At 42.6% G+C, this 57,671-nt stretch carries 47 protein-coding genes, 1 tRNA gene and 1 pseudogene; 26 read left to right on the top strand and 23 right to left on the bottom strand.

Annotated elements, in window-relative coordinates; genetic code table 11:
- Nucleotides 1-171: 171 nt before the first annotated feature.
- From CDG77_RS07305 to topA (CDG77_RS07290), 5 genes are all read right to left on the bottom strand, one after another.
- Nucleotides 172-2,892 carry an HD family phosphohydrolase gene (locus CDG77_RS07305; RefSeq protein WP_190233921.1) on the bottom strand — a complete coding sequence of 907 codons (2,721 nt, stop codon included), beginning with the start codon at nt 2,890-2,892 and terminating at the stop codon, nt 172-174.
- Nucleotides 2,893-3,329: 437 nt separating this feature from the next.
- Nucleotides 3,330-4,271, bottom strand: a complete 942-nt coding sequence (locus CDG77_RS07300) for an ADP-ribosylglycohydrolase family protein (RefSeq protein ID WP_094328731.1) — start codon at nt 4,269-4,271, stop codon at nt 3,330-3,332.
- A 99-nt stretch (nt 4,272-4,370) separates the two neighbouring features.
- Complete coding sequence (gene aroQ / locus CDG77_RS07295) at nt 4,371-4,814, bottom strand: type II 3-dehydroquinate dehydratase (protein WP_094328730.1); 444 nt, start codon at nt 4,812-4,814, stop codon at nt 4,371-4,373.
- 22 nt (nt 4,815-4,836) lie between these two features.
- Nucleotides 4,837-4,977, bottom strand: a complete 141-nt coding sequence (locus CDG77_RS36275) for a hypothetical protein (RefSeq protein WP_181154094.1) — start codon at nt 4,975-4,977, stop codon at nt 4,837-4,839.
- 258 nt (nt 4,978-5,235) lie between these two features.
- Nucleotides 5,236-7,884: a type I DNA topoisomerase gene (gene topA, locus CDG77_RS07290; protein ID WP_094328729.1), complete on the bottom strand. Its 2,649-nt coding sequence runs from the start codon at nt 7,882-7,884 to the stop codon at nt 5,236-5,238.
- A gap of 435 nt (nt 7,885-8,319) precedes the next feature.
- Here topA (CDG77_RS07290) and CDG77_RS07280 point away from each other — a divergent pair, with 435 nt between their 5' ends.
- The 3 genes from CDG77_RS07280 to CDG77_RS07270 all read left to right on the top strand — a co-directional run bounded on the left by CDG77_RS07280 (nt 8,320) and on the right by CDG77_RS07270 (nt 10,975).
- Entirely contained in the window at nt 8,320-8,613 is a 294-nt protein-coding gene (locus CDG77_RS07280; RefSeq protein WP_094328727.1) for a hypothetical protein, read from the top strand.
- A complete protein-coding gene (locus CDG77_RS07275) occupies nt 8,606-9,820 on the top strand; it encodes a DUF6745 domain-containing protein (protein WP_442946413.1) in 1,215 nt (404 codons plus the stop codon). The genes CDG77_RS07280 and CDG77_RS07275 overlap by 8 nt, the downstream gene beginning before the upstream one ends.
- Nucleotides 9,821-9,883: 63 nt before the next feature.
- On the top strand, nt 9,884-10,975 hold the full coding sequence (locus CDG77_RS07270; protein ID WP_094328725.1) for a DUF6745 domain-containing protein: 1,092 nt from the start codon (nt 9,884-9,886) through the stop codon (nt 10,973-10,975).
- 351 nt (nt 10,976-11,326) lie between these two features.
- Here the strand turns inward: CDG77_RS07270 and CDG77_RS07265 are convergent, their stop codons facing one another.
- The gene (locus CDG77_RS07265) at nt 11,327-12,949 is read right to left on the bottom strand and encodes an iron uptake porin (protein ID WP_094328724.1); all 1,623 of its coding nucleotides are present in this window, start codon (nt 12,947-12,949) and stop codon (nt 11,327-11,329) included.
- 334 nt (nt 12,950-13,283) lie between these two features.
- Between CDG77_RS07265 and CDG77_RS07260 the strand changes: the two genes are divergently transcribed.
- The 5 genes and pseudogenes from CDG77_RS07260 to CDG77_RS07240 form a co-directional block, all read left to right on the top strand.
- Complete coding sequence (locus CDG77_RS07260; RefSeq protein WP_143855580.1) at nt 13,284-14,294, top strand: metal ABC transporter substrate-binding protein; 1,011 nt, start codon at nt 13,284-13,286, stop codon at nt 14,292-14,294.
- Nucleotides 14,295-14,357: 63 nt separating this feature from the next.
- Nucleotides 14,358-15,134, top strand: a complete 777-nt coding sequence (locus tag CDG77_RS07255) for a metal ABC transporter ATP-binding protein (RefSeq protein WP_094328722.1) — start codon at nt 14,358-14,360, stop codon at nt 15,132-15,134.
- A 12-nt stretch (nt 15,135-15,146) separates the two neighbouring features.
- Nucleotides 15,147-16,016 carry a metal ABC transporter permease gene (locus CDG77_RS07250; RefSeq protein WP_094328753.1) on the top strand — a complete coding sequence of 290 codons (870 nt, stop codon included), beginning with the start codon at nt 15,147-15,149 and terminating at the stop codon, nt 16,014-16,016.
- Between the two features lie 75 nt (nt 16,017-16,091).
- Nucleotides 16,092-16,164: transfer RNA gene (locus CDG77_RS07245), tRNA-Phe, on the top strand.
- 129 nt (nt 16,165-16,293) lie between these two features.
- Nucleotides 16,294-16,602, top strand: a pseudogene (locus tag CDG77_RS07240) (DUF3891 family protein); the annotation flags it as partial.
- A 385-nt stretch (nt 16,603-16,987) separates the two neighbouring features.
- Here the strand turns inward: CDG77_RS07240 and CDG77_RS07235 are convergent.
- Nucleotides 16,988-18,715 (bottom strand): Rqc2 family fibronectin-binding protein, encoded by a 1,728-nt coding sequence (locus CDG77_RS07235; protein WP_094328721.1) that lies wholly within the window; start codon nt 18,713-18,715, stop codon nt 16,988-16,990.
- 176 nt (nt 18,716-18,891) lie between these two features.
- Nucleotides 18,892-20,157, bottom strand: a complete 1,266-nt coding sequence (locus CDG77_RS07230; protein ID WP_094328720.1) for a glycosyltransferase family 4 protein — start codon at nt 20,155-20,157, stop codon at nt 18,892-18,894.
- Between the two features lie 353 nt (nt 20,158-20,510).
- Between CDG77_RS07230 and CDG77_RS07225 the strand changes: the two genes are divergently transcribed.
- Nucleotides 20,511-21,794 carry an RNA-guided endonuclease InsQ/TnpB family protein gene (locus CDG77_RS07225; protein ID WP_094328719.1) on the top strand — a complete coding sequence of 428 codons (1,284 nt, stop codon included), beginning with the start codon at nt 20,511-20,513 and terminating at the stop codon, nt 21,792-21,794.
- A gap of 613 nt (nt 21,795-22,407) precedes the next feature.
- Nucleotides 22,408-22,668 (top strand): photosystem I reaction center subunit PsaK, encoded by a 261-nt coding sequence (gene psaK, locus CDG77_RS07220; protein ID WP_094328718.1) that lies wholly within the window; start codon nt 22,408-22,410, stop codon nt 22,666-22,668.
- Nucleotides 22,669-22,800: 132 nt separating this feature from the next.
- On the opposite strand, the gene CDG77_RS07215 is transcribed toward psaK, so the two are convergent.
- Nucleotides 22,801-23,412 (bottom strand): glutathione S-transferase family protein, encoded by a 612-nt coding sequence (locus CDG77_RS07215; RefSeq protein ID WP_094328717.1) that lies wholly within the window; start codon nt 23,410-23,412, stop codon nt 22,801-22,803.
- Between the two features lie 200 nt (nt 23,413-23,612).
- Here CDG77_RS07215 and CDG77_RS07210 point away from each other — a divergent pair, with 200 nt between their 5' ends.
- The 4 genes from CDG77_RS07210 to CDG77_RS07195 all read left to right on the top strand — a co-directional run bounded on the left by CDG77_RS07210 (nt 23,613) and on the right by CDG77_RS07195 (nt 26,644).
- Nucleotides 23,613-24,338, top strand: a complete 726-nt coding sequence (locus CDG77_RS07210) for an SOS response-associated peptidase (RefSeq protein WP_094328716.1) — start codon at nt 23,613-23,615, stop codon at nt 24,336-24,338.
- Between the two features lie 97 nt (nt 24,339-24,435).
- On the top strand, nt 24,436-24,957 hold the full coding sequence (locus tag CDG77_RS07205) for a photosystem I assembly protein Ycf3 (RefSeq protein ID WP_094328752.1): 522 nt from the start codon (nt 24,436-24,438) through the stop codon (nt 24,955-24,957).
- 62 nt (nt 24,958-25,019) lie between these two features.
- Nucleotides 25,020-25,313 carry an Asp-tRNA(Asn)/Glu-tRNA(Gln) amidotransferase subunit GatC gene (gene gatC / locus CDG77_RS07200; protein WP_094328715.1) on the top strand — a complete coding sequence of 98 codons (294 nt, stop codon included), beginning with the start codon at nt 25,020-25,022 and terminating at the stop codon, nt 25,311-25,313.
- An 818-nt stretch (nt 25,314-26,131) separates the two neighbouring features.
- Complete coding sequence (locus CDG77_RS07195) at nt 26,132-26,644, top strand: hypothetical protein (RefSeq protein ID WP_012409900.1); 513 nt, start codon at nt 26,132-26,134, stop codon at nt 26,642-26,644.
- A 50-nt stretch (nt 26,645-26,694) separates the two neighbouring features.
- Here the strand turns inward: CDG77_RS07195 and CDG77_RS07190 are convergent, their stop codons facing one another.
- Both CDG77_RS07190 and CDG77_RS07185 read right to left on the bottom strand, forming a co-directional pair.
- Nucleotides 26,695-27,276, bottom strand: coding sequence for a thioredoxin family protein (locus CDG77_RS07190; RefSeq protein WP_094328714.1), 582 nt, complete (start codon nt 27,274-27,276; stop codon nt 26,695-26,697).
- Nucleotides 27,277-27,419: 143 nt separating this feature from the next.
- A complete protein-coding gene (locus CDG77_RS07185; protein WP_094328713.1) occupies nt 27,420-27,635 on the bottom strand; it encodes a chlorophyll a/b-binding protein in 216 nt (71 codons plus the stop codon).
- Nucleotides 27,636-27,830: 195 nt separating this feature from the next.
- On the opposite strand from CDG77_RS07185, the gene thyX reads away from it, so the two are divergent.
- The 3 genes from thyX (at nt 27,831) to CDG77_RS07170 (ending at nt 32,476) form a co-directional block, all read left to right on the top strand.
- Complete coding sequence (thyX, locus tag CDG77_RS07180; RefSeq protein WP_094328712.1) at nt 27,831-28,553, top strand: FAD-dependent thymidylate synthase; 723 nt, start codon at nt 27,831-27,833, stop codon at nt 28,551-28,553.
- A 212-nt stretch (nt 28,554-28,765) separates the two neighbouring features.
- Nucleotides 28,766-29,812 (top strand): RNA 3'-terminal phosphate cyclase, encoded by a 1,047-nt coding sequence (rtcA, locus tag CDG77_RS07175; protein WP_094328711.1) that lies wholly within the window; start codon nt 28,766-28,768, stop codon nt 29,810-29,812.
- A 312-nt stretch (nt 29,813-30,124) separates the two neighbouring features.
- The gene (locus CDG77_RS07170; RefSeq protein WP_094328710.1) at nt 30,125-32,476 is read left to right on the top strand and encodes an EF-hand domain-containing protein; all 2,352 of its coding nucleotides are present in this window, start codon (nt 30,125-30,127) and stop codon (nt 32,474-32,476) included.
- Between the two features lie 26 nt (nt 32,477-32,502).
- Here CDG77_RS07170 and CDG77_RS07165 read toward each other — a convergent pair whose 3' ends face one another.
- A complete protein-coding gene (locus CDG77_RS07165) occupies nt 32,503-33,960 on the bottom strand; it encodes an MFS transporter (protein ID WP_094328709.1) in 1,458 nt (485 codons plus the stop codon).
- A 75-nt stretch (nt 33,961-34,035) separates the two neighbouring features.
- Here CDG77_RS07165 and CDG77_RS07160 point away from each other — a divergent pair, with 75 nt between their 5' ends.
- The 3 genes from CDG77_RS07160 (at nt 34,036) to CDG77_RS07150 (ending at nt 35,519) form a co-directional block, all read left to right on the top strand.
- On the top strand, nt 34,036-34,551 hold the full coding sequence (locus CDG77_RS07160) for a phosphoribosyltransferase (protein ID WP_094328708.1): 516 nt from the start codon (nt 34,036-34,038) through the stop codon (nt 34,549-34,551).
- 379 nt (nt 34,552-34,930) lie between these two features.
- Entirely contained in the window at nt 34,931-35,209 is a 279-nt protein-coding gene (locus CDG77_RS07155) for a type II toxin-antitoxin system RelE/ParE family toxin (protein WP_094328751.1), read from the top strand.
- Nucleotides 35,210-35,219: 10 nt separating this feature from the next.
- Nucleotides 35,220-35,519, top strand: coding sequence for a HigA family addiction module antitoxin (locus CDG77_RS07150; protein WP_094328707.1), 300 nt, complete (start codon nt 35,220-35,222; stop codon nt 35,517-35,519).
- Nucleotides 35,520-35,538: 19 nt separating this feature from the next.
- Here CDG77_RS07150 and topA (CDG77_RS07145) read toward each other — a convergent pair whose 3' ends face one another.
- Entirely contained in the window at nt 35,539-37,707 is a 2,169-nt protein-coding gene (topA, locus tag CDG77_RS07145) for a type I DNA topoisomerase (protein ID WP_094328706.1), read from the bottom strand.
- A 359-nt stretch (nt 37,708-38,066) separates the two neighbouring features.
- Here topA (CDG77_RS07145) and CDG77_RS07140 point away from each other — a divergent pair, with 359 nt between their 5' ends.
- Nucleotides 38,067-39,353 carry an AAA family ATPase gene (locus CDG77_RS07140; protein WP_181154096.1) on the top strand — a complete coding sequence of 429 codons (1,287 nt, stop codon included), beginning with the start codon at nt 38,067-38,069 and terminating at the stop codon, nt 39,351-39,353.
- Nucleotides 39,346-39,951, top strand: a complete 606-nt coding sequence (locus CDG77_RS07135; protein WP_094328705.1) for an RloB family protein — start codon at nt 39,346-39,348, stop codon at nt 39,949-39,951. Before CDG77_RS07140 ends, CDG77_RS07135 begins: the two co-directional genes overlap by 8 nt.
- 216 nt (nt 39,952-40,167) lie before the next feature.
- On the opposite strand, the gene CDG77_RS07130 is transcribed toward CDG77_RS07135, so the two are convergent.
- From CDG77_RS07130 to CDG77_RS07100, 8 genes are all read right to left on the bottom strand, one after another.
- On the bottom strand, nt 40,168-40,638 hold the full coding sequence (locus CDG77_RS07130) for a GAF domain-containing protein (RefSeq protein WP_094328704.1): 471 nt from the start codon (nt 40,636-40,638) through the stop codon (nt 40,168-40,170).
- Between the two features lie 185 nt (nt 40,639-40,823).
- Nucleotides 40,824-42,704 carry an ABC transporter ATP-binding protein gene (locus CDG77_RS07125; protein WP_094328703.1) on the bottom strand — a complete coding sequence of 627 codons (1,881 nt, stop codon included), beginning with the start codon at nt 42,702-42,704 and terminating at the stop codon, nt 40,824-40,826.
- Between the two features lie 280 nt (nt 42,705-42,984).
- Entirely contained in the window at nt 42,985-43,983 is a 999-nt protein-coding gene (locus CDG77_RS07120; protein WP_094328702.1) for an aldo/keto reductase, read from the bottom strand.
- Between the two features lie 121 nt (nt 43,984-44,104).
- The gene (locus CDG77_RS38445) at nt 44,105-44,230 is read right to left on the bottom strand and encodes a hypothetical protein (RefSeq protein WP_262985137.1); all 126 of its coding nucleotides are present in this window, start codon (nt 44,228-44,230) and stop codon (nt 44,105-44,107) included.
- 93 nt (nt 44,231-44,323) lie between these two features.
- Nucleotides 44,324-45,862 carry an amidohydrolase family protein gene (locus CDG77_RS07115; protein WP_094328701.1) on the bottom strand — a complete coding sequence of 513 codons (1,539 nt, stop codon included), beginning with the start codon at nt 45,860-45,862 and terminating at the stop codon, nt 44,324-44,326.
- Between the two features lie 179 nt (nt 45,863-46,041).
- Nucleotides 46,042-47,406: an LLM class flavin-dependent oxidoreductase gene (locus tag CDG77_RS07110; protein WP_094328700.1), complete on the bottom strand. Its 1,365-nt coding sequence runs from the start codon at nt 47,404-47,406 to the stop codon at nt 46,042-46,044.
- A 562-nt stretch (nt 47,407-47,968) separates the two neighbouring features.
- Nucleotides 47,969-48,112, bottom strand: a complete 144-nt coding sequence (locus tag CDG77_RS36270) for a hypothetical protein (RefSeq protein WP_181154098.1) — start codon at nt 48,110-48,112, stop codon at nt 47,969-47,971.
- 99 nt (nt 48,113-48,211) lie between these two features.
- Nucleotides 48,212-48,625 carry a hypothetical protein gene (locus CDG77_RS07100; protein ID WP_181154100.1) on the bottom strand — a complete coding sequence of 138 codons (414 nt, stop codon included), beginning with the start codon at nt 48,623-48,625 and terminating at the stop codon, nt 48,212-48,214.
- A 585-nt stretch (nt 48,626-49,210) separates the two neighbouring features.
- Here CDG77_RS07100 and CDG77_RS07095 point away from each other — a divergent pair.
- Nucleotides 49,211-49,777: a PadR family transcriptional regulator gene (locus CDG77_RS07095; RefSeq protein ID WP_094328697.1), complete on the top strand. Its 567-nt coding sequence runs from the start codon at nt 49,211-49,213 to the stop codon at nt 49,775-49,777.
- Nucleotides 49,778-51,160 (top strand): carotenoid oxygenase family protein, encoded by a 1,383-nt coding sequence (locus tag CDG77_RS07090; RefSeq protein WP_094328696.1) that lies wholly within the window; start codon nt 49,778-49,780, stop codon nt 51,158-51,160.
- A gap of 78 nt (nt 51,161-51,238) precedes the next feature.
- On the opposite strand, the gene ntrB is transcribed toward CDG77_RS07090, so the two are convergent.
- Together ntrB and CDG77_RS07080 are read right to left on the bottom strand one after the other, a co-directional pair.
- Nucleotides 51,239-52,078: a nitrate ABC transporter permease gene (gene ntrB / locus CDG77_RS07085; protein WP_094328695.1), complete on the bottom strand. Its 840-nt coding sequence runs from the start codon at nt 52,076-52,078 to the stop codon at nt 51,239-51,241.
- Nucleotides 52,079-52,160: 82 nt separating this feature from the next.
- Entirely contained in the window at nt 52,161-53,543 is a 1,383-nt protein-coding gene (locus CDG77_RS07080; protein WP_094328694.1) for a CmpA/NrtA family ABC transporter substrate-binding protein, read from the bottom strand.
- Between the two features lie 560 nt (nt 53,544-54,103).
- Between CDG77_RS07080 and CDG77_RS07075 the strand changes: the two genes are divergently transcribed.
- Together CDG77_RS07075 and CDG77_RS07070 are read left to right on the top strand one after the other, a co-directional pair.
- Nucleotides 54,104-54,505: a hypothetical protein gene (locus CDG77_RS07075; RefSeq protein WP_094328693.1), complete on the top strand. Its 402-nt coding sequence runs from the start codon at nt 54,104-54,106 to the stop codon at nt 54,503-54,505.
- Nucleotides 54,506-55,307: 802 nt separating this feature from the next.
- The coding region (locus CDG77_RS07070; RefSeq protein ID WP_223269728.1) for a PAS domain S-box protein at nt 55,308-57,671 on the top strand (2,364 nt) is incomplete at its 3' end.

Below are 57,671 nucleotides of genomic sequence, written 5' to 3'. Positions count from 1 at the left end.
TATTAGCGTCTCGTAGAGAGCATCATTACGAATTATTTTAATGGTATGTCCGTTGTAGATATAGCGTTTCCTAATCACATGAGGTACATCATAGTCCCCTCATCGCTTGCGGGGAGGGGGTTGGGGGTGGGGTTCTTATACCTCACAAGGGCTGAGAACCGCTATATCAGATTACGAATTCCGCGCAGTACCACTAGCCTTCAACTTCGGATAAGCAATCCGTTTGTGGTGAAATTGCTGCCAAACATCCACAAATATCTGGGCAATTTGTGACATCTCTTCCCGTTTTAGTCCTGAATCGACGAGTTGATTGTCTTGCCATTTGGCACGCAAAATATTGTTCAGCATTGCTAAAGCTTGTTCGGGCGAGACATCTTTGAGCGATCGCTTATCTCCCTGATGCTTTGCTGAAGTCGATGCTTGCAGCGATCGCAGCGCTGCTTCACAAGAATCTGCTAACATGACAATTCCGGTTTCCCGTGATTGGGGAATTGGGCCATCGTAGCGAAAATCTGCGTCGTCCACTGTTAAACTTGGATCTTCCTGAGCCATTTGCTGGGCTTGGTGATGGAAATAGGCAATCAGCATCGTTCCCTGATGCTCTGGAATAAAAGCTTGAATCGCTGTCGGTAAAAGGTGTTTACGCGACATCACTACCCCTTCAGTTACATGCTTTTTGATAATCTCTGCACTCTTCCAAGGGTCTTTAATTTCTGTATCATGTTTATTCGGCCCCCCCATTTGATTTTCAATAAAACCAAGAGGGTCGTGCATTTTGCCAATATCGTGGTATAATGTTCCAGCCCTGACTAGTTCAACATTGCATCCTAGTTTTTTGGCAGCAGCTTCGGCAAGGGTAGCGACAAATAGCGTGTGTTGGAAAGTTCCAGGAGTCTCTGTAGCTAGTCGTTTTAATAAAGGGCGGTTAGGGTTCGCCAGTTCTGCCAGGCGGATGGGAGTGACTAAATCGAAAACTTTTTCGAGATAAGGACTCAACCCTAAAGCGACAACACTCCAGCCTAAACCGGATAAAGCAAAAAATCCGGCTTCTCGGAGAACGATATACCAGGTTGAAGCAAATGCTTGACCAATTAAGATTTTAACAACCAGATAAATGCTGCCTTGAGTTAAGGCGATCGCAACCCCTAATAATGCCAATTCTTCACGCGAACGCAATCGTTGGGCGACGTAACTACCTAATATTGCCCCACCTGCGCCAGCTAAAAGTGCAGCCTTGCTCATATCCAAGCTAATACCTAATATCGGCAACAGCAGTAATATCGGCAAGAGCAGTCCGACAACTGTCAACCCTAAAGTGGGGCCATAGAAGCTTCCCAACAATAAGCCAAGGGCACTCCAGGTAGTATAAGGCAATCCCATCGGCACCAATCCTGGCACACTCAGAGTTAGCAATAATACCAATAAGCGATCGCGTTGTCGCAATTCGTAATCAATATGTCGTTCTACCCAGACAAAAATACTAATGGCGATCGCAATCACGCCTCCTAACTTCACCAACTCCTGCCATTTCACCTCGCGGTGAACTAGATGATAATGCTCTAGCACATCAAAGTCCCATGCAGTAATCTGCACTCCTTTTTTAACAATTACCTCACCATCCCGGAACTTCACCATCACAGGTGACACTCCAGCAGCAGCCTTTTTAGCGTTTTCTCTGGTTTGTTCTTCATCTTCTTGCAGATTCGGCTTGAGTACAGCTACCAACAGGTTCTTTGCTAAAGGTTCGGCAGATTCTGGTACAAAGGACTGCAATTGTAAACTCACCGCATCCTGCAAAATATTTTTTGGCAGTCCCTGTGGGATGCCTTGAGTGAGAATCCGCTCTGCACTCTGATGGATTCCCCTTTGTGTTTTTTCCCACTCGACATCTGACAAATCCAAAAGTAAGGATTCCTCGTATACTGCTTCTGGCGTAACAGTCTCTAACTGTAAAAGTTTGGCAGTCGCTTGGGTGTATCTTTTGCGTGTTCGGGAAATTTGGGCAATCAGTAAAGACAAGTTTTTCTCAGAAGTTGTGAGGCGGTAAGATTCTAGTTCTGCTACTGCTTGAGTAAAATCAGTGTTTTGAGAAAAATCAACTCGTGTCTTCTCTGGCGTTGGTGTTGTGTGCGGTTGGCGTTCCTGATTGGGTGCTATAGATGATGGACGGGATGAGATGGCGGTTCGTCCTGTTCCTTTCTTCTGCTGATTTTTGCTATTTTCTACAGCCAATAACAGTGCTTGCCATTCTGAATCAGGGCAAGAGCGGAGGTAACGCTGGGTAGAGATAGACAAAACCACAGGATCAAAAAAAGGAAAAGCTCCAGCAACGACGCGAATTTCGTTACTATCATCCAGAAATTTTTGCAAATTTTCGTTGATTTGTTCGTTCATTCGCGAATCGAGCATCAACACTTGCAAAGAACTTTTACTGACTGCTTTGCGCTCGGCTTCTGTTTCTTTGCGATCTTCGATGCTAGTTGTGTAAGGCGCTATAATCGTTTGGGGCGCGGGATGTCCTACTTTGAGTTGAGTTTGGTTATATAATTTTTGCCCAAGAATACCTGTGAGGGATAGTATAGCGATCGCTAAAATTACCAAGGAACGCTGTTCGTGTACCCAATCTAAACAAACTTTATAAATACTCCTCTTAGTTTTTACCAATTTTGCCTTTAACTTGAGCGCCGTTTCTTGTTTTCGACGACAGCTTTTGTCATTGGTTTTTGAGAAAAATAAGATTATATTCTTCACAATAGTCCTTAGAAGTTCCCTTCTATGGCTTTTGCTTTTGGGATTTCTCATTAACTTTCCTTTACGGCGTAGTCCTTTGTACTGTCGCCGCCAGTGAGTCAATTGCTGGGTTAAGAACTGCAAAAATTGCTGCATTTTTATTATCTCTGCCTGCAATTGCCTACTTTGATAGCTCAAAAAAAGACAATCATCAGGGAAGTTTGATCTGCTACTATTGCAACTACGGTGACGGAGGCTAATTGAAGCTGATTTGCCACAATAATTACCTACAGAATCTGTCCGAGGGTTTGCTGAGAAATTCTAGTATATATGTAAGACTAGTACACTATAACAAGGAGCAAAAGCCCCAAGTCTTATTAATTGAGATAGTAAGTGTATTTGAGCCAAGATGTGCTAATACTTTGTCAAGCTAGTTTTGAGGGTTTTTAGTCAGCACTTTAATGCTTAGAAAAGAAGGACTCAAGTTCTTACTACGAAATTGTTTAGCCATCGAATTTCAACTAGACAGACTACTAAGTTTTTTAGTTTCTGGCTACATTGGTAGTCTTCAGAATTTAACATTGTTCGGTGAAAAAGGATTAACGCGACCGAATTACACGAGGAGCTGCGTAAACCGAAAGCAAAGCCACCTCACATTCCTCCTCTGTTAACTCCCTTGGATTTAAGGCAATATCATACACTCCTGACCACACCGCCACAAATGTATCGATTAATTGTAACATTTGGGAAAAACTAGTTAGTCCCCAGACTGGAGAATTCCTTTGCAAGAGCGAAACTTGCCAATTTACGGGAATTCCACCTATACCATTATATGCTCCTGATAAAGCACCAGTAATTGCACTTGTAGCCTGTGAGCTTAGAGACGTAACTTCTTTTACTTTAGGATTGCTATTGCGATTAGCCTGCAAAACTGCAAGGCGAAAGTCTTCTAAGGTACTTAAAAAGCAGTAAAATGCCATAGCAACAATGTTACTGAGTTTTTCTTCTTTAGCAAACTCAGCTTGGGCCCTTGAGAATCCCGCCCCTTGCTCTAATAAATTCTGGACTGCTAATAATTTTTTTGGTATTGATGTGGGTGTTTCACCGAGAAAGGAAATTGTTTGGGGGATTAAGGTTAGAGGGTTGAGTTTTTCAGTTAGGGCAAGAGATATTGCATAAGCTATTGCTAGTGTTCCATCCCTTACTACTGGGTCATCCTCCCAGATTTTGAGTACAAGCAGCAAGTTTTGCCGGAGCTTAATCGGATTTTCGTGAAAAAAAAGTGCTATTGGTAGTGTGGCAATAATTATTTTTATTGATATATCATCAGTGGCTATTAAATGAAGAGATTCTTGTTGCTGACGCGCTATCCAATCATCTAAATCTAATTTACCCAACGCAATCAAACTCTCAGTTCCTAGAATTGCCATTCTGCCCAAATCTAGGTAACTCTGAGACTGCATACCACCAGATGCTAAACTTACCCCCAGAAATGCTCCAAGGAAAGTACCTCTAAACCGACTCATAGGAGAGTAAAGCATAAATTATGTTGTTAAAAGTGAGGAGTGAGGGGTTAATGAAAGATTGCTAATTCTTAACTTTACTACAGGCGCGATTCATCGCGTCTCTCCTCCTAACTCTTAAACTCTCAAATAACTCACTAATGCTTGTAAGCCCAACAAGTAACTTTGAACGCCAAAACCACTTATTTGCCCGATCGCAACTGCGGCGATGTATGAATGATGGCGAAAATCTTCCCGCCGATATATATTACTCAGATGGACTTCAACAGTGGGCAAGTTAACAGCCGCGATCGCATCTCGCAATGCCACACTGGTGTGAGTATACGCCCCTGCGTTAATCAAAATTCCCTGATGTAGTCCTAATGCGCCATGAATGCTATCTACCAAAATTCCTTCATGATTTGACTGCAAAGGAAAAACTTTCGCCTGTAACTTGAATGCTTCTTCGTCTAACAGGCGGTTAATTTCGGCTAGTGTCAACGAACCATAAATTCCTGGTTCTCGCTGTCCTAGCAAATTTAAGTTTGGCCCATGCAGTGCCAGAATGCTTAAGGGTTGCAACGTCGAGTTCAGCACTTTGGGTCTAGTGACGACGACGCGTGCGATCGTTCACAGGAATCGGAATCAGTTCCGGTTCCGGTTCAGCCTCCGGCCCTAACAGACTTTCAATTAGCCTGCGAGCTAATTCCTTAAGCTTTTCCAGCACCTTTTCTATATAGTCCATGAACTGAACGCTCCTGAGATACTACCTCAATTTTTGATTAACAGGTACGCAGAAAATGGCATATTGTCGCACTTCTGGCTTCCAATCGGGCTGAAACACAATCCCGTATTTGGGACATAAGCCACTTCTAAAATTTGGCGTTGTGTTTTCCCTTACTTTTTAGAGTATCACACTTGCAACCTACCGAACTGCATCCTATCAAGGATGGATATCAAGGGTCAAGAGTTAAAGATTAGACTTTGGACTCTTGACTTGCAATTAACCTTCTGCTGCCTTTTTTTTAGTAGCCGTCGTTGACTTAGCAGTTGACTTAGATTTGGAACTCGTTGATTTAGTCGTTTTCCGAGTCGATTTCGCTGTCGATGTCTTAGCTGCCAACAAGTTCAGCGCCTCACTCAGGGTTATATCTTCTACCGTTTGACCTTCTGGGATACTCACATTAGTTTTGCCATGCTTGATGTAAGGGCCATAAGGGCCATCGTAGATGTTAATTGTTTCTCCGTCCTCTGGATGTGTACCCAATTCACGCAAGGCTGCCTTGGACTTGCTGTTGGTGGAACTGCGTCCCTTTTTTGGTTCGGACAATAGTTCTAATGCACGCTCTAGGCTAATTGTCAATACATTGTCAGCAGCTTTCAGGGAGCGGTAGTCTTTCCCCTCCTTACCCTGGTCATGAACGACATAAGGGCCAAAGCGTCCCAAACTTGCTTGGACTTTGCTACCAGTGACTGGATGAACTCCCAATGTCCGGGGTAGTGCCAATAGACCAACAGCCATTTCCAAGGTAACGGTTTCTGGGGTAACACCTTTGAGTAGTGAGGCTTGTTTCGGTTTGGGGTTTTCGTCGGTTTTGTCGCCCAATTGGACATAAGGCCCGTAAGCGCCAATTTTCACATAAATCGGTTCGCCAGTTTCGGGATGCCGTCCTACCTGATCGGGGCCTGTGATTTTTTGTCGCAGCAACACTTCTACCTGTTTGGGGTCGAGGTCGGCTGGTGTCAGGTCTTTGGGAATTGAAGCGGTGATTACCCCCTCACCATTTTCGACTTCAATGTAGGGGCCATATTTACCAATGCGGACTTTGGCATCTAGATTTTCGAGTTCTACAGTTCTAGCTTTGGTGGCATCAATTTGGCTTTCTCTTTCTTTTACGAGGGTTTCCAGCCCTTTTTCTCCGAGATAAAAATTCTTCAAGTAGGGCAACCATTTCACTTCACCTGTAGAAATGTCATCAAGGGTTTGCTCCATTTTCGAGGTGAAACTAGGATCAACAATGTCTGGGAAATGTTTTTCCAGTAAGTCGGTGACGGCAAAAGCGGTGAAGGTGGGAATAAGAGCGTTACTCACCAAATGGGCATAACCTTTGTCGATGATTGTGCCAATGATGCTGGCGTAGGTACTGGGACGACCAATACCTTCGCTTTCTAAGGTTTTCACCAAAGAAGCTTCGGTGTATCTAGCTGGAGGTTGGGTTTCATGTCCAACTGCTTCCAGTTCTGTACAATTGGGGCGATCGCCTACTTTCAGATTCGGCAAAATTACTTCCTGGTCTTCCAGTGCTGCTTCTGGGTCATCTGAGCCTTCGACATAGGCGCGTAAGTATCCAGGAAATTCAATCCGTTTGCCAGAAGAACGGAATCCCGCATCCTCGACTTGCAATTGCACGGTAATTTGAGTTTGGCGGGAATCAGCCATTTGACAGGCGACAGTCCGCTTCCAAATCAAATCGTAGATAGCAAGTTCTCGACCGCCCAAAGCGGTTTCTTGGGGCGTGCGAAAGGTGCTACCTGCTGGACGAATTGCTTCGTGTGCCTCTTGTGCGCCTTTGGATTTAGTGGTGTATTGCCGGGGTTGGGGACTGAGATATTGTTGACCGTAAAGCTTTTCTACAGAACTCCGAGCAGCTGCGATCGCTTGATCTGACAAATGCACTGAATCTGTCCGCATATAGGTAATATACCCTTGTTCGTACAAATTCTGGGCAACGCGCATCGTGTCGCGGGCTGACAGGCGCAGTTTCCGGTTAGATTCTTGTTGCAACGTCGAGGTGGTAAACGGTGGCGACGGCTTGCGCGTCACTGGGCGTTCTTCCATCTCGGTAACACTCCAGGTTTTCCCAGTTAGGCGTTCCTTGAGAGCGATCGCTTGATCTTCATTGAGCAACAAGACATTCCGACCTGCGGTAATTTGTCCAGTCGTTGCGTCAAAATCGCTACCGTTAGCAATTTTGGTTCCTGCCAATGTTACCAACTGAGCAGCAAAGGGGGTTTTTTCCTTTGACAAACTGGCTTTCAAATCCCAGTATGTACCTTCATGGAAAGCGCGGCGTTGGCGTTCTCTAGTGACTAAAAGCCGCACAGCTACAGATTGCACCCGCCCAGCCGATAATCCCCAGGCGATTTTTTTCCATAGCAGGGGAGAGAGAGTATAACCCACAAGTCGATCTAAAATCCGCCGCGTTTCTTGGGCGCGAACCAACTGCTCATCGATTTGGCGGCAGTTTTTCAGAGCTTTTTTGATCGCCTCTTGGGTAATTTCGTGAAACACCATCCGCTTAGTCGGAACCTTCGGCTTCAGCAATTGGTATAAATGCCAACTAATGCTTTCGCCTTCCCGGTCTTCGTCCGTTGCCAGAATCAGTTCATCTACATCTTTAAGGGCTTCTTTAAGCTGGGTGACAATTTTCTTTTTGTCTTTCGGGACAACATATACCGGTTCAAAGTCGGCGTCCACATTTACCCCTAGCTGCGCCCATGATTCCCCTTTTACGGCAGCAGGAATTTCACTAGCCGACTGGGGTAAGTCACGCACATGACCCATAGACGCTTCCACCCGATAGCCTGCTGGCAAGTAGTTGCGAATGGTACGAGCTTTGGTTGGAGATTCGACGATGACGAGAGTTGACATGGAAATTTTAATAAAAAGAATAGCTACTAAGCTAAACAGTCAAATTGAGGTAATTTTTGCAAATTGTCAAGATAAGTCGCGCTTAGGGCGGTGATTTAATCCTCACATAAACTGTCTGCTTAGGAGAAAACCCTGTGAACTTATGCCCCAGTCTGTCCCAAGGGATAGATGAGGCTACGCTGGGTGTGAATTTCCAGCTATTTCAATCTTTAACTTATCTAACGCATAATTGGCGACTACAGTTTTTAAAATATCTTGAGGAATGGGGAGTAGGGGAGTAGGGGAAGCAGGGGAAGCAGGGGAAGCAGGGGAAGAAGAACTATTGATTATTACCCAATTTCCAATTCCCACTTTCATATAGCTTGTGCCAAAATTAAACCAAACTTGAGAGCAAAAGCGAAGTGGGGTTTGTACCCATGCCAGGAAAGCAAAACCATGAAACCGATTCGCCAAGGTGATGTAATCTTACTGCCTGTGCAGCAAATTGAAGGACAAAAAATACCTCACTTAACTTTGGCAGAAGGCGAAGTTACGGGGCATAAGCATCGCATTACTGAGGGAAAGGCAGAATTATACGAGAAAGATAGCACATTTTATTTGCGTGTGTTTTCAGAGACGGCATTACTAGCTCATGAGGAGCATAAAGCTATTTCTATTCCCCAAGGTGACTGGATGGTGAAAATTCAGAGGGAATACGAGCCGGAAGGGTGGCGTTATGTCGCTGATTGAAAAGTTAACGCCTGAGCAAGAGGCTTTGATTCCAGTTTATCGGGAAAAGTGGAGAGCGATCGCGCTTTCAACTGAGCGGATTGATCGTGAAAAAGCCTCTGAAGCCTTAAAAGTTGCTTATGCTGCCTTTGGCTTTGAAGTACCTGAGATTATCTTTTGTGATAGTCCGTATGCTGCTTTCAGTGAGATGTTTCTAAATAAATTTGACCAATTAATACAAAAATTGGAATTTCCTATTATTAGCAGATTAAATAAATCATCTGTAAGCCGAATAAAAAAGCAAGAAAAAGTTTTTCAGCCTCTACCAGAACTCCTCGGTAAGCAAATAGACTTTTTTCATGAAGTAATGAATTTACCAATATTTCAGACAATAGATACCAAAATATTATATAATTGTCTTTATTTGGAATTGGATAGTAATGGTTGGGATTACGGGCATGGACTATTATATACACATCTCCAACCTGAACTCATTACCAAAATATATGAAAAGTTACATCAACCTGGGACAAAACTACATAACCGGATTGGAAAGCGATTGTGGTTTTTTCTAAGAAAAAGTTTAGGTTCTCATATAGGGAACGTTTATTGGAAATCCTGGCAACCAGATAAAAATGCTACAGTAGCTAGTGTATATGATTTTTATTTTAAGGTTTTAAATTTTGATTATGATGTGAAAAAATTCCAGCACTATCAATCATTGATTATAGAATGTGGCTGGATTTTTGCTTTTGAAAAAGTAGCAATTATCTGCGATCGCCCCCTTCACCTACGCTTCGACAATCAAAATCGCCTCCACGCTGAAGGCGAACCCGCTATTGAATTTATTGATGGATATAGCCTTTACTCCTACCACGGCGTAACCTTGCCTGAAAAATACGGTAAAATCCACCAGCAGCAATGGCAATCTCAATGGCTTTTAACAGAAGAAAATGCCGAACTACGGCGAGTGTTAATTCAGGGTATTGGTTACGCCAGAATTTGCGAAGAATTGCAAGCTATTGAATTAGATACTTGGGCTGAATACACACTATTAAAAATTGATGCTGATGTTGATGAAGAAGCTATTCATTTACTAAAAATGACTTGTCCTAGCACAAACTTTATTCATGCCTTACGAGTTCCACCGAATATGAACTCAGCACTTGAAGCAATTAGCTGGGTAAATTGGGGTGTAGATCCAGAAGAATTTGGTGTGCAAACATAATTGCTTAAAGGATTTCCCCATTTAGAAATTGTTCAAATAGGTAAAAATTCTTGATTAGTAAAAATGATTTACATGCTAACACCTGAGCAAGAGGCTTTGATTCCAGTTTATCGGGAAAAGTGGCGAGCGATCGCGCTTTCAACTGAGCGAATTGATCGCGAAAAAGCGGCAGAAGCGGTCAAAGCTACTTATGTTTTGATTGGTATGGAAGAACCTGAGATAGTTTTTTATGATAGCCCGAATGCTGCTTTGATAACTACTTTAAGCAAATTATCACAAGAACTTGGTAGCGATTGGGATGGTTTGGATCTGTGGGGGAAATTATGTATTTATGAACTACCGCCTGCAAACGTATGTAACGACCTAGAGGATGAATTATATAAACAAATTGATGGCGAACTTCATTCTCTACTGAGGTTTGAATTAAAAACAAAACTAGAGATTAGTATAAATAATTGTAACCATTGCTGGGAATTGTGGAGCGAATTAGACAGACAATTGGAAAGTCAACTACAACTTGAAGTGGAAAATGCCAAGGATGACTGCATTCACTATGAAATATTAGCTTGCGGTGCAAGTTTAGATGATTTTTGTATTTCGGTTTTGGATTGTGTATACGATCCAGTGAAATGGAATTCCTTTGAGTCAGTAGTCAAAGAGTGCGGCTGGATTTTCGCAGGTAAAAATATTTGTATTGTCTGCGATCGCCCCCTTCACCTGCGCTTCGACAATGAAAACCGCCTCCACGCTGAGGGTGAACCCGCGATTGAATTTACCGATGGATATAGTTTGTACTCATACCACGGCGTAACCTTGCCGGAAAAATACGGTAAAATCCACCCGCAGCAATGGCAAGCTAATTGGCTTTTATCAGAGGAAAACGCCGAACTACGGCGAGTATTAATTGAGGGTATCGGTTACGCCAGAATTTGCCAAGAATTACAAGCAATTGAATTAGATACTTGGCAAGAATACACGCTATTAAAAATAGATAATGATGTTGATGAAGAATCAATTTATTTATTAAAAATGACTTGTCCTAGCACAAGCTTTATTCACGCTTTGCGAGTTCCACCGACAATTAAATCAGCGCGTGAGGCAATTTGCTGGGTAAATTGGGGAGTAGATCCAGAGGCATTTGGTGTGCAAACATAATTGCTTCAGTGAATTTCCCTATTTAGAGGATGTTTGAAAAGTATTTAGCTGTGATTTTAGGTACTTGTTGATCCCCCCTAACCCCCCTTAAAAAGGGGGGAACTGGAATCAAAGTCCCCCTTTTTAAGGGGGATTTAGGGGGATCTTCAACGATTTTGGGTTTCGTACAGAGATGTGTGTACACCGTAGCCGCCTGCGGGGCGGGGTGGGGTTCTTCGAGTTTAATAAGTAATCAAGCGAACATGATATAAATCATCACAAAGGCACCATAAATCGCCGTCTCTACGAAAGACTGATTATTGTAGAGACGGCGATTCATCGCGTCTCTTGCCTTAACCGAACAGTATTGAATTAGAAAGTGAATGTGGTTCTCACTGTACCAATGACGATATCATCGTTTTGATTGTTATGATCTGGCGCTGTTAGCCAGATAACTCCTGGGGTGATGCTGATATTGTCACTCAACTTATATTGATAGAAACCTTCAATGTGATATGAAGTGTCTGGATCTTTATTAATACCTGCATTGCTGAGAGAACTGCTCACGCTGGTAACTTTAGGTTCCATACCCACAATGATGCCTGCAATGTTACCTGTTTTCCCAAGATCGGGGAAAGCCAGTGTGACGGCATAGTTCCAGATTTCAGCATCCCCAGGAGTAACCGAAAGGACGCGAGCTTTGGTCAAGCCAGCCCAACCGCCAATCACGAATTTTGAGCTAGGTTGAAAGGATGCTTCTATACCGTAGGAGTTACTAGAAGCATTCTCCAATATGTCATTAGCGTTATTGCTACCACCACTACCATTGGCAAAAAAAGTATTTTTGTAGGCGTTAAGGTAGGTCAAACCAAGGGTAATTTGGTTGCTAGGCTTAACAGTTAACTGTGCCATAGCACCATAAGCACCATTGAATAGTCCAGAGCCTAGTTGAGGGTTAGCAGCATCATTTGCTAAATACCCCAAGCTTAGTTCGAGCTTATCACTGAACTCGTGTTTGATTCCGATACCAGCACCATTGGCTAGATAATAAATTGGGTTGCGAGTTCCAAAATGGGAAAGGGCACCGCTACCACCGTCCCCATCTAGGTATGGGTTGACGGTGTTAGTGAAATCATCAATTGCACCTGCGTTTGCTTCCAGGGTGATACCTGTTTTACTACCGAGAGGGAACTGATACAATAATGCATCTATCACAACTCCATTACTGTTGTTACCACCAGCAAATCGGAAGTCACCTTCTGGTGTAAAGGTAGCAGTCTGAGAGAAGGGGTCTAGATTTGTTGCCTGAAGTCGTGTTCTGAGTAAATCTTTACCCGTGAAACTGGTGTCGAGGTTCAGACGTACCCGGTCTGCGAGGACAGCATTTTGGTTGACTTCTTGACCATTAACTGTATTACCACTTACAACACTTGCGATCGCAATTACGACTTCACCATTCAGCTTGGTTGTGGTTGAGAATTGATGCGTCTCCAATTCAGCACTTTTAGCTTCTACTGCATCTACACGACCTCGGAGTGTCGTCAGTTCTGCTGAAAAGTCTGCTTGCAGTTTTTGTAATGTGGCTAAATCTTCTTTCTTAACTAAATCGCCTGTGGCTGTAGCAATCAGTTCGTTAACGCGATCGAGACAAGCATTCAAACCAGCAGCAAACTCATATCGCGTCAATGCCCGATTACCGCGATAAGTGCTATTTGGGTATCCGGCAATACAGCCATAACGCTCAACTAAAGACTGTAATGCTTGGAATGCCCAGTCGGTGGGTTGTACATCAGAAAATTGAGACACAGAAGTAACTTGTGCCATTGCCCGATCTGGCGCTATGTTCTCAGCTTTGATGTCTGGATTAGCTAAAACTTGCGGTTGATTGATTTCAGACGTACTAGATGTTTCACCTGCAAATGCAGCAGTATTCACAAATAGCAATGCACAGCAAACTGCTGGACTAACTAGCAGATATTTACAGAATTTTTGCATTTTTCTCCTCACACTGATCTCCAATTCACACCCAGAACACGTTTTTTTGAACGTGTTTTTCATAAGAATATTTGTCAGTAATCTTATCAGAAGTAAGCAAACTTTTTAACAAAAAAAGTCAAGAATTCCTAATTATTCAGAGAAAACTAAATTACTGAGGGCTGTACCATCTGAAAAATTTTGTTGTTACTTATTACACAGAAAACTCAGAATAATATTATGTGTCTTGAATGAGAATGAGAATTATTATAGTATAAATTTAGAATAAGTCTCATTGTCAAAATTCCTTTTGACAGAGGCAGGCGTTGCAGCCATTTTGAGGAGAAAACACTGTATGGGGAATTGCAGAGGACTGAAAATAGGCAGACAAAGAAGGGGCATATTGTCCATAATTGCTCTGTTAATGTTGTCAATGACTGGTGGCTGTAGCCAATCGAATCCGAATCAGGGATCAACTTCTCAACAGTCGCCGCCAGCACAGGCGACTACATCCACGCCAGTAGCGCAGTTAGGGAAAACTAAAGTAGTGACGACATTTTTGCCGATATATTTGTTTACTAAGGCAGTTGTTGGGAATGTGGCAGATGTCGAAATTCTAGTGCCGCCGGGTACGGAGGTACATGAATACCAAGCGACACCTGAAAATGTTAAAGCGATCGCAACTGCGAATGTGTTAGTAAAAAATGGTTTAGGTTTGGAGGGATTTCTGGAAAATACTGTCAAAAATGCCCAAAACGCCAAATTAGTTGAAATTGATGCCAGTAATGGTATTAAACCCTTAAATGAAATTTCACCTGTTGTGAAAACAGGGAAAGATGAACAAGATCGCGAACACCCCCAAGGTAATCCTCATGTTTGGTTAGATCCAGTTTTGGCAAAACAAGAGGTAACTAATATTCGGGATGGATTAATCGCTGCTGACCCGGCAAATAAAGCTACTTACGAGGCTAATGCTGCGGCTTATATTAAAGAATTAGAAAGTTTAAACGGTGAATTTCAGCAGACTTTACAGAAAACTCCTAGTTGTACCTTTATTACCTTTCATGATGCGTTTCCATATTTAGCTAAACGCTATAACCTCAAACAAGTTGCTGTGGTGCAAATTCCCGAAGATCAACTTTCACCAACTGATGTACAAAATGCGGTCAATGCTGTAAAAAAGTACAAAGTTAAAGCTTTATTTAGCGAACCAGGAGTAGATAACAAACTCCTAAGTAGCCTCTCAAAAGACTTGAAGTTAACTTTGCGTCCTCTGGATTCCCTAGAAACTGGCGAAACAGATCCACAACATTACTTTAAGGCGATGAAAGCTAACTTGCAAATTCTAGAAACTTCATGTAGATAAGTTAGTCATTTGTCCTTTGTGAAAATCAATGACCAATGACCAATAACCAATGACCAATAACCAATGACTAATGACATTGCTATTTTTAAAGTAGAAGGATTAACTGTCTATCAAGGTAGTTATCTCGCTGTTCGAGATGTTTCATTTGAATTATTGCCGGGAACAGATACAGCCATAGTTGGCCCCAATGGTGCTGGTAAAAGTACTCTGGTAAAAGCGGTTTTAGATTTGATCCCTCGAAGTGCTGGTACGATTGAAATATTCGGTCGCCCAATTGCAAGGCTGGGGCGTTTGCGTCATTTGTTGGGCTACATGCCGCAAAATTTCATCTTTGACCGCAGTTTTCCTATTTCTGTTAGCGAATTGGTGGGACTGGGATGGGCTAAGGAATGGAAAAGGGGAGATTTATTTTTCTCCAAGCTGTGGAGACAAGATAAAGAAAAATCGGCAGCAGTAGTAGAAGCTTTACGGCGAACCGATGCTTATCATTTACAGCATCAAGCTATTGGTACTCTTAGCGGCGGTCAACTCAAGCGGGTGTTGTTGGCTTATTGTTTGGTAATGCCTCGGAAACTGTTGGTATTGGATGAAGCCTTTGCTGGTGTTGATGTGCAAGGTTCAGCAGATTTTTACGCTTTGCTAAATGAATTAAAGCGGGAGGAGGGTTGGACGGTATTACAAGTTTCTCATGATATTGATATGGTAAATCGCCATTGCGATCGCGTGCTTTGCCTGAACCAAAGCATTGTTTGTACTGGTAAGCCAGAAATTGCCCTCTCACCGCAAAACCTGTTAGCAACCTACGGCCCAGGTTTCAGTCGCTACCAGCACCAACATTAAATGCCCATAAGTATGAATTTCTTCAATGATTGTCAGATAGCAAGGCTAGCGATCGCTAGTAGTAATGACTTGCTAGAGTTGTTAGTACTTCCCTCTATACAGCGTGCGATCGTTGGTGCTGTGTTAATGGGAATACTTGGTGGGATGTTGGGTAGTTTTGTCACCTTGCGCCAGTTATCCTTTTTCAGCCACGCGGTTGGTCATGCAGCATTAGTAGGTGTGGCCTTAGGCGTGCTGCTACAAATAAATCCTACTTGGATGCTGTTACCTTTTACCTTGGTTTTCGGGGTGATTGTCCTCTACTTCATCGACAAAACCGATTTAGGCAGCGATAGCGTCCTTAGCATAGTGCTATCTGGGGCATTAGCGATCGGTTTAATTCTCACGAGCCTAATTAAAGGATATCGTGGCAACTTGATGGCTGTGCTGTTCGGCGATATTCTAGCGATCGACACCACAGATTTGATTTTGACGTTGCTGGTACTTATGGGAGGTAGCATATTTTTACTCTCAACCATGCGACAGCAAATATTATTGACCCTTAACCCCGATGTAGCACAAGTTCAAGGTATTCCCGTCCAGTTGTACCGCTACATCTTTGTAGTCTTGCTTTCACTTGCCGTTGCCGTAGCGATTAAAGCTGTCGGCGTTTTACTGGTGAACGCTTTTTTGGTTATTCCTGCCTCTACCGCCAAATTGATGAGTCACCACTTTAGCCGCTTTCTAGTCATATCAGTGATAGTTGGTTCCATTAGCAGCATTGCTGGCATCATTGTCTCAGGCGTTTTCAACTTTGCTTCTGGCCCAAGTATTGTTCTTGTCCAATTTCTGCTATTTGTAGCGGTTTTCATCTGGTTTAAGTTGAATTTGAAAGCTGCCTAAATCTTTTTTCTCCAAGGGCTTGCTATATTCTTGAATGTTTGCTACATTTATTAATCGTGGCTCACAAAAGCCCCAGCCGGGATAGCTCAGTTGGTAGAGCAGAGGACTGAAAATCCTCGTGTCACCGGTTCAAGTCCGGTTCCTGGCATTGAATGCACTGTCTAAAGCAAAAGGCCAATGAGCTTTTTGCTTTGGCAACGTTAAATCAAAACAGCCTTTCTGCGATATATTGTGATGTTAGCCAGATGATGGGCCAAAAGCGCAAAAGTCTGTATGGGTTGATGCAGCCTATGCATTTATGCAATGGTGCGATCGCCTTTCTCTCATCCTCTGTCAGCAGAAAATACCTGACGATGAGCGGTTTTTAGAAATTAGCAAAGGCCCCGACGAGCAGCGCTACGACATCATGCAGCGTCTTGATGGCTTAGTTACTGTCAAACCTTGGCCGGATCGCGAAAAACAATTTGCGGTCAACGTCGAAGCCTGTGACTTGTTTCAAGTAAAATTTGAAAGCAGCGCGGAACTGAGTCAAGCATTTCAGTCAGCCCCCATCAAGGTTTTAGAGTGGACATTTGTTAAGAGCTAGATGCACCTAAGTGTAAAATCTATCTCAGGCGATCGCTTCAATTAAGCCCAATATCCTATCAATCACAATATATGGTTAGTGGTTAAAGACAAAAAGACCAGCCTCCCACAGCTGGTCTAGAAAATGTTTTTTGCGTTGTCTTCTCAAGAGAGTTAAAACCCAATTGCGCGTTCCCAAAATGCAACGGGCAACTTTTCTTAACAATATTGTAACAGTCAACACAGTTTTTTCCTGAATATTCATCAAAAAAAGATATGAGCAAAACTTAAAAGCCTCTATCTATTAGAGTAATTCAGCAAATCGCAGGGCATAGATGGCAGGGGAAGCAGGGGAAGCAGGGGAAAAGATGTAATTTTTCATTCTGCCAATGACCAATGACCAATGACTAATGACCAATGACTATTTGTGGTTTTCCCCAGATAATGCTCTCCTGCTTGTAAATGGCAATTCCCGGTTTTGCTCCTTTGGGTTTGTAGACATGTTTTGGCTGGGTATAAACTACTGGCACTTGGTCGCTTTGACGGGCACGACTGTAGTAAGCTGCAAGATTAGCTACAAATTGCAAATCAGCTTCTTCTGCCACAGCACCGGGTTCTAGCCGTAGTAGTAAATGGCTCCCTGGAATTTCTTGAGCGTGGAACCAGATGTCATAATCCCCAGCTACACGAAAGGTTAATTGGTCATTTTGGCGATTGTTGCGGCCAATTAGTACTTCAAAACCACTGGGGGTAAGGTAACGATGAAAGTTGGTGCTGGGAGGTTCGTTTGCGCTACGGCTGCGGTATTCTGGATCTTCTAAATACTTTTGCCCAATCAACTCTTCGCGAATTTCTTCTAAAGCTCGTAAATCTTCAGATGTTTGGTAGGTATCTATCTGAGCGATCGCAGCTTCTACTTGTTCTAAATACTCAATTTCTGTCTGTACTTCTAACAGTAGCGGTTCAACAGCAGAACGAGCGCGTTTAAGCTTTTGGTGCTGTTTGTAAAGACTTTGGGCATTTTGGACGGCATTTTTCTCTGGCAACAGAGCGATCGCTACTGGCAAATTTGTCTCAAAATCAGCAAGGATAATTTCTTTCATCCCCGGTTGCCAGTTTTGCAGGTGAGCCATTAATAAATCAGCTTTTTGTCGATATTCGTCGGCTCGATCTGATTGCTGCAAGCGCGTTGTAAAGGTTTGAGCTTTATTCCGTAATTTTGTCAGAATATTATTCAATTTCTGACTTAACTGATGGCGCAATTGGGAAAATAGCTGTTGGTCAATTTGTTTACTGTAGTAACGGTTGAGCAACTCCTGGATATCTTTAACTTTTTCAACTACACCCCAACCCATGACGGTATAGCCATCTTTTGTCCAAGCGGGTTGAAATTTCTTGGAATCTAAAGCTTGCAGCCATTCTTGCCAACGCTCAAATAGCCGTCGCCAATCGTCGGGGTTGAGAGTATCGGTGGATGTTTCTGGTGCGATATTTGCTTCTAGCAGCATTAACTCTAGTAACGCTGCACTCAAACCACTATAACTTTTCAGCAATTGCCGCTTGATTGCTCCTGGCACTAAACTTACCCGTTCTTGCCAACGTTCTTGGGATTCGCTCAAACTGGGGACAGTTCCAGTCAGTTTGGGTGGTGTTTCATAAGGTTGTCCGGTTTGGATGGGACGGACACTTGATTGCTGCTGACTAACTTGATGGGCTGCGGTGATAATTATATTGCTGGCATCGGTAAGAATAACGTTGCTATATTTGCCCATGATTTCTGCATAGACATGATATAAGGCGCTTTCTCCCGGACGACGGGCAAATTGTAAATCGATAACACGCTCCCAAGGGGCGATCGCTTCAATACCTACCAGCGCCAAACCACCCAATTGGTGTATTAATTGTTGGCTAAAAGTAAAAGTATCTGGCGATCGCGGTGGCGGATCGCCGATGCAAATATGTGCAGCTTGGGGATGCCAAGAAATCTGTAGCCAATCACGCTGTTTCAGGGTGCGTAATGCTATAGCAATAGTGTAGCGATCGCGCTGATAAACCTGTTCTGTGCGCGAGGGCAGCCAGTTAGCGCGTATTTCGCTACAAGTAGCTGTAAGGGTGGTGAAGTCAACTGGTTGCATAGCCGTTCGCGTTCAAAGGTCGATGCTCAGTATACTTCTATCATCTCTAATAATGTAGGCATCCCCCAATTGATCCCATAAAAAATCTAGAGACGCAAAATCTTGCGTCTCTCTCCAAAAGAATTTATCGGTATGTAAGATGATTTTATTTGAAGTATATTAGGTTGCTTGAAACACTATTTAACAAGCAATGCAGGTTCTTTTGCTGATGGCTCTAACAATTGGGTGTAAAGTTCACTCAACTGAGTTGCGACACCATGCCAACTAAATTTGCTTTCGACACGCTTTCTGCCAGCTTTACCCAATTCATCTCGCCACTCTGGATCTAAGAGAATTCGGTCAATGGCAGACGCAAAAGCACCTACATCTTGTGGTGGCGCTAATAAACCAGTTTCTTCGTTCACTACAGTAAACTGAAGTCCGCCGACATCACTAGCCACAACTGGTGTACCGCTTGCCATTGCTTCGATGGCGACCAGTCCAAAGGGTTCGTAATGACTAGGAACAACGCAGACATCGGCAGCTGCGTAGTAAGTTGGTAAAATATCTTGACCGAGACGGCCAGGAAAGATGGTTAAGTCAGTGATTCCTAAGTCTTGAACGATTTGCTCAATGCGATCGCGCTCAATGCCGTCGCTGTTACCTGGAGTACTACCACCACCAATAATTAGCTGGAGATTCTTAGAGTCACGCAGCCCAGACTCGTTTACTGCACGCACTAGGGTTTCTATACCTTTGCGTTGGTCAAAACGTCCTACATATAATACAACTTTGGCATCTTTGGCGATTTCCATTTCAGCCCTGGCTGCTTCTCGCCCAATGGAACCAAACCGTTGAATATCTGTGCCGCAGGGAATGATATCGATGTTACCTTCAGTGGAAACTAGCGATCGCATGTGTTGCTGTTCTTGCGGACTTGTCGCCACAATTCGCTCTGCTGTTTCTAACACCTGTTTTTCCACAGCTAATCGCTGACTAGCAATTAGAGGAATATCTTCTATAGTATTGTACTTGACTGCTCCTAGTGAGTGGTAAGTATGAACCTGCTTACTCTCTTGGATTTTCTTTAACTCCATTCCCACCCAACTAGAGAGCCAATAGTTAGTGTGAACTAACTGGTATGTAATCTCATTTTTTACTTGAAATTTGAGGAAATTATCCACAAATTCTGGCAGATATTCAAAAATTTCATCTCGTGGCACAAACTCAAGAGGCCCAGCTTTTAAACGAATAGTTCGACAATTGTCGCTATGCTTAACAATTGAGCCTTGCTCCAGACTCGCCTTGCGGGTAAACATATCAACTTGCCATCCCAGCTGCGCTAGTGCTTCACCCACTTGGCGCACATAAACATTTTGTCCCCCAGCTTCTTCTTTCCCTATTTCAATCGCCGGATCTCCGTGGACGGAAATTAAGGCGATACGTTTTTCGGTAGAGTTCATAGTTTGTGTGTTGCTGATTTTAACAAAGCTTTAGACTGTTCCAAGTTCGTGTATAGCACACTTACCTGAATTGTTTAGTAACCCTGATGAATATTTGTTTCAATTCAATTTAATATATATAATATATAATATTTTTTTTTACATCTTCTGCCAGAAGTATAATTTTCGGTTAATTATTTATATTTAATTTCTTTAGATAGAGGAAAATATTTACAAATTAGCCGGTAAGCGTAAAGCTCAGTGGCTTCAGCCCTGAGATATAAGCGACTCGTGCGGTTTCAACCGCATTCAATCTTTCCTAACCGCTAACTTTTTATACCAACTATGGTAGTATAAGACAGGAGGTAAGAAGGATGCTTGTTTTTGAGTTTAAAGCTTATGGGAAGTCAACCCAATTTACAGCAGTAGATGAGGCAATTCGGACTGCAAAGTTCATTCGTAATAGCTGTATTCGGCTATGGATGGATGTTAAAGATACAGGTAAAAACGATTTGCAGAAATATTGTGCTGTGCTTGCGGCTAACTTTCCCTTTGCGAATGAACTCAATTCAATGGCTCGTCAAGCTTCTGCTGAGAGAGCATGGTCTTCTATCTCTCGGTTTTATGACAACTGCAAGAAAGGTATTCCAGGTTTAAAAGCGGAAAACGCGGTCTTGGGGTCTCCCCAAGTAGAGCGATTTTCCCAGACAGGGTATCCTCAATTCCAGAAAGATTGTCGCTCAGTTGAGTATAAAACATCAGGGTGGAAGCTCGCCGACGATCGTAAATCTATAACATTCACTGACAAAAAAGGTATTGGTCGTTTAAAACTCAAAGGGACTCGTGATTTGCACTTCTACCAAATTAACCAGATTAAACGGGTGAGACTGGTAAAACGTGCGGATGGTGTGTATGTTCAGTTTTGCATTGATATAGACCGTTTTGAAAACATAGAACCAACTGGCAATACAGTAGGGTTAGATGTGGGATTGAAAGAATACTACACCGACTCCGATGGTGTAATGTTTGAGAACCCAAAGTTTTTGCGTACAGGTGAAAGGGTTCTTAAGCGTTCTCAACGTCGTGTTTCCAGAAAGGTGAAAGGTTCAAAGAATAGGGGCAAAGCTAGACAGATTTTAGGTAAACGCCACCTCAAAATAAGTAGGCAACGTAAAGACCATGCTGTGAAATTAGCACGGTGCGTAGTTCAGTCTAACGACTTGATTGCATACGAAGATTTGAGGATTAAAAATATGGTGAAAAATCATTGTTTAGCTAAGTCTATCAATGACGCATCTTGGTATCAGTTCCGTGTCTGGGTTGAGTACTTAGCGAAAGTATTTAAACGTGTCACGGTTGCGGTTAATCCGCAATACACGAGTCAAGAATGCTCTAGCTGTGGTGAAATTGTCAAAAGTGGTGAAATTGTCAAAAAAACACTATCCACTAGAACGCACGTATGTTCATGCGGATGTGTGATGGACAGGGATGAGAACGCAGCTAGAATTATACTTAGTCGAGGATTGGGTACGGTAGGGCATACCGGAACCTTTGCGCTAGACGCAAGCAACGCTTTAGGAGATGCGACCACTACTCATGCTGGAGTAATCCTGGATGAGCAAGTCATGTCTTTGATTAAAGAATCTCAGTGTCTTTAGACCTGAGAGTGTCAATTGTATCTCATACTTTTGATAGATAAAAATTATATTTTTATTTATGCAGATATAATTCCCTTGATAGACGCATTAACGTTAGTTGCACAAAGTGATAGTAAGAGTTAGGGGTTAGGAATTATATTCACTACGCCCAACAAATCTAACTACAGGAGGATGAAATTTTTGATTTCTCTAGTGGGTGTAGAGCAACCAGGAAAATAAAAAATTAACTATAAAGATAAAGTCAAGTATAAGCTTAAATTATAAGTTTTAAAGTTTACAATAAATCTCGAATGTAGCTAAGTAGCTCACTGTCAAAACTATATGTTATTTTTGCAACCCGAAGACTGTGACTAAAATTTGCTTTGTATAAACCTCTATATAATTCTCCTGGCTATTTGAAAAGTAGGTATAATTTTAAACAAATTAACTGCTGACTTCTGAAGTTGAAATTCAAACCAGCTAGCACAGTTAACTCACCACATTGAGAGCGAGTTGTATTAAGTAGTGAGAATAACTGTTAAATATTGATGCAAAATTGGGTATTTTGTTGAATTTGCGTCGGAAAGTTTCAGATTATATTTTCAATCATTAATAAATCTCAGGAGCAAATCAGGTGTTTACTTCAACCTTACTCGCTGCTGCAACCACACCCCTGCAATGGAGTCCGACAGTTGGACTGATTATCATTATTGCTAATATCATTGCCATTGCCTTTGCTAAATCTACCATCAAATATCCCAATGCAGAACCAGGACTACCCTCAGCTAATCTCTTTGGTGGTTTTGGTTTACCAGCCCTTTTAGCAAGCACCGCCTTTGGTCATATCTTAGGAGTAGGCGCTGTTTTAGGGCTACATAACCTGGGAAGAATTTAGGTTCTTACCCAAGTTAGCCTTTATTTGATGATTTTTTTGTCTCCAACCTTGAGCCAGAGAGTTAGTTCTCTGGCTCTTTACTTATTGTTACGTGGATATAAATAGCTGTTCGCTTTAATTTAATTGCTCAAGTTATGCTTGTGTAATACTAATGTATCTTGGTTGAGCTTTGACTCTTTCTATCCAAGTTTGAATAGCAGGAAATTGTGTTAAATCGAACCCACCTTCGTCCGCTACATGAGTGTAAGCAAATAAGGAAATATCAGCAATCGTGTAACGCTCTCCCACAAAAAAAATGTGAGAGGTTAAGTGTTTTTCCATCAAGTTAAGTGCTGCATAACCTGGTTCGCGTTTTTGCTTAATAACTTCACTATATTCTTCAGTTTTACCTAAAATAGAAATCCAAAATCTTAATGTAGCAATAAATGGTTCGTGGCTATACTGTTCAAAACACAACCATTGCAGCACTTGCGCTCGTAAAAAGCGGTCATAAGGTAAAAATTCTGTACCTTCACTTAGATATACCAATATAGCATTTGATTCTGCCAAGTATTTCCCTGGCTCAATTTCTAGAATAGGTATCTTCCCGTTAGGATTTTTACTTAAAAATTCTGGTGTTCGAGTCTCGCCTTTTAAAATGTTAAGCTCTACTCTCTCAAAAGGCATACCTAGTTGTGTGAATAAAAGACGTATCTTATAACTATTACCGGAAGGTAAAAAATCGTACAAACGCAGTAGTTCCATGCTAAAATACAGTTAACAATATGTTGATAAGTGAAGCTTTAAAATACAATATCTTACCAAAAAAAATTCCCAAAACCGGATAATTTATTTTAAAACTTAGCTTTTGAGTACTAGAGAAAATTATCTGAGAAAATAAAAATAATATTTGATTGAGTTCTAGATTGAGATGTTTCGTTGAGTCAGCGGTCGAGAATAAAAGTATGTGTGGAAGATTTACTCTAAACCAGTCAGCAGAAGCTTTAGCTCAAGTTTTTCATGTTGAGCCAGTTCTGAATTTAGCTGCCGATTTTAACATTGCACCGACGCGAATGGTGGCAACAGTGTTACGAAACCCTGAAAGCGAAAAGCGTGAATTTAAACAGTTGTATTGGGGATTAATTCCCTCATGGGCGAAAGATGCAGGAATCGGGGCAAAGCTGATTAACGCTAGGGCAGAAACTGTTGCCGAAAAACCAGCTTTTCGCTCGGCTTTTAAGCATCGACGCTGTTTAGTACTAGCTGATGGCTTTTATGAGTGGCAGCGCCAACAAGGTAAAAAGCAGCCATTTTATTTTCGCCTTCAAGATGGGCAACCCTTCGCTTTTGCCGGTTTGTGGGAGAGATGGCGATGCCTACGGCAACCCGAAGCGGGAACGCCTGCTAACGAGGAAGTAATTTCTTGTACAATTTTGACAACGGCAGCTAACGAATTACTCCAACCTATCCACGAGCGAATGCCAGTAATTCTAGAGCCACAAGATTACGATTTATGGCTAGATTCTCAAGTGCAAACGCCTCAAACCCTACAGGAGCTATTGCGTCCCTATCCAGCGCCAGCAATGACTGCCTATCCAGTTAGCACCCTGGTAAACAACTCTCGGCATCATAGTCCAGAGTGCATCATGCCATTAAGTGAAAAGAATGTCCCCACAAATCAGTTAAATTAACTATTGAGCCTGCTAGAGGATTGGGGAGATGAGGGAACAATGCCCAATGCCCCATGCCCAATGCCCAATGCCCCATGCCCCATACCCAGAGAAAAATATGCCTAGAACGCAAAAAAATGATAATTTTGTTGACAAATCCTTTACAGTGATGGCGGATATCATTCTGAAGATCCTGCCAACTAACAAAAAAGCAAAAGAAGCGTTTGTTTATTATCGAGATGGCATGTCGGCCCAAGCAGAAGGGGAATACGCTGAAGCATTGGAATACTATGAAGAAGCTCTAACATTAGAGGAAGATACCAACGATCGCGGCTATATTCTCTACAATATGGGGCTAATCTATGCCAGTAATGGCGACCACAATAAAGCTTTAGAACTGTATCACCAGGCAATTGAGTTAAACCCACGGATGCCCCAAGCCTTAAATAACATCGCCGTAATTTACCACTACCAAGGCGAAAAGGAAAAAGAAAGTGGAGATAACGAGGCTGGCGAAGCACTCTTTGACCAAGCCGCAGACTATTGGATTCGAGCTATTCGCATGGCTCCCAATAACTACATCGAAGCCCAAAACTGGCTAAAAACCACCGGGCGATCGCAAATTGACGTATTCTTCTAAAAATGATGAGTTGGGAATTATGAATCATTCACTCCTAACTCCTCACTCCTAACTAAAAAAATATGATTGACCAAGAACAAGTCCATAAAGTAGCTAATCTTGCTCGTTTAGAATTGACTCCAGAAGAAGAGGAACAATTCACTACCCAGTTAGGAAGTATTCTGGATTATATTCAACAGTTGGATGAACTTGATGTCAGTAATGTGCCCCCAACAACACGGGCAATTGATGTCAGTAATATTACACGAGAGGATCGATTGCAACCCTATCCTGACCGGGAAAGCATTCTTAACAGTGCGCCTGAACAGGAAGGCGAATTTTTCAAAGTTCCCAAAATCCTTAACAGCAATGATTAAGTAACAAGATTGGAGAGCCAAGAAAATCATTGTAAGCTGTAGGGGAGACAGGATAAGCTAAAGCATCCTTCGCCCCTACCTCAGCGCCCATTCCAAAATAAGTAGATATAAATTCTAGTTTACTTCGCTTGAGATTGCGATCGTTGCGTAGACGCGTAGCAGTTAACTAGAGCGCCCAACATTAGAGTATGGTTATACCGATTAATAGTGAGGTTGCATAGAACAAAGGGATTTTGCTCCAAGTCTTGCCAAACCTGACTTTGTAAAGCCTCCTAGAGAATTGGTATTAGTATCCATGTCATCCAAATGCGATCGTGTAAAGATAGCCTAAAAGAAGGCTACAGAATAATTAACTTGCGATGAAAAGTCTTCGTGAGTTTCTACGGTTATAACAGAAGCCGACATTAGGATAAACTGGCTTTTGAATACACCGGAAGTTCATCAGCGACTTAATTTGTCGCTGATGGTGACTTCCTATCTGGTATACTATCGCTTTTTGCTGTATGAAACTTACTCCAATTTATGGTAAGTCTCCCTCAAGAAGATTTTTGAGCATCGAAAATGACTTCCACTGTTTTGAGGCTATAGCCTTAGAATATTTACAAGCTTTACTTACGAATTAGCTTTCTAGAAAAAGTACCCTTTTTGCTGTCTAAGCTGACATTCTACCTATTTCTATAAGGATTTGTGTAGCTTAACAAATCAGCAGATTCATTAATATTAAGCCTGTTTTACTATTTAGTTTCTTACCCTGACCTATTAGACAGCTAGAGTATTCATTTCACTTTGTTCAATAGCTTTTAGCCCTTATCGCTCCCATGCTGACCCATCACCGCAAACCCGTGTGCTTATCACTTATTTCCACTGACCTACCAATCTGGTCTGTTGTCGAAACTGCCGCGACATTGTATCAAAAAGATACTGATAGATTCCATTTGCTGCTGACTGCACCACCCTTAATTAGCTGCGAAGTAGAGAGTGTAGTAAGTCCAGAGGATACACTTCCTCAAAGTAAAAGCAAAGCTTACGCCCCTAACAGTCCCAGAATTTTGTGGCTGGAGATTTCTCCTTACCGGGTCATTATGACTATGCAAGGTAACGCTCAAGTGAGTTACCGTCACTTTTGGGAACAGGGGGTTTATGGTATTAGTCGCTATTGGTTGCCAACTGAGTCATTACAACCTAACGATCCGATTCGTTTGCGAAATTTTACTAGTAGCCTAACTCTCAACGGACATCCCTTGCCAGAACATTTGCGTCTGGAATATGAATTGTGGGCAGAAAAAGTCCAACTGGGATGCTACATACTTAATTTGGAAATTAAACACTGATAGTCATGGGGAACAGGGAGAAATACCCAATGCCCCATGCCCAATCGCTTTTAACCAAAATAACTGGGTTGGTTTCCAGATTTCCATTTTATATTGCAACCAACACTCGGCTTTTGCTCGCTTGTAACAGGTTGACCTGCCAGCACTGCTTCAATGGCTGCCCGTAAATCTGCGCCCGTTACAGGCTTACCATTACTGGGGCGGCTATCATCTAATTGTCCCCGGTAAACAAGTTGGCGCTGCTCGTCAAACACAAAAAAATCTGGTGTGCAGGCTGCTGTATAAGCCTTTGCCGTTTCCTGGCTCTCGTCATAGCATAAGGTAAAATTAAACCCTTGTTCTGTGGCAAATGCTTGTAATGACTCTGGCGCATCATCTGGGTAATTTTTTGCATCGTTAGCACTGATGGCAACGATCGCTAAATCACTTGTAAAATAATCTTTTCCTAACTGCACTAATTCTTGTTGAATGTGCTTTACAAATGGGCAATGCCGACAAATAAACATTACTACCAGCGCTTTTTTTTCTGCAAAGGTAGAAAGTGAAGTTGCTTTTCCAGAGACTACTTCCGGTAGATGAAAATCTGGTGCTTTTGTGCCTAACGGCAACATAGTTGAAGCAGTTAAAGCCATAATTTACCTGATAACTTTACGTTGATAACTAAGAGCTTTTGCTATCAGTATATTCACTCTAGCACTAAGTTTTCCATAAAAATAAGAGACGGTTTATTAACCGTCTCTTATTTTTATGAGAATTACATTATAAAAATTAGTTCTTACAGATTTGCCAGAACACCAACAATACCATGTCCTGTGAATACTTCTAATGCTATCAGAGAGATAAAACCAATCATTGCTAAACGACCGTTGAGCAGTTCTGCGTAGGGAGTGAAGCCAGTGCGATCGCCTTGCTCATCTATATAAATCTTTGGCTCGATCGCAAAGTTATTCAGTTTGCCTTGGTCGTCAATTATAGCAGTGTTTGTACGCATGGATTTTTCCCTGTCTTCTCTTTATGTAAACAACTGTAACAAAGTCATTAACATTTGTAAAGTATCTTAATCTGCTCAAGTAGAAGCCCAAGGCAGAGATATGATAATGGATCGAGTTTAAAGCTATGTCTAACAAACAGGCCCTGCTCCTTGTGTGTAAGCACTTTCAGTAACAAATCCGTTCCCCATAAGCTAATGCATCGATTTCGAGTAGAGGTTATTGCCAAAACACTAAACCCGCAGCAGGTGATTTACGCCGCGATGCACCAGGATTATACCGATGGGTTCGTTTTCGATCAGCGTGACTCCTGGCCCTCTGAGTCACAAAGCGGCGAAGTTATTGTTAAGCGACTTTTAGTAGGTGAAAGAGGACACTATGGACCTTTAGAGCATCCCCAGATTGTTTTTAACTGTGGCTACTTTCCCCACAATGTCATGCAGCAAGCCCGGACTCATCGTGTAGGGGTATCATTTGATGTCCAATCTTTTAGATACACAGGCAACCAATTTATCGATGTAGTAGAAGGTAAGAAAGACATAGAAGATGTTTTTTACTTACGTCCTGTTGGTTATTACACTGATAGACAAGGCAAAAAGTACCACTATTCACCAGAGCAACGAGCAGCAGATTTGGAATGGTGTTTAGAAGCAGCAAAACGATATAAAGCTGATTTTGAGGCTGGAATGTCTGAAGAACATGCAAGAGGAAAAGTGCCTTTTGACTATCGCCAGCATTTTGTAGTTAGTTTCAATTTAAGGTCTTTTTTGCATTTTTGTGACCTGAGAAATAAGAAAGATGCTCAACTGGAAATTCAAAAGTTGTGTGAAATGATGTGGCCTCACTTTGAAGATTGGGCACCCGCGATCGCACAATGGTACGAAAAGCAGCGTTTAGGTAAGGCTAGACTTGCACCATAATCATCCTTTTGGGGACAGATTGAGAATGTCCTACTTGAATTTATTGGGCTACTGCGTTCTGACTCAAAACTCCTGAATTCTGCTATACTCAGACCATTTTCTATATATTTGTGTAACTTGCCTCCAAGAAGCTAGCAATTAGGCGTTTATAATTTGTGGTTTGATTTCAAAAGCCGTGGGGATAACCCAAAATCCAACATCCAAAATCGCCCATGATTGAAATTGACGGTTCCTACGGAGAGGGAGGGGGACAAGTTCTTCGCACTTCCTTAAGTCTAGCCGCCATCACTGGCGAACCCATACGGATTGCAGGTATTCGCGCTGGACGCAAAAAGCCAGGATTAGCAGCACAACACTTAACAGCCGTTCGGGCTGCGGGTAGAATTTGTAATGCCCAATTACAGGGTGATGCTTTGGGTTCAATGCTGCTGGAATTCATTCCAGGTAGCGCTGTGCAAGCGGGAATTTACACCTTTGATGTTAGTAAAGCACAACAAGGTGGTTCTGCGGGTGCGATCGCTCTGGTTTTACAGACAATCCTCTTACCATTAGCACTAGCATCCGGTAATTCCCAGGTAACACTAAAGGGTGGAACTCATGTAAACTTTAGCCCGACAGTGACTTATATAGAGCAAGTTTATCTGCCCATACTGCAACGCATGGGAGTAGAGTCCCAAGTCAAGTTAGGCGCTTGGGGGTGGTTTCCCCAAGGAGGCGGAGAGGTACAGTTACAGGTGAGTGGCGGGACTCAACTAGGCGGGATCGACTTGCTAGAACGTGGAGAATTACAACAGGTACGAGGACTCGCAGTGGTGACGGAATTGCCTTCTCATATTCCGCAACGGATGGCGAATCGTGCCGAGAATTTGTTACGGGAAGCCAATTTGAAAGTTCGCGTGCAGACTTTGCGAGAAAGAGGTGTAGCACCAGGAGCGGGTATTTTTTTAACTGCTGAGTATGAGAACAGTTTGACTGGCTTTGGTGGGTTTGGGCGTTTGCGGTTGTCGGCGGAGACAGTCGCAGAGATTGCTTGTCAGCAATTACTTGAGTTTCATCAAACTGGTGCAGCAGTGGATGAACATCTAGCAGATCAGTTATTATTACCAGCTGCTTTAGCGTCACAAGTAAGTCAGTATCGAGTCGCTGAAGTGAGTAGACATTTGACAACCAATGCAGCAGTAATTGAACAATTTGGGCTGGCGCAAATTACGGTAAATGAAGTTGAAAAAATAGTGTCTGTGATGCCTTTAACTAGATGAAATAGAGTGCGGCTAATCAGCGATAGTTAAAATTTATCCGTATCCTTGCATCCCATAATCATATTAAACATAGAAATATAGGGAGGTAGCACTGCTATGTCTCTACAAGGATTCTGGATAAAGCATATTTAATTTCACCAGATGTCTACTAGATTAGTTTTAGACCCCATCCATAACGCGACAACCTCTACATTTAGAGAACTCTTAGCCGATTTTTAATTACGAATTACGAATTAGTAATTATGTTGAAGTAGCTGTTATAAAACATGGTAATAAATTAATTAGTGACACCTATGGAATTGGAACAAAAACATGATTGATGAGCAAGAAATAGAAAAATTGTGGCAAGCCTTCAAAGTATTAGACGTAGATGGCAACGGAGCGATCTCAACTGAGGAACTAGGAGAAGTAATGCGATCGCTAGGGCAAAATCCCACTGAAGCAGGGCTGCGCGACTTGATTAAGGAAATTGACGTTGATTTATCAGGCACTATCGACTTTGAAGAATTTAAAACGCTGATGATAGCGAAAGTAGGCGATCGCGAAAGCCGCCTCAAGTTAGCATTCAGCGCCTTTGATGAAGACGGTAGCGGTCAGATTACTACCGCCGAATTACGGACAGTTATGACTCAATTTGGGCTGACAGACGCTGAATTGAAGGAGATGTTACAGGAAGTAGATCATGATGGCGATGGCTCAATTGACTTTGAGGAATTCTGTCAGCTAGTACCGGAGGAGTCAGAAAGCAAAACTGGCTATCAAGATTCACCAATTTCTCTTAACAGTTCGCTTAAGACAGTTGCCACTTCTAATGAGACAGCAGCAGTTACCAATACCCAGGCTACTTTAGAAGAAGCAACCAGCAACACCACTCCTGAGTTGGTACAGTTAAGAGAACAGTTAGCACAACACCCAAACTCACCTAATCAGAAAAAAAGCGCTACATCTCCCTTGCAAATGCAGATTGGTCTGTTTCGTTTGATTCAAGGAGCAGCCTACCGCAGTTTTCGCGAGAGTTTCTCCGCCAACCATGAAACTCACTTGCGGGTGAAAAACTTGCCGTATAGAATTACTGACTTTGTGGAATTTGTCAAGCAGGCGATCGCACTTTACAAAGCATTAGGTATCGTATCCGAGGATTGCTACCCCGTCTTAGATGCAGTGGTTGAATCGATTGCCGATGAATATGCCCGATTGCAGGAGCGCATCAAAAACTGGCAAACAGTGGCAAAGACACCAGAAATGTTGGCAGAGCAGAAAGCGATTTTAGAGGCGCGGAGTAAATTTGCCAATGTCAAAGAAAAGTTTGCTGCTGGAGTCGAGTTTGCAATTACCATCAAAAAGAAAAGTCTCAGCTTAGGTGACATTGTAGAAGGTGTCCTTGCCATTAACGAACTCAATCGCCTCAGAGGAATAGAACTGAATGAAGAAATGGCTCCACCACCAACTAAATCTACTGGAAATCCCAAAGACTATTTGCACAAGTGGAACCGCGTTATTCTCTCCCAGGCAACCGAGGAAGTAGATGGTGCAATTATGCCAGTAGCATACTGGTATGAAGACTTTATGCCAAAATTGTTGGCAGCCTTTAGTGTCTCAACAACGGCAGATATCCAAAGCAACACCGTACCCAACGAGGCGGCTTTAGACGAATGGTATCAGTCTACAAAAAACTCAGGAGAATTTAACCGCTACGGGGCGGATGTTGCCGAAAATTTTCCCCATTGTACTCCCAAACAGAAACTGATACTCAAACAAGCATGGCGGTTAACACATCACTACCTAAATGGAGTGCAGAAACGGCGCGAACGCCTAGAATTTGGGCGGGAGTCAGGCGCACTCTCGCAATATGTATCATTCATTGATGTCTATCTAAATCGGACTGAAGTGAAGGATTCCCAGATGCGAGTCAGCTTTCCATATTACATTGGCCCAGCAGTGTGGCGCTTCTTCCACACCACAGCTGAGATTGTGTCTACCAAGACCGATATTCAGCAAAAAGCCACAGTAGCAACCTTCAAAGACTTCTTCCAACTGTTTGCCACGATGTACCCCTGTCCCTACTGCCGTCATCACCTGAATATGTACGTTGTGCAAAATAAGGAGATAGATATGTATCCTGTAGAGTACCTTGTACTTGGGCGCGACCCCAGCCTCACTGACTTTGAGGTGTCACTGGAAGCCAAGTTATCCACTGTGGTAGATGGTTCCTCTCTGCGTTTATTCTTCTGGAAACTGCACAACACTGTTTCCTCCTCCATTGCTCGTTCTGAGGAATGGTATCACAAAGATGAGAAGGCGTTTTACACCACTCGTTTTTGGCCCAGCCTTGACTCTGAGTTAGCAAGAGCCAATGCACTCAAATACACCAGCATAGAAACTGCTCGCATCTATAACATCTACGGAATTCTTAAGCCATTGGCACGACTGACAGGAGTAAAAACGGAATTACCAAAGCTGCTGCAAAAGGGCGATGAAAATAATCTCAAGGAAGCATGTATAGTTGCACAGAACCACATTAAGGATTTAGAGGAAGCTGTCATCAACGGACAGTTTCTGCAAGAGACATACTACTTTGACGCTAGCCTTGTAGATAAAGCTCCACTTTTCACCCCTGAAGAAGAAGAGTTTGCTCGAACTGGGATGTTTACAGAAACCACTTAAAATAATTCGTAATGGGCTAAGGCCCATTACGAATTATTTTTCTTCTCTTGCCGTTCTTTGAGTTTCAGCACGATCTCTGCGTGCATCTCGCGGGTAATTGGGTAAAAATACGTTAAAACTAAGCCACAAAGCAAACAAACTGTAGGTATGGGGCCAACGGCAATACGAATAGCCAACAGTGCCGATTCTGGTTGGATGGGTAGTGGACTTCCGGCTACAGATGCTTTAAAACCGGCTACTTGCAAAGCATTTCCCACCAAAAACAGCCCAAAAGCTAAACCAAATTTTTGTAGCAAAACCATGAAGCCATAAAAAATGCCTTCTCTCCGTTGTCCGGTTTGGAGTTCATCTAATTCAATCACATCTGGAATCATCGACCAGGGAATTAGATAAGCTGTGGAGACACCAACACCAGCCATAACAGCCATCACATACATCAAAACTATTTGACCAGGTTGTAAGAAAAATAGTCCGATCGCTGCTATTATCCACAAACTCATTCCTAGAAAATAAACAATTTTTTTGCCGATTTTTTTACTCAACGCCCCCCAGACAAATAGCATCAGCAGAGCAGTTCCTTGCACTGCAATCAGAATCATGGGCACATCTGATTCTTCTTTGAGACCCATATAATTGACTACAAAATAGGGAATAATGCTGGCTGTTATCTGCACACCTAGCCAAGAAAAAAGATATATACCAATAACAAATAAAAAAGGTCGGTTACTAAAGACAATTTTTAGCTGTTCGCCGAAGGGGAGAGATGCAGGTTCTTCGGCTAGGATGCGTTTGGCCTCAAAAGCCAGGATGCGATCGCGGACTCCAAAAACGCACCAATATAATCCTAAAATCGAAATGACAGTACAAATTGCCGCTAAAACCAGATATCGTTGTTGGCGATCGGCAATCTGCGAAAAAACAATTCCCGTTAAAATCAATGACAGAATGCTGCCACCAATGGAAAATGTAAAGCGATAGCTGTTAAGGCTGGTGCGTTCGTCGTAATCTTGAGTTAGTTCTGGAGTCATCGCCGTATAAGGCAAATTCACAACCGTGTAAAAAGACTGAGATAGAATCCCAATTGCTACGTAATACCAGAACAGCGGCCAAATATTATTACCCTGATTTGTACTAAATCGCGGTACAATCCACTGCAAGAAAAAGAAAATTCCAAAGGGGATTGCTCCATAAAACATCCAGGGAAGACGACGGCCCCAACGCCGAGATTTTGTTTTATCAGTCAGGAACCCGACAAGCGGATCGTTTATTCCATCCCAGATTTTGCCAATCATCAAAATGGTGCCAGCTAAACCCGCAGGGATACCAGCAACACTGGTAAAGAAAATCAGCAGATAAAAGACAGAGATATTTGCAGTAATTGCTGGCCCTAAATCCCCTGCACCGTAAGCCAGCTTTGTTTTTAAGTCGAGTTTTTCACTGAGAATATCTCGTTGGGCATCGCCATCAGCAGCAGAATCATTCATAAAACTTTGCACTCATACTAAAATAAAAAATCTGCACGCCTTCAATACTAGCTATCTACCACTCCCGTTAGACTTATGCCAGACCTTTACGTTTCTTGGTCAGATTATCACCAAAAAATTGAACAACTGGCTATCCAGATTTATCAATCCGGTTGGGAATTCAACCAGATTATCTGTCTTGCTAGAGGAGGACTGCGAGTAGGAGATATTCTTTCCCGAATATACCAGCAACCACTGGCAATTTTAGCAACCTCATCTTACAGTGGCGCTGGTAAGCAAGAAAGAAGTAATTTAATTTTCTCCCGCCACTTGACAATGACTGCCGAAACGTTAGGTTCGCGCATTCTCCTAGTAGATGACTTAGTAGACTCTGGAATCACACTAGAACAGACTATACCTTGGCTCAAGCAAAATACTGATTCCCCAATTGAGGAAATTCGCACCGCCGTTCTTTGGTATAAAGCCTGTTCAGTTATAGCACCCAATTATTATGTCGATTACTTGCCTGACAACCCCTGGATTCACCAACCCTTTGAACACTACGAGCAGATGAACCCCGCACAACTTGCTACTAAAGTCAGTTCGTGTTGATAAATACTTAGTACCGCTACGCAGAATTCCAAATTAAGAATTCAAAAAGGTTATGGAGTGAGCTTTTTTGGCTCACCAGATTTATTACTATATTTTGCCAAAATTGGCATATTTACCCTGCATCTCTGACTGCGTTAGAACCTTGGCGCGTCCGTGTCGATTTATTTTCATTGTTAGACTGTAGACCCTGCGATCCAAAGCCTACAACGATTTGACTCCGAAGGTGTTTGAAGGCATTCGTGATGGGTAATTTTTTTCGGATATAAGCTGCTAATTGAGGCAACGCGAGATGCGATCTTGTTTTTGATCGGAAATTACAACTAACCGAGTAATATATGTACAGTTGACAAATGTAACCCTTGGGGTTACGATTAAAACAGTGATTAAGACGTTTAAGCATAAAGGACTAGAAAAGCTTTTTGAACTTGATGATAGAAGCGGTATTCAGCCTAAACACGCAGAAAAATTACTAGATATTCTTGATAGACTTCATGCATCTTCTCAAGTTGAGGACATGAGATACCCAGGTTCTAGGCTTCACCAGTTAAAAGGCGATCGAAAAAATGAATGGTCGGTAAAAGTATCTGGAAATTGGCGTGTAACCTTTCAATTTGAAGATGGTAATGCTTACGTTGTTGATTACGAAGATTATCACTAGGAATTTGATTATGATAACTAAAAGAAAGCCGAGACATCCTGGTGCTTTGATTAAGCGTCAATATTTAGAACCTTTAAAGATGACCAATACTCAGCTAGCTGAGATTTTAGATGTCTCGCGTAAAACAGTTTCAGAAATTGTAAATGAGCAAGCTGGTGTTTCTCCCACTATGGCGCTTCGTTTAGCAATAGCTTTTCAAACGACTCCAGAACTTTGGTTGAATCTTCAGCAAAACTACGATCTTTGGAATGCTGCACAAGAATCTGAAAGTTTGAAAAAAATATCTCCTATCAATTTACAGCCTTCTTAGTTAGCAGTCTAATAGAATGTTAAGTTTTTGATATCTCCCCAAACTTAGGACTCCACCACCCTTTTTGTGTACTGAAATAAGCCACATCTTTATGTTTAGTATCCTTACGTGCTTGTGGGTCACAACATCGCAACATTGTCTTACTCTGTCCCTCTTTAATGTAACTGTATTCTTCTAGAGGTTTCTTACATACTGGACAGGAATATGCCGTCATCTTCACAGGAGGCTTTTGTTGATTCTCAGCTTGGACTGTTTTAGTTTGTGGTGGCTGCCAAGTTTTGTTGAAGTCGCTCCAAAATAGCACGACATTTTCACAGCCTTTTGTGCATTTGAGGAAATATTTCTTTTTAACCTTAGTACTTGGGATTTTGGCGAGGAAACTTTTGCATTCAGGGCATCGCGTCCTGGAAGTTTCATATTTACGCTCAGTTATCACATTAGCTTTACCTGTTGGGGAACTCGCAACTACAGTTTTAGCTTTGGTAAGTGCTGGTACAAAGTAATTCTGATTCCAACTAGTTAAATAATGTTGCCAAGAATTCTTTCCTTCGGAAATGGCATCAAGGGCATCTTCCATTTTTGCGGTGAATTCCGCCTCTAGTAAATCTGGCAGTGCTTTGAGCAAAAACGCATCAACTTCTAACCCTAACGCTGTCGGTTGCAGATGGTCTTTTTTCAACTCAACATAATTTCGTTTTTTTAAGGTAGCAATAGTAGGAGCATAGGTACTTGGGCGACCAATTCCTTTACGTTCCATCAGTTGCACTAATTTGGGTTCGCTATAACGCGGTGGTGGCTGAGTCTGCTTCTGTTCGTGTCCAGCATTCTCCAATTTCAATGCTTGTCCCTGTTGTAATGAAGGTAAAATACTATCCTTGCTGAGATTGTTCCAGTACCGTGCATAACCGTAAAATTCAATTACTTGCCCTCTCGCTGACCACAGTAGAGAACCAGATTGAGTAATCACCAAAGTTTTACGCAATTGGGCAGCCTTACATTGAGAAGCAATTGACCGTTTCCAGATCGTTACATAGAGATTAAACTCATCATCAGGAAGTTCTAAGCGCAACTGAGTTGAGGGACGAAATACATCAGTTGGTCGAATCGCTTCATGTGCTTCTTGAGCCGATTTGCTACTGCGATGCTTGGCAACTTGCGGCGGTACATTAGGCGGATCGTTTTGCTCTAACCATTTACGGGCGCTGGCACAAAATTCTGGACTCAGCATTACTGAATCTGTTCGCATATATGTAATCAGCCCAGCCTCATAGAGCTTTTGGGCAACAACCATAGTTTTATCGGGAGCAAACCTCAGCTTTGAACCGGCTGCTTGCTGAAGGCTGGAAGTTGTAAATGGTGGCGGTGGCTGGCGGTTAACGATTTTTCCTTCAAAATGAATCACCTGATGGGGATGTCGCTTTGCTTCTTCAACTAAACGTGTTGCCTCTGCTTCCGAAAGAACGCGTTTAGATTCTGGTGTTTCTGGACTATTCCCAACCTTTGCGTCATCGTGAGTTTCAGTTTCTTGTTCTGCTGCATCTTTTGCAGAATCGACCGTCCCTTTGTAAAAAGCCCGAAATCCTTCAGCATAATCTACCCAGACACTCCAGTAATCTTGGGGGACAAAAGCCAGAATTTCGTTTTCTCGCTGACAAATTAAGTGCAACGTCGCGCTTTGGACTCTGCCAACACTCTTAGCGCCATTATTTAATGCCCAAACTAAAGGACTACCCTTGTAGCCTACCAACTTGTCTAGGCAATCTCGACACAACCCAGCACCGATTAAATTTTGGTCTAGTTTTCTAGGATTAGCGATCGCACTCTGCACCGCCGATGCTGTAATCTCAGTATAAATTACTCGTTTCGGTTCCCTTAAACCCAGTGTTTCTTTGAGATGCCAAGCGATGGTTTCACCTTCTCGATCTGGATCGGTTGCTAAAACAACTTCATCAACCTGCCTCACCGCAGACTTGAGCTTCTGGATTGTTTCTTTCGCTCGTTGGTCACGCGGGACGTAATTGCATCGGACATTACTGCCGTCCATGACGAAGCCCAAGGAATCATCCCCTTCGTTGCTGAGTTCGCGGATGTGCCCACAACTAGCGAGAACTTTCCAATCCGAACCCAGAATTTGACTGAGTTTTTTGACTTTTCCCGGAGACTCTACTACAAGCAGGCGTTTGATCATTGCAACTGCGTTCTAGATTTTTAGCAATAAACTGGCAATTGCAATTAGCGATCGCCTTTCTCGTGATATGGATTTTCTAGAATACTGTACCAAAAAGCTTTAGCAATTGCTGAACTCTGAAGTAATTTTCTTGTACATAAACCTTTGCTTCACTTCTAGATGTCTAGCGTTAGCTTTTGGAACAAAACCGCCAATCGTCCCGTGCAGGCGTTTATTGTGCCGTATAGTTTAATAACAGTACATCTGTACACAGTAAAAACAATCTTATAACTTAGCATTTTCAACCAATTATTGCTACTCTTAAAGCAGTAAATTATGATTTATTCACAGATTTCTCTCTGAAGCTTAAACTTCATACTATGCTTATTGAATTTAGTGTCGGTAACTACAGATCCTTTAAAGAGCAAGTCACCTTTAGTATGGTGGCAGCCAACCTTGTTGCAGAAAACAAAAAGCTCGAAAAAAACAACGTTTTTGAAATAGATAATGATTTAAAACTACTTAAAAGCGCCGCAATATACGGTGCAAATGCCAGTGGTAAAAGTAACCTTGCTACAGCTTTAGGTTTCATGAGATGGTTCATGATTAATTCTTCTAAAGAGACTCAAAGTACTGAAAAAATAGGTGTTGAGCGATTTAAACTCAACACTGAAACCGAAGAAAAACCATCTTTTTTTGAAATTGTATTTTTAATGAATGGCAAGAGATATAGATATGGATTCGAGGCAACTCGTGACAAAGTTGTTTCTGAATGGTTATTTTATGTCCCTAAATCAAAAGAAACTAAACTTTTTGAGCGAAACCTCGGCAAGTTCAGTGTTTCTAAAACATATAAAGCTGATGGCATTCAGCAAAAGACAAGACACAATGCTCTCTTTTTGTCTGTATCTGCTCAATTTAATGTCCAGATTGCAGAGAAAATCTTGGATTGGCTGACAAACAAAGTTGCGCTTATCTCTACTTTAAATGATAGAGGCTATCGAGGATATACAGTTAGTTGTTTAATGAATAATGAAAACAAAGATGAGATTCTTCAACTGCTCAAAAAATTAGATTTGGGATTTAGCGATCTTAAAATAGAAGAAAGTGAAATTACTGCTGATTCTTTACCTAAAGAATTGCCAGATGAACTAAAGAACTTAATTTTAAAAAATGGGGAAGGAAAATTATCATCAGTTCAAACCACACATCAAAAATTTGATGGCAAAGGAAATCTCGTATCTATAGAGGTATTTGATTTAGATGAGCAAGAATCTGAGGGTACTAAAAAAGTCTTTTCTTTAGCAGGGCCTCTTGTTGACACACTGAAAAATGGTCAACTTCTCATCATTGATGAATTCGATGCTAGAATTCATCCTTTGATCAGCCGTGCAATTGTGGAATTATTTAATTCTAACGAAACGAATCCAAATAATGCTCAGTTAATATTTATGACCCACGATACCAATTTACTTAATAAGAAGCTTTTTCGTAGAGATCAGATTTGGTTTACTGAAAAAAATAGATATGGTGCAACAGATTTGTACTCTCTAGCAGAATACAATATAAGTAATGATGCTTCATTTGAGAGTGATTATATTCAAGGTAGATATGGCGCAATTCCATATATCGGAAATTTGAATCATCTAATCGATGCTCATGTCTAAAAGAAAGATAAACTCTTCTGGATACTTACCAAGAAAAGTTAATACGAGGGAAATTAGACAGAGGTTCCTGATTGTATGTGAAGGAGCAAAAATCGAACCTAATTACTTTAGAAGTTTTCGTGTTCCTAAAAATGTTGCTGAAATAGACGTGCAAGGTTTAGGAGAGAATCCAAGTAAACTGGTGCAAAGTGCTAAGGAACTGAAGAAGCAAGGAGAGTACGATCGGGTTTGGTGTGTTTTTGATCGTGATTCCTGGACTACAGAAGATTTTAATAATGCTATTAAAAATGCTAAAGATCAGGGTTTTGAAGTAGCTTATTCTAATGAATCATTTGAATTATGGTATATTCTGCATTTTGAATATCTCAATAGTGGTATTCCTCGAAGTGATTATCTGAGGAAGTTAACTTCTTTATTTGGTCGAACATATCAGAAGAATAGCGAAACAATTTATGATGAGCTATTTGAGAAGCAATCTATTGCTATTAAAAATGCTGAGAATCTTCTTAAACAATATAATCCTCAGATTCCAGCCAAAGACAATCCATCAACAACTGTGCATTTATTAGTAAAGGAACTCAACAAGTTCATTGTATAAAAAACATTGAGTAGCTAGACAACTTTACGCCCACTGAAAACTAGAAGGGCAGATGCTATGACTACGCTGTAATTTATATTGGATGAGTCTCTACAGTGAGCAGTAAACCAAGTTATCCACAAATTTTAAGGCAAACTGCGATGGGCGAAGCCCCGCCTTCGACGATCGCAAACCTAATCACGGAAAAGTAGGCTTCAACCCCTATAACTACTCCTGTTAACTGACAATTTTCCGGCTAATTGCTTCTCCAATCTTCATCAGCGTCTCTTCTTCTTTGGGAGTAAATTCGTAGGGAAGCAGCTTGGCAATGCCCAAGGTTCCATGCAATCGATCGTTCTCGATAAGCGGCACTGTGATAGAGCCTTTTACCTCGGTTTCTTTTGCCGAGGGTCTGACTACTCCTTGTTCATCAGTTTGCAGGTTACAAATTTGTACGGGTCGCTTACGTTCGGCGGCAATACCGGCCATCCCTTTGCCGATGGGAATTACCGTCATTTTAGGCAACAGGAATTCTGGAATGCCTTGGTAAGCCTTTAGGTGCAATAACTGACTTTCCCGATCTAGGGTATGAATAGTACCTGTAGAGCAGTCGAAAGCAGTTAAGATTTCGACCAGCAAACGATTCCAGTCAATAGGAGATCCTTTGTCAGCCAGGGTATCAAAAATGGCTTGGGTATCTGAAGTCATAGTGGTAAAAAAATAATCCCCATAAATAAATTTAGGGGCTTGAGAACATTTTTCTTTATTTTCTTTATTTTGCCTTTTGACAACTCAGGGTGCGTTAGCCTCCGGCATAACACACCCTACTTCTGTAGCACGTTTGTTGGGAATCTGCTGTAAATTTGTAAATAACCCTCAACTTGTGGCAAATGTCAAGCAATAATTCCCTTTTGAACGTTATCTGTATTAGTACGAACTTCATGTATGCGTTCCTCACCAAGATTTTCTGGGAGAAATCCACCCGCTTGCATTTTCCATAACCTGTGGTAAGCCCCGCCAAGTGCCAGCAGTTTGGTATGGGAACCATCTTCGATAATGCGACCTTTGTCGAACACCAAAATCCGATCTAGATGGACGATGGTAGATAGTCGATGAGCCACTACAATGACCGTTTTTCCATTCATTACTAAGTCGAGGGTATCTTGGATTGCTTTTTCGGTGATTGAATCAAGGCTAGAGGTAGCTTCATCTAAGATCAGGATCGGTGCGTCTTTGAGAATTACCCGTGCGATCGCAATCCGTTGTCTCTGCCCTCCAGATAACTTGACACCACGTTCGCCCACCAGAGAATTGTAACCATCCTGACTTTGAATGATGAAATCGTGAGCATTAGCCTTTCGCGCCGCCTCGAACACTTCCTCATCGGTTGCATCTAAGCGTCCGTAACGAATATTTTCTAGCAAAGTGCGATGGAACAGAGACGGATCTTGAGGAATCAAACTGATTTGAGCGTGTAGAGCATCCTGAGTCATATCTCGAATATCGACCCCATCAATGATAATCTGTCCAGATTGGGGGTCGAACAAACGCAGAATCAGATTGACAAAGCTGGATTTTCCAGAACCAGAGAAACCTACCAATCCAACGCGCTGTCCCGGTTGAATGGTGACAGAAAGGTTGGTAAAAACTTTCTTTTCATCCGAGTAGTTGAAGTTCACGCGGCGAAATTCAATCTTACCTTGAGTAATTGGATGGGCGATCGCGCGATCGCGATCAATCAACTCGTGGGGTTGAACGATAATCAAAACACCATTGGCGACATTACCAATATGTTCAAAAAACTCCAGAAAGCGGCGGCTCAAATTCCGGGCTTCACTGATAATCAATAGCGACAGGCTGGTTGCGACGACGAAATCAGCAGTAGCGATCTTCCCTTGACTCCAGAGAGAGAGCGAGTAATACAAAGTACTGATTTTCAAAATGGCTGCCGAGATGAACTGAAACCAGCGAATTCGCTCCGAGTACCAATTGGATTTTCTTACCTGTTTGATTTCGCGTCCTAATTGCTCATTCAAATAGCGTCGTTCAAAACCCAAACGGGCAAACAATCGGCTACTGGTGAGATTTGTTACTGCATCTACAATAATGCCAGTTGTCTCACTTCTAGCGGCTGCGGCTTTTCGGGAGTAAATTCGGCAGCGAGTTGCCAGCCAGAACGAAATACTGATGAAGAGAACTGCCCATATCCCCACGAGTGCAGCCAATGGAGGATAGGCGCGATACAGTATTGTCGTGGCGACGGTATACACAACGATTACTGGCATAAATTCAGTAATCATCATTTGCATCGTCTGAGTAACACCCAGAGAGGTTTCGCTAATCCGATGTGCCAAAGCCCCGGAAAAACTGCTGCTCATGTAGCGATGGGAATGGTGTTGTAAGTAGGCATAGAGCGATCGCACAATATGCTGTCGGTGGATGGGATGAAGGATGGTTTGCAAGAGTCCAGCCGATCGCCCAAATACCACTTCACCCACACTCAAAGCGGTGAACAGCATCAGGGGTTGCCTCATGGCATCAAAAATGGGCTTGCCGTCGCCCGTTGATTTCGTCACGCCCCGGATGATCTCACCAATGGCATAGGGCAACATAATGCCACAGGTTGCATGTATTACCTCCAGGATCGCCATTAACACATACCACCAGCGAAACTGGTTAACGAAATACAAAATGAACCTGAATGGAGTTGATGGCAGGTTTGGTGCATCGGCAGCACGTTGAAAAGATTTGAATTGTCTGGTCTTTTTTGTCATGAGAAGCAATCCACTCGCTTAGTAATTCGTAATTCGTAGTTAAAAGAGTCAGATTGAATCTAGGTTTCTATCTATTGGTTAATTTTTTAGTATTAGGGTAAGTTGTTTTATGGTGTTAAATAAAATCATTTGTAATTAACAAATTATGGGGATTTAAGTCCACTACTTGTAACAGGCGGCAAGTTTTGTATCGACATATAAATCCTCCTCGTAAAATTAATTACGAATTACGAATTATTAATTGTGTTGATTATTTGCCATGTCCTCACTCCCTTAATCTCTAACGCAGAGAATCTCCCCTGCGGTATTCGGCGGTTATGTCGTCTAATTTTTGTTTCAAACTGTCGTCGAGTTTTAGTTCCACTGCCTTGAGGTTGTCAGCAAGTTGTTGTGGGCGGCTAGCGCCGATGATGGGGGCAGTGATAATGGGATTAGATAAAACCCAAGCTACTGCTAGGGTGGCGAGAGACAATCCGGCGAGATCGGCGACTGTGCGTAATTCTTCGACAGTATTAAATTCGCGATCGTGCCAGTAGCGATCTTGATAACGTTCTGCGGCAGCGCCTAGCGTGAAACGTGTACCGGTGGTGGGGCCTTCAGCGAGAATGTGTTTGCCGGTGAGCAGACCACCCGCCAAGGGATTGTAAGGAATTACACCCAATCCTTCTTCTTTCGCCAGGGGCAATAGTTCTCGCTCAATTTCACGGAACAACAGGTTGTAGCGGGGCTGAATTGAGACGAATCTGGTTAGATTGCGCGTCTCGGCGCGACCCAAGGCGCGGGCGAGTCGGTAGGCTAAGAAGTTGGAAACCCCGATGTAGCGTACCTTGCCAGCACGAACAACCGCGTCCAGCGCTTCCAGAGTTTCATCAAGTGGGGTGGAGGTATCGTCAGAGTGCAATTGGTACAGGTCGATATAGTCGGTTCCCAGTCGTCGCAAGGAAGCATCGATCGCATCTAGAATATGTTTGCGCGAAGCCCCCCGATCCCAAGGTGCAGGGCCGACTCGACCAACGCACTTGGTAGCCAAGATAAAATGTTCGCGTTTGCCTTTCAGCCAGCGTCCAACGATTTCTTCGGTACGCCCAGCAGTGGCAAGTCCGCCGCCAAGTGGATAAACATCGGCTGTATCTAAAAAGTTAATTCCGCCATCGGCGGCAGTATCGAGGATATCTCTAGAAGTTTCTTCGTCAGTCTGCAATCCAAAGGTCATGGTGCCGAGACAAAGGCGGGAGACGGTTAATCCTGTTTTTCCGAGATTGGTTGTTGGTAAAGTCATGGGAATTGCTAATTGCTAATTGGAAATGGGGAATGGGGAATTGAGAAAACTTTTCTTTTGTCTCTCACTCCCCAGTCCTAGAGCGCTGATTCTTCTGCACTGACTTTTGGGGTTTTGTGCGTCAGACAACTAAGGCAGTGTTGCGACGGCTCAGGGAAACTAGCCATGCAGGTTGCTTGGCATTGTCAGAAACAGGCGAGAAAAGATAGGGCAAGGAACTATTGTAAGAGCGTTGTTCAACGGACATGGTTGTGACTCCTAATTAATTTGGGCATTGGGAATTGGGAATGGGGGATTGATTGTTTATTCCTCATTTACCCCCACGCCCTCATCTCGGCTTTTACGCCACCACTAGGTTTTTATCCACTTGTTTAAATTCGGTGTTACCTACTTTGGATTCGATCGCAGTCCCCTTGAAGAATTCGGGGTTAGCTTGGGTGTAAAACTTGTAGGGATTAGCGAATATGTATGATTTAAAGTCGGCTTCGGAAATAACGCCTTCTTGAACCAAATCCCAGCTTTCAGCCAAGGGGGAAGTCAAATCTGGCACATCCCAGTGACCAACATCGGAGGAATAGATGGCGTTGATCTTGACTCCCAAGGGATTGGCTTTGTCATTGAATGCCGTAGCAATTGTGCGATCGTCGGACTCGGAACCAAAGAAGAAACTGTTCACCCAGCGATCGCGGATGTCTTCAATTGCTTCAATCCCTGCTGCGGCAAAATCGTCCAATTCGCTACCAATTGGCGCACGGCTATGACGGCTAAATGAAGCTCCCAGTACAGTCTTAGTCAATTCATCCTTATCAAGGGAATGTCCTTGAGTAACTTCTGCACCGTAGCGCTCAAATATTTCAAACAACTCATCGGCATTTGTCAACGCTGGATTGTAGTTTTCCAGTGCCTTGATATTGCGCTTTAAGAACCGATCCACCAAATGGATGTAGACACGCGCACCCCAATCTGCACCACCTTCCAGCATCGCTACACGCAATTGTGGAAAACGCTTGGTAACACCACCGAAGAACAACGCTTTCGCAAAAGCTTCTGAACCATCGGCGAAGTGACCGATATGGTTGTTCATGTAGTTACTGATGGAAGAGCGTCCAGTCCAACCCTGACTGCCGTAATGGGTGGTAACGGGTACGCCTAATTCCACAACTTTGGCCCAGAATGGATCGTAGTCGTATTCACTATCTAATCCGTAGAAGTCGATATAAGAAGCATACTTGGCGATTTCGGGGAATTTATCGGCTGGATATTTATCAGCGATCGCTTTAATCGGTCGTTTCACCCCACCAGTGATATTAATCACTTTTAAGCCGAGTGTTTTTACTGCAAACTCTAACTCCTCAATGCCTTCTTCGGGAGTAGTTAAAGGAATACCAGCTACCGGTGTCAGGCGATCGCTATATTTCCGATAAATATCAGCATGATAGTGATTGACCGCCCGTTGCAGTGCCTGACGATTCTCTGGGCTGGCTCCAGCCGGTGCTAGGACATTATTCGGAAACAATACCGAATAGTCCGATCCTTGCTCCGCTTGACGTTCATAGAGGAGTCCGGGGAGGGTGTAAGTAGCGAGATCCAACGTATTTTTAGTAACTCTAGCCCACCAAGGCGATCGGATGGTGCGGTTGTATTGACGTTCTTCAGGGGTTTGTTGATACCAGTCTTTACCATTACTTTTGGAGTTGAGACGGGAAGCTTCGGTTTTACGTAACTCGTCTACGAGCTTCACACCGCCGTACTTGGCAATGTAATCTTCAAAAGCTGGGGTGAAATCATTGGTGTGAACGTCGGTGTCGATTACCGGATAATCAAGAGTCGCTCTAATTGCGGCGGAGCGTGAGGTCTTTAATCGGCTATATTCAGTCATGTTTTTTCCTTTAAAAAATTACAGATTTTTCCGAGCATCCAATGCTGCTATTGACAAATACATTTTCTGTAGAGACGGCGATTTATCGCGTCTCTCTACAATTTTCAAATTCTGTAGGGCGGCGATCTACAGAAGGTGCGGTTTAAAAGGCATGGCTTAAGCATCTTTGAAAAATTTATTTACGCTAACACGAGGCTCTTGTCCACTTGTTTTGCTGCAAAACGATTGACTGGACGACGCAATCCTAGATTTTCACGCAAGGTACTACCCTCGTATTCGGTACGGAACAATCCGCGTTTTTGCAAGATGGGAACGACTAAGTTAACGAACTCATCTAATCCTGTGGGAAGGATTGGCGGCATGATATTAAAACCGTCTGCTGCACCATTGTTGAACCATTCTTCTAACTGATCGGCAATGGTTTCGGGTGTACCAAGGATGGTGCGATGTCCTCGTGCGGTGGCAAGAGAAAGATACAACTGGCGCAGTGTGAGCGTGCCACGAGTCGCCAAATCTCTGACTAGTTTGAGACGACTCTTATTTGTGTTGGTGTCGCTGGGTAGTTCGGGAGCCACATCATCTAAAGAATATTTCGACAGATCCACACCTTTGTAATAGTTCTTTAAAATCCCCCAAGCGACATCGGGATGAATTAGCGATTGCAGGAATTCGTACTTCTCTTGAGCTTCTGCTTCGGTACGGCCAATAATTGGGAAAGCACCAGGCATAATTTTGAGATCGTCTGGCGATCGCCCATATTGTGCTAATCTCCCTTTCACATCAGCATAAAATTCTTGGGCATCAGCTAAGGTTTGATTGGCGGTGAAAATCACCTCGGCGGTGCGTGCAGCTAAGTCCCGTCCCGATTCCGAGGCTCCGGCCTGAACGATAACGGGGTAGCCTTGGGGCGGACGACCAACGTTTAAAGGGCCTTGTACGGAGAAATATTTGCCCTTATGGTTGAGTGTATGCAGTTTGTCCGGGTCGAAATAGACACCAGATTCTTTGTCACGGATGAAAGCATCATCTTCCCAGCTATCCCACAGTCCTTTCACCACTTCCACAAACTCTTCGGCGCGTTCATAACGCTGGCTATGTTCTGGGTGATGCTCAAGTCCGAAATTACGGGCGGCGTTCTCATTGCCTGTGGTGACTACATTCCAGCCTGCCCTGCCGTTACTCAAGTAGTCCAGGGAGGCAAACTTCCGAGCCAGGGTGTAGGGTTCCTCATAAGTGGTCGAGGCGGTGGAAATGAAGCCGATGTTTTGGGTAACGGAGGACAAAGCCGAGAAAAGAGTGACTGGCTCGAAATGCGCCATTTTACCGTTTCGATACTGAGTTCCGGGAGCGTCACCCCAGACTCCTGGGCTATCTGCGAGAAAAACTGCATCAAACAAGCCGCGTTCGGCAGTCTGGGTAATCTCCTTGTAATGCTCGAAATTCAATCCAGCATCTGCTTGTGCATCAGGGTGTCGCCAAGAGGATATGTGATGACCGGTGGCTTGAATGAATGCACCTAAACGAAATTTGCGTGTTGTACTCATAATTTTTTTCTTTTCTATAATGCGATCGCTGATTTGCGTATAGCTAATGGCTTTTTATGTAACATCAGCGATCGCTTGGCTAATTCCTAACTGTTTGTCAAACCCTTATGGCTACGTGGCTAGTGTCTAATGAGTAGACAACATGTTTGCTTTCAACTGCCGATATCCACCCAAAAAATACTCAGATGGCAGATCGATCAAATCCTTTCCATACAAAGCTTTGGGCTAGCATTTACTGCTAACTCAACACTGAAATTTAATAATGGAATGCTTTTAAAACAACTAAAATTTACGCTTCAGTTGCTCTATATGGAATCAAATAACCAAACTGTAAGTTAGGTTAATACCACAGCAAAACTAGGGTTGCTGCTACTTGGCGCTCGAATTACCATAAATTTATGTAGCAATCTTACTCCGCACATAGAGTCTACACGATGCACACAAAAAAATATGTACTGACAAACACAATCTCATGAAAAACTAATTATTAGATAATCTAATATTAAGTATTGCAAACTAATTGTTCGATATCTCAGATTAACTGTCTTGTTTGCGATCGCAGCTAAATAATTTGATCGCGATAGAATGGAGCATTGGTGAGTATGGAAGGAAATTCTTGCTGTTGGCTAATAAAAATAGCTAGAGCGATCGCTCTAGCTATTGGTGCATAATATTCACTCAAATCAGATTCGGAAACTGTGAGCAATGCCTAATGATACGGTTCAGTGCAAATCACAGCCTCTCATCCTTGGCTAAACATCTCTGCAATTCCCGCCTTTTGCAACTTAGCTTGATATAGCTACCCTTAAATCTTAGTCATGAGAAACTTTGATATTTCCGCATGTGCCAACACAGCAGCAGGTTCGCGCTGGAGAGCGTTGTAATACTTTCTCTCGAAAGTATTACCCGTTTCTAACGGTATAATCAGCGTGCGGACATCAGCAATCAACTTTTCAAAGTCGTCCATTGATATCGGTTCATCTGCTTCGAGCATTTCATCAACTTGCACAACCATTTCAGAAATGCGATGTAGCCAAGCAAATTGTTCGTGAGCGATAACTAGCTGAAGAAGTTCTCCGCTTGATACTCGTCCACTAACCTGTTCGTAGGCAATGCGTTCTGTGTCCAGCAACATCTTGTGAAGGTGGAGTAATTTGTTGCGTAAATCACGTAAATATTGATGTTGACGTATTCTTTCTGAAAGTGTATTTGAAGTCAATGTTATTCATCCTCTCGTTACAATAGTCTTTGTTGGTAAGCTGAAAAACATCTAAATTCCATAATCGAATTAAATCAAACTCTTGTGGGGTGGGCAACATGAGCGCTCTAATTATGCGAGATTATTTGTGGAACAGCTTATTCATCACGAATAGAATTTAACGAACAACTAGTTTGTTGAGCGATTCGCTAGCAATAAGTAGCATATTTAATGGTGGCGTAGACGCTCCTTGCTTTATCTGCAAAAAGCTCTACTTTCCGTAGAAGTACAGGAGTGATACTCAACAGATAATTCGTAATGATGCTCTTTACGAGTCGCTGCGCGAACGTAATTCGTAATTAAAGTTTCAATTTTGCTCAATATCCATAGCCACTTCCTCACTGTTTTGTGCAAACAGCACCATTAACCATCTGCCCAACCTCAGTTTATGTATTCGGTTTCCTTGTTAAGACGTATTACAATCAACATATCTTTTTATAGCGGTTATATCTTATATTGGATTAATCATATATTAGCATAAAATTATAAAAAGTACATAGTGTAAAACCTATTGAGGAAATGTCAATTATGGGAAAACTGTCTTAAATGTCCCTAGCATACGTAATTCTAGGTTTTCTTCAGCAGCAAGAAATGACGGGCTACGACCTGAAAACGATCTGCTTCGATCGATGTATTGCCCATTTGTGGCCAGCAGACCAGGCACAAATTTACAGAACTCTTGATAAGCTAGTTGAGCAAGGCTGGATTACCTGTACAATTGAGATTCAACGCGATCGCCCCAACCGCAAAGTATACTGTGTAACGGAGCCAGGGAAAGCCGAATTTACCCGATGGCTTGAGACTCATCAGTCCTTACCGACTATACGAGAACCTTTGCTCCTCCAGTTGCATTTTGCAGAGCAATTGCCGAATGAAACCATTATTCATCTACTAGAGCAACAATTGGCGGCTCGAATCAAAAAGCTTGCTGAATGTGAAATCATTGATTTGCCATCACTTGGTGATGAGTCTGCCAACCGCGAGCAAGTAATGCAAAGGCTGGTGCTAGAGTTAGCGATCCGTAGAGAACAGACTTATATTGATTGGTTGAAGATAGCAATCAATGTTATCAGTCAGCAAAAGCCATGTACATCACATTACCAGATTTTATAAATGGCAACAATAGCAGTCAATCCATATCTCGATCGCAATTTTGCTCCAATCCGTAAAGAAATCACCACCGACAAATTGCTAGTCATTGGTGAATTACCCCTTGACTTATCAGGGATATTTGTACGGAATGGCCCTAACCCTCAATGGACACCCATCGGTCAATATCACTGGTTTGACGGAGATGGGATGTTGCATGGCGTACAAATTAGCAACGGCGTAGCGACTTATCGTAACCGTTACATCCAGACAGCCGGGTGGAAAAAAGAACGAGAAGCGGGTAAGGCTCTTTGGACAGGATTGTTAGAACCACGGCGAAAGGATAATCCCCACAGTGGCTACAAAAATACCGCCAACACTGCCTTAGTTTGGCACGCTGGTCAAATGTTGGCGCTGAACGAGGGAGGTAAACCTCACGCCATCAAGCTTCCTGAATTAGAAACTATTGGCGAGTATACCTACAATGATAAGCTGATTTCTGCCTTCACAGCCCATCCCAAAGTAGACCCAGTTACGGGCGAAATGGTCTTCTTTGGCTATTCTTTGTTTGCACCACCATACGTACAATATAGTGTAGTCTCTGCACAAGGCGAACTATTGCGGACAGTACCAATTGACCTGCCAATAGGAGTGATGATGCACGATTTCGCCATCACTGAAAACTACACGATTTTCATGGATTTGCCATTGACTTTTAGTGCCGAGCGATCGCAACGGGGAGAACCCATTATGATGTTTGAGCGCGATCGCCCCAGTCGTTTTGGAATTGTACCGCGTCATGGTGACAACAGTAATATCCGATGGTTTGAAAGTCCCTCTTGCTACGTCTTCCATACTCTCAACGCTTACGAAGACGGCGATGAAGTAGTGCTTATTGCCTGTCGCATGAGTTCTACAAGTGTTTTGAGTTCTGATGATTCGCAACCCGACCCAGAAGGAAATATCCCGCGCTTGTATCGCTGGCGATTTAACCTCAATACGGGGACAGTGCGTGAAGAAATGTTGGACGATGTAGCTTCAGAATTTCCTCGCATCAACGAAAATCTATTGGGACGGCAAACCCGATATGGCTATACCAACAAAATGGCGAATAGTCCCCTACCTTTATTTGAAGGCATCATTAAGTACGACTTCAGTAGTGGAAAGTCCCAAACCCACGAATTCGGACAGGGACGCTATGGCGGTGAAGCTGTATTTGCGCCGCGTCCTGGTGCAATTGCTGAGGATGACGGTTGGCTTGTGACTTTCATCCACGATGAGAATTCAAACACTTCAGAATTAGTATTGGTGAATGCCCAAGATTTAACAGCTGAACCTGTAGCGCGGGTGATAATTCCTCAACGAGCGCCTTATGGATTTCATGGTACTTGGGTTGCTGAAAAATAGGTAAAAGGAACTGGGGATTAGGGATTAGGGATTAGGGATTAGGGATTGAGAAAAATTAAATTTCCCAGTCCCCATTCCCTATTTTTGCTCTGCTGGTAAAATCTTGTTTTGCAGCCAACCCATCGCTTTATCTAGAATCAAGCCAACAATGCCGATATAAACTAGAGCTAAAATTACTTCGCTGACGTTGTTATTTTGATAGGCATCCCAGATAAAGAAGCCGATGCCGACGATACCGGACATGACGATTTCGGCGGCGATAATCGCTAACCAAGCTAAACCGATCGCAATTCTCAACCCAGTAAAAATGTAGGGTAATGCCGCAGGAATCAAAATATTAATGAAATAGTCTTTGCGGCTAAGTTGCAGAACTTTGGCGACGTTGTTGTAATCTTGGGGAATTTGGGTAACGCCAACAGCAGTGTTAATTAAGATGGGCCAAATCGCAGTAATGAAAATTACGAATAAGGCGGCGGGTTCGTTTTGTCGTAAAGCTGCTAAAGAAATCGGAACCCAAGCTAAAGGTGGTACAGTCCGCAGTAGTTGGAAGATGGGATCTAAAGCTTTGGACATGGTTTTATTGACACCAATCAAAATGCCCAAGCCAATACCAACGATCGCAGCTAAGGTATAACTGATCGCAACCCGTTGCAGACTAGCGAGAATTTGCCAAAATAAACCTTTATCAAGACCACCCCGGTCATAAAATGGCCAGAAAATGAGAATCCAAGTGTCTTGAATAACCTGTATTGGCCCTGGTAATGTAGCGCCTGGAGTCCAAGAGAAGAGTTGCCAAATAGTCAGGAAAATTGCGATCGCGATCGTTGGTGGTATTAGGTCAGGAAATTGCTTTTTCAGACCGGATATAAAGCTATTACTTAATCTAGGGCTTGCAGGACGTTTTTGAGCTATTGTCATGATGTTGTATTCTCCGCAAATTTTATTTGTTATTTGTCAGAGACGCGATGAATCGCGTCTCTACAAGAGTTTAATCGTGCCTCTAAATACTGACTTTTTTGATTTTCAAACTCTTCAAATATTCTTCTGGCTTTTCGGGGTCAAATTTGATGCCATCAAAAAACTCTTCTACACCACGGGATGTATTTGTGGGAATATCAGCAGCAGCAATTCCAGCTTCTTTGGCAGCTTCTTTCCAAATATCTTCACGGTTGACTTTGTTGATAATTTCTTTAGCTTTGGCAGCATTATTGTCTAGGTAATCTTTTGGTAAGAATCCCCAGCGAACGTTTTCAACTATGAACCATAAATCATGACTCTTGTAGGGATAGGAAACACTACCTTTTTCATCTTTCCAGTAGTAAGCTGCCATTGATTTATCATCAATTTTGCGACCATCGCCCATGTCATATTTGCCTTGGTATGGATCGGCTAGAATTTCCGGTGAAGGAAGATTGAAATAATTCCGTCCAGCGAGAATTTTAGCCGCTTCTTTGCGATTATCAAAATTATCTAACCATTGTTGGGCTTCCATAATTCCTTTTAAAATCGCTTTGGTAGCCTTGGGATTTTTATCAACCCAATCGCCTCTCATGGCGACGTATTCTTCAGGGTGATTTTTCCAAATTTCTGCGGTTAATGCTGCTACGTAGCCAATTTTGTCTTGCACCAGACGATATGGCCAGGGATCGCCTGTACTAAAGGCATCCATTGTTCCTGTTTTCATGTTGGCGACAGTTTGCGCCGCAGGTACTGTCAGCAACTTGACATCTGCATCTGGATCTAAGCCACCTGCTGCTAACCAGTAGCGAATCCACAAATCTTGGTTGACGTGGGGAAAGGTGAATGCAGCAGTAAAGGGGGTTGAAGATTTTAATTCCTTAAATAAAGACTTAGCGCCAGCGAGTTGTAAACTAATACCTTTGCCTTGGTGCTTGTTTGCGATCGCAATTCCATTTCCATGTGTAATCAATTGGCATAAGACATACATAGGGATTTTTTTATTTCCCTTGGTAATTAAACCTTCTGAAATTAAATGTGGCATTGGCATCTGCCATTGACCGCCATCTATCCCACCACCCGCCGAACCAATTTCTACGTTGTCTCTAGCTGCACCCCAAGAAGCTTGTTTGGAAAGACCAACATCAGTCATGCCATACTTTGCAAAAAAGCCTTTTTCTTTCGCAATAATTAAAGGAGCCGCTTCTACAATGGGTATATATCCTAGCTTAACTGTAGTAGTTTCTGGTGTTTGTTCGGGACTAATATTAACAACCGATTGAGCGGTTGGTTGTGCTTGACTGCTTCCGCCAGTGAGGTTGTCAGGGGGATTACCCAAACAGCCTTTAAGGAATACAGTTCCCGCAGATACTCCGGCTGTGATTATGAATTTGCGACGGGAAATTTGATTAAAAAATTCTGTCATAAATATCTCCTGAAAACGTAAATTTTATTTTTTATAGCTATGACAATTGAGGCAAGAAACACAACGTTTCTCTTGCATTGTCTAACGATTAATCAAGCTATATTTGCCAATGTAAACGCAGCCATTTCATCAATGACCTGGCTACTTGTATAAACACTCGGTTAATTTTTTGGCTCTGCTCTCGTTTGAAACAGAGGCATCATTCACCTTGTTGAAATCAGTTTACAGCCTTTGAAGCCAAATTAGTTCACTCAGAGTTTGCAATTATTAAACAAATATTAGATTGGATGCATAAGGAAAAATTTATCTATTTTTCTTAACTATGGGAATAATTTCTAATATATAAACTCTTATTTATGAATACTATTGTATTTACAATATGATTTCTTATTTTTACTTATTTTGTCAGATATAAGTTTTTATTTATAATAACTATTCTGTTTACATAATGATTTAGTGGTGGATATCTTTCCATTGGTATCAAGTTAAGAAAAATAGAATCTTGTCAACTGGGTAAAAGTCAATGGTTAAACTCAACACAAGGGTGTTGAGTTTAACCATTGAGTAAGCCACAGAAAAAACAAGGAAATCCAGACTTTCGACATCGGGTAACTTGCCCAGCCCCAACAAGTCAAGAGATCGAATCACGGTTGCTAGAACTGGTAACTCCAGGGACATTTGCTAATCTCAAAGGGGTAAAAGAAAAAGAGCGTAGTTTGCGCGATCGCGTACTAACTCTACCAATGATGACAGCGATAGTACTGAGTCTAGTGTACCGACAAATACATTACTTAACAGATGTGCTGCGCTGCCTAGAAGTGGAAGGGGTGGGTAGAGGCAATATCAGTAAGTCGGCAAGCGTTATCTCAACGCCTAGAGAGCTTGCCTGCTCAGTTGTTTATCAAACACCGGGCTACGCTACGCAAAACCCACAACTACAACTCATTACGAAGGTTGGTTGAACATCAGCGTTCTATGGGCTTGGTCAAAGCCATTGGTCAACGACATCGGCGCAATGCCTTAAGGTCACTTGACATCTGGGCTGAGGCTTTAACTTGACACCAATGGCATCCTGCCCACCCCACAAGAGTTATAAAAATTTTAGATATGCAAACTAGATGTGGTTTAGCTTAACACCCCACCCCGACAAAGCTATGCTTTGTCGGGGTGGGATTCTGTATTTTTGATTTATGCAAGAGGTCTAATGTGTAGGCGTAGCCCTTCAAAGACATTGCTTAAAACTCCAGATGGCAATTCACCCTTCACTTCAAAATTCTGGATGTTACCAACGAGCATATTGTCAAGCTAATTTTAAGGGTTTATAGTCAACACTAAACTGTTCGCTATAAACTAATTTCAATATTTTTTACATTACTTAAATTACTTCGATTTATTCTCGGCTACTTAGTTAAGTAGAACCAGAAGTTATTAAATTTTTCTACCAATATTATATATTAAAAAACTTCCGTAATTGCCCCCTTGCCATTGATATTTCAGATTACTTAAAAGTAAAAGCTAACCCTGAAAGTGCTGGAGGGTTAAAAAATGGTCAAACAGCACTGATATGACTGGTTAAAAGCTGTGATATTTTTCCACAAACGAAAATTACTAGCTCTGTTGTTGGGGATTCTCTTCTCAATGTCTGTAGTCCTACTCTGGCAGAGACTTTCCATCCAAACTCCGGGGTTGTTAACACAACTAGTATTGATAGCAGGCTTATTGCTTGTTGTTACACTGATATTGTCAATATGTTTTGCTCTAACTATGAAAGCAAGTAACCAGCATATAACAGCAATAAATCAGGAGTTAACTCACAGGATTTTTAAACAGAAAGAAGTAGAAATTGACCTGCGCGGTAGCGAAAACCGTCTGCGACGGTTACTGGAAACTGTCAAGGTTATCCCTTGGGAATTAGACTTGAAAACTTGGCGATTTACTTACGTTGGGCCGCAAGCAGTAAGCTTGTTAAATTATGCGATCGCAGAATGGTACGAAGAAAACTTTTGGATCGATCATCTGCATCCAGATGACAAGGAAAAGTCCATTGGTTTTTGCCGAGAAGCAACTGCTAGGTGCGAGAATTACGAATTGGAGTACCGGATGTTAGCAGCTGATGGGCGAGTTGTCTGGCTGCGAGACGTTGTTAGCGTAGTTGAGGAAGCAGGAACTGCTACGATGTTGAGGGGGTTTATGTTTGACATTACTGATTTAAAGCAGGTTGAAGAAACCTTGAGACTCAGGGAAAGGGCACTTGCTGCTACCAGTAATGGAATTATTATTGCCGATGCTAGACTTGCCTGCAATCCAGTTATTTACGTCAACTATGCCTTTGAGCAAATAACAGGCTACAGTGCTAATGAAGTGATTGGGCAAAACTGTCGATTTTTGCAACGCACAGATAGCCAGCAATCAGCACTCAATGAATTACGCTTATCTATTCAAGCTGGAACAAGTTGCAAAGTTATTCTTCGCAACTATCGAAAAGATGGTAATTTGTTCTGGAATGAATTGAGTATTTCTCCTATCCATGACGAAAATGGCAATTTAAGCCACTTTATTGGAATTCAGACAGATATTAGCCACCGCAAGCAAGCCGAAGCTAGTCTGCGTCGGCAAGCCCTCACTTTTGAAAATATGCATGATGGCGTAATTATCACAGATTTAACCGGAAATATTATTGACTGGAATCCTGCTGCCGAAAGCATGTTTGGTTATACCAAAGTCGAGATTTTGGCTAAACATATCAGTATTTTGCATCAGCCAGAAGTAGCCGCAACATTAAGCACCAAAATTCTCGAAACAATCAACCAGCTAGGACGCTGGTCAGGGGAAATACACTTTATTCGTAAAGATGGCAGTGAGGGAATTTGCGAAACAACTATAATCTCTTTACAGGATGAACAAGGAGAAACTGTTGCCACTGTTGGCATAAATCACGACATTACCGAAAACAAACGAGCAAAAGAAGCACTGCAACGGCAATTGCATCGAACCCTACTACTTGAGCAAATTACTCAGGAAATTCGTCAAAGTCTTGATGCCAGCAAAATCTTTGAGACGGCTGCTACCCAAATTGGACAAGCATTTGGAGTTGAACGGTGTCTGATTCATTCTTACATTAGCGACCCCACACCCCGAATCCCCTTAGTAGCAGAGTATAATATACTTCCCGGTTACTGCTCCATGTTGAAATTGGAAGTTCCTATGAGCAACAATCCGCATGTTGAGCAGATGATGGCACAAGAAATAGCGATCGCTTCTCCAAATGTCTATGTCGATCCTTTACTCCAGGGAGTTGAACCTATCTGCCGAGAAATTGGGATCAAGTCTATGCTGTCAATCCGCACCTCCTATCAAGGAGAACCCAATGGTGCGATCGGCTTACATCAGTGCAGCTATTTTCGCCAGTGGACACAAGACGAAATCGAATTACTAGAAGCAGTGGCGGCTCAACTGGGTATTGCTTTAGCACAGGCTTACTTACTAGAACAAGAAACGCGCCAACGGGAAGAACTTACTTTGAAAAACTTTGCCTTAGAGCAGGCAAAACGTCAAGCAGAAGCCGCAAATCGGGCAAAAAGTGAGTTTTTAGCGATGATGAGTCACGAAATTCGGACTCCAATGAATGCTGTTATTGGCATGACCGATCTACTGCTGGATACTGACCTCACGCCCCAACAACAAGAATTTGTGGAAACAGTTCGCAGTAGCGGAGATGCTTTGCTCACCATCATCAACGACATCCTAGATTTCTCTAAAATTGAGTCGGGAAAGCTGGAATTAGAAGAACAGCCTTTTGATTTGAGAGCCTGTGTAGAACAGGCTATTTCTTTATTAGCCCCTAAAGCTGCCCAAAAAGACATTGAACTAGCTTACCTAATCCATCCGCAAGTTCCCACCCAGATTATCGGCGATATGACACGTCTGCGCCAAGTCTTAATGAATCTCCTCAACAATGCGATTAAGTTTACTGAACTTGGAGAAGTTGTACTATCTGTTGAACTGGGGAATGGGGACTGGGGATTAGGGAACTCGGTGCCGCCTCTGGAGATAAGGGGTAATGGGGATTTTGATCGAGAAATTTCTTCCCAGTCCCCATCGCCCCTAATCCCCAGAGGGGGCCCCGAG

This window comes from Nostoc sp. 'Peltigera membranacea cyanobiont' 213 (assembly GCF_002245975.1).
Taxonomy (GTDB): Bacteria; Cyanobacteriota; Cyanobacteriia; order Cyanobacteriales; family Nostocaceae; genus Nostoc.
The sequence above is the reverse complement of the archived record's forward strand: the minus strand, read 5'-3'. Positions and strand labels throughout refer to the sequence as shown.

Coding starts and splice junctions, on each gene's coding strand:
- CDG77_RS07300 (WP_094328731.1), bottom strand. CDS start 4,271: ATGCTTTACTCTCCTATGAGTCGGTTTAGAGGTACTTTCCTTGGAGCA.
- CDG77_RS36275 (WP_181154094.1), bottom strand. CDS start 4,977: ATGGACTATATAGAAAAGGTGCTGGAAAAGCTTAAGGAATTAGCTCGC.
- topA (WP_094328729.1), bottom strand. CDS start 7,884: ATGTCAACTCTCGTCATCGTCGAATCTCCAACCAAAGCTCGTACCATT.
- CDG77_RS07280 (WP_094328727.1), top strand. CDS start 8,320: ATGAAACCGATTCGCCAAGGTGATGTAATCTTACTGCCTGTGCAGCAA.
- CDG77_RS07270 (WP_094328725.1), top strand. CDS start 9,884: ATGATTTACATGCTAACACCTGAGCAAGAGGCTTTGATTCCAGTTTAT.
- CDG77_RS07265 (WP_094328724.1), bottom strand. CDS start 12,949: ATGCAAAAATTCTGTAAATATCTGCTAGTTAGTCCAGCAGTTTGCTGT.
- CDG77_RS07260 (WP_143855580.1), top strand. CDS start 13,284: ATGGGGAATTGCAGAGGACTGAAAATAGGCAGACAAAGAAGGGGCATA.
- CDG77_RS07255 (WP_094328722.1), top strand. CDS start 14,358: ATGACTAATGACATTGCTATTTTTAAAGTAGAAGGATTAACTGTCTAT.
- CDG77_RS07250 (WP_094328753.1), top strand. CDS start 15,147: ATGAATTTCTTCAATGATTGTCAGATAGCAAGGCTAGCGATCGCTAGT.
- CDG77_RS07235 (WP_094328721.1), bottom strand. CDS start 18,715: ATGCAACCAGTTGACTTCACCACCCTTACAGCTACTTGTAGCGAAATA.
- CDG77_RS07230 (WP_094328720.1), bottom strand. CDS start 20,157: ATGAACTCTACCGAAAAACGTATCGCCTTAATTTCCGTCCACGGAGAT.
- CDG77_RS07225 (WP_094328719.1), top strand. CDS start 20,511: ATGCTTGTTTTTGAGTTTAAAGCTTATGGGAAGTCAACCCAATTTACA.
- CDG77_RS07215 (WP_094328717.1), bottom strand. CDS start 23,412: ATGGAACTACTGCGTTTGTACGATTTTTTACCTTCCGGTAATAGTTAT.
- CDG77_RS07210 (WP_094328716.1), top strand. CDS start 23,613: ATGTGTGGAAGATTTACTCTAAACCAGTCAGCAGAAGCTTTAGCTCAA.
- CDG77_RS07205 (WP_094328752.1), top strand. CDS start 24,436: ATGCCTAGAACGCAAAAAAATGATAATTTTGTTGACAAATCCTTTACA.
- gatC (WP_094328715.1), top strand. CDS start 25,020: ATGATTGACCAAGAACAAGTCCATAAAGTAGCTAATCTTGCTCGTTTA.
- CDG77_RS07195 (WP_012409900.1), top strand. CDS start 26,132: ATGCTGACCCATCACCGCAAACCCGTGTGCTTATCACTTATTTCCACT.
- CDG77_RS07190 (WP_094328714.1), bottom strand. CDS start 27,276: ATGGCTTTAACTGCTTCAACTATGTTGCCGTTAGGCACAAAAGCACCA.
- CDG77_RS07185 (WP_094328713.1), bottom strand. CDS start 27,635: ATGCGTACAAACACTGCTATAATTGACGACCAAGGCAAACTGAATAAC.
- thyX (WP_094328712.1), top strand. CDS start 27,831: ATGCATCGATTTCGAGTAGAGGTTATTGCCAAAACACTAAACCCGCAG.
- rtcA (WP_094328711.1), top strand. CDS start 28,766: ATGATTGAAATTGACGGTTCCTACGGAGAGGGAGGGGGACAAGTTCTT.
- CDG77_RS07170 (WP_094328710.1), top strand. CDS start 30,125: ATGATTGATGAGCAAGAAATAGAAAAATTGTGGCAAGCCTTCAAAGTA.
- CDG77_RS07165 (WP_094328709.1), bottom strand. CDS start 33,960: ATGAATGATTCTGCTGCTGATGGCGATGCCCAACGAGATATTCTCAGT.
- CDG77_RS07160 (WP_094328708.1), top strand. CDS start 34,036: ATGCCAGACCTTTACGTTTCTTGGTCAGATTATCACCAAAAAATTGAA.
- CDG77_RS07150 (WP_094328707.1), top strand. CDS start 35,220: ATGATAACTAAAAGAAAGCCGAGACATCCTGGTGCTTTGATTAAGCGT.
- topA (WP_094328706.1), bottom strand. CDS start 37,707: ATGATCAAACGCCTGCTTGTAGTAGAGTCTCCGGGAAAAGTCAAAAAA.
- CDG77_RS07140 (WP_181154096.1), top strand. CDS start 38,067: ATGCTTATTGAATTTAGTGTCGGTAACTACAGATCCTTTAAAGAGCAA.
- CDG77_RS07135 (WP_094328705.1), top strand. CDS start 39,346: ATGTCTAAAAGAAAGATAAACTCTTCTGGATACTTACCAAGAAAAGTT.
- CDG77_RS07130 (WP_094328704.1), bottom strand. CDS start 40,638: ATGACTTCAGATACCCAAGCCATTTTTGATACCCTGGCTGACAAAGGA.
- CDG77_RS07125 (WP_094328703.1), bottom strand. CDS start 42,704: ATGACAAAAAAGACCAGACAATTCAAATCTTTTCAACGTGCTGCCGAT.
- CDG77_RS07120 (WP_094328702.1), bottom strand. CDS start 43,983: ATGACTTTACCAACAACCAATCTCGGAAAAACAGGATTAACCGTCTCC.
- CDG77_RS38445 (WP_262985137.1), bottom strand. CDS start 44,230: ATGTCCGTTGAACAACGCTCTTACAATAGTTCCTTGCCCTATCTTTTC.
- CDG77_RS07115 (WP_094328701.1), bottom strand. CDS start 45,862: ATGACTGAATATAGCCGATTAAAGACCTCACGCTCCGCCGCAATTAGA.
- CDG77_RS07110 (WP_094328700.1), bottom strand. CDS start 47,406: ATGAGTACAACACGCAAATTTCGTTTAGGTGCATTCATTCAAGCCACC.
- CDG77_RS07095 (WP_094328697.1), top strand. CDS start 49,211: ATGTCCCTAGCATACGTAATTCTAGGTTTTCTTCAGCAGCAAGAAATG.
- CDG77_RS07090 (WP_094328696.1), top strand. CDS start 49,778: ATGGCAACAATAGCAGTCAATCCATATCTCGATCGCAATTTTGCTCCA.
- ntrB (WP_094328695.1), bottom strand. CDS start 52,078: ATGACAATAGCTCAAAAACGTCCTGCAAGCCCTAGATTAAGTAATAGC.
- CDG77_RS07080 (WP_094328694.1), bottom strand. CDS start 53,543: ATGACAGAATTTTTTAATCAAATTTCCCGTCGCAAATTCATAATCACA.